At 66.0% G+C, this 57671-nt stretch carries 48 protein-coding genes and 1 tRNA gene; 22 read left to right on the top strand and 27 right to left on the bottom strand.

Annotated elements, in window-relative coordinates; genetic code table 11:
• Positions 1-22: 22 nt before the first annotated feature.
• Positions 23-562 carry a hypothetical protein gene (locus KVP10_RS19395; RefSeq protein WP_217966393.1) on the bottom strand — a complete coding sequence of 180 codons (540 nt, stop codon included), beginning with the start codon at positions 560-562 and terminating at the stop codon, positions 23-25.
• A gap of 60 nt (positions 563-622) precedes the next feature.
• Positions 623-1267 carry a hypothetical protein gene (locus KVP10_RS19390; RefSeq protein ID WP_217966392.1) on the bottom strand — a complete coding sequence of 215 codons (645 nt, stop codon included), beginning with the start codon at positions 1265-1267 and terminating at the stop codon, positions 623-625.
• 178 nt (positions 1268-1445) lie between these two features.
• On the opposite strand from KVP10_RS19390, the gene KVP10_RS19385 reads away from it, so the two are divergent.
• The gene (locus tag KVP10_RS19385) at positions 1446-1583 is read left to right on the top strand and encodes a hypothetical protein (RefSeq protein WP_217966391.1); all 138 of its coding nucleotides are present in this window, start codon (positions 1446-1448) and stop codon (positions 1581-1583) included.
• Positions 1584-1839: 256 nt separating this feature from the next.
• Here KVP10_RS19385 and pbpC read toward each other — a convergent pair whose 3' ends face one another.
• From pbpC to KVP10_RS19370, 3 genes are all read right to left on the bottom strand, one after another.
• Positions 1840-4092 (bottom strand): penicillin-binding protein 1C, encoded by a 2253-nt coding sequence (gene pbpC, locus KVP10_RS19380; protein WP_343218777.1) that lies wholly within the window; start codon positions 4090-4092, stop codon positions 1840-1842.
• A gap of 6 nt (positions 4093-4098) precedes the next feature.
• Positions 4099-10218 (bottom strand): alpha-2-macroglobulin family protein, encoded by a 6120-nt coding sequence (locus KVP10_RS19375; protein ID WP_246600853.1) that lies wholly within the window; start codon positions 10216-10218, stop codon positions 4099-4101.
• Positions 10219-10539: 321 nt separating this feature from the next.
• A tRNA-Ile gene (locus KVP10_RS19370) sits at positions 10540-10618 on the bottom strand.
• A gap of 291 nt (positions 10619-10909) precedes the next feature.
• Between KVP10_RS19370 and KVP10_RS19365 the strand changes: the two genes are divergently transcribed.
• The 3 genes from KVP10_RS19365 (at position 10910) to KVP10_RS19355 (ending at position 13761) form a co-directional block, all read left to right on the top strand.
• A complete protein-coding gene (locus KVP10_RS19365; protein ID WP_217966390.1) occupies positions 10910-11761 on the top strand; it encodes a fumarylacetoacetate hydrolase family protein in 852 nt (283 codons plus the stop codon).
• Positions 11762-11921: 160 nt separating this feature from the next.
• Positions 11922-13004: a VOC family protein gene (locus tag KVP10_RS19360; RefSeq protein WP_217966389.1), complete on the top strand. Its 1083-nt coding sequence runs from the start codon at positions 11922-11924 to the stop codon at positions 13002-13004.
• On the top strand, positions 12997-13761 hold the full coding sequence (locus KVP10_RS19355; RefSeq protein WP_217966388.1) for a GntR family transcriptional regulator: 765 nt from the start codon (positions 12997-12999) through the stop codon (positions 13759-13761). The genes KVP10_RS19360 and KVP10_RS19355 overlap by 8 nt, the downstream gene beginning before the upstream one ends.
• Here the strand turns inward: KVP10_RS19355 and KVP10_RS19350 are convergent.
• A complete protein-coding gene (locus KVP10_RS19350) occupies positions 13659-15344 on the bottom strand; it encodes an FAD-dependent monooxygenase (RefSeq protein WP_217966387.1) in 1686 nt (561 codons plus the stop codon). The genes KVP10_RS19355 and KVP10_RS19350 overlap by 103 nt on opposite strands.
• Before the next feature lie 319 nt (positions 15345-15663).
• Between KVP10_RS19350 and KVP10_RS19345 the strand changes: the two genes are divergently transcribed.
• Positions 15664-16572, top strand: a complete 909-nt coding sequence (locus KVP10_RS19345) for a LysR substrate-binding domain-containing protein (protein ID WP_217966386.1) — start codon at positions 15664-15666, stop codon at positions 16570-16572.
• Positions 16573-16632: 60 nt separating this feature from the next.
• Here KVP10_RS19345 and KVP10_RS19340 read toward each other — a convergent pair whose 3' ends face one another.
• Both KVP10_RS19340 and KVP10_RS19335 read right to left on the bottom strand, forming a co-directional pair.
• A complete protein-coding gene (locus KVP10_RS19340; RefSeq protein ID WP_217966385.1) occupies positions 16633-17616 on the bottom strand; it encodes a Bug family tripartite tricarboxylate transporter substrate binding protein in 984 nt (327 codons plus the stop codon).
• A gap of 16 nt (positions 17617-17632) precedes the next feature.
• Positions 17633-18613: an amidohydrolase family protein gene (locus KVP10_RS19335; protein WP_217966384.1), complete on the bottom strand. Its 981-nt coding sequence runs from the start codon at positions 18611-18613 to the stop codon at positions 17633-17635.
• Between the two features lie 390 nt (positions 18614-19003).
• Between KVP10_RS19335 and KVP10_RS19330 the strand changes: the two genes are divergently transcribed.
• From KVP10_RS19330 to KVP10_RS19320, 3 genes are all read left to right on the top strand, one after another.
• The gene (locus KVP10_RS19330; RefSeq protein WP_246600852.1) at positions 19004-20215 is read left to right on the top strand and encodes an MFS transporter; all 1212 of its coding nucleotides are present in this window, start codon (positions 19004-19006) and stop codon (positions 20213-20215) included.
• Positions 20216-20371: 156 nt separating this feature from the next.
• Complete coding sequence (locus tag KVP10_RS19325) at positions 20372-20974, top strand: cysteine dioxygenase family protein (protein WP_217966383.1); 603 nt, start codon at positions 20372-20374, stop codon at positions 20972-20974.
• A 61-nt stretch (positions 20975-21035) separates the two neighbouring features.
• On the top strand, positions 21036-21242 hold the full coding sequence (locus KVP10_RS19320; RefSeq protein WP_217966382.1) for a hypothetical protein: 207 nt from the start codon (positions 21036-21038) through the stop codon (positions 21240-21242).
• A 51-nt stretch (positions 21243-21293) separates the two neighbouring features.
• On the opposite strand, the gene KVP10_RS19315 is transcribed toward KVP10_RS19320, so the two are convergent.
• Entirely contained in the window at positions 21294-22277 is a 984-nt protein-coding gene (locus tag KVP10_RS19315) for a Bug family tripartite tricarboxylate transporter substrate binding protein (RefSeq protein WP_217966381.1), read from the bottom strand.
• 158 nt (positions 22278-22435) lie between these two features.
• On the opposite strand from KVP10_RS19315, the gene KVP10_RS19310 reads away from it, so the two are divergent.
• The 11 genes from KVP10_RS19310 to KVP10_RS19265 all read left to right on the top strand — a co-directional run bounded on the left by KVP10_RS19310 (position 22436) and on the right by KVP10_RS19265 (position 36210).
• The gene (locus tag KVP10_RS19310; RefSeq protein WP_217966380.1) at positions 22436-23395 is read left to right on the top strand and encodes a LysR family transcriptional regulator; all 960 of its coding nucleotides are present in this window, start codon (positions 22436-22438) and stop codon (positions 23393-23395) included.
• 216 nt (positions 23396-23611) lie between these two features.
• Positions 23612-27094 (top strand): acetate--CoA ligase family protein, encoded by a 3483-nt coding sequence (locus KVP10_RS19305; protein ID WP_217966379.1) that lies wholly within the window; start codon positions 23612-23614, stop codon positions 27092-27094.
• A gap of 97 nt (positions 27095-27191) precedes the next feature.
• Positions 27192-28070: an SDR family NAD(P)-dependent oxidoreductase gene (locus KVP10_RS19300; protein WP_217966378.1), complete on the top strand. Its 879-nt coding sequence runs from the start codon at positions 27192-27194 to the stop codon at positions 28068-28070.
• Between the two features lie 80 nt (positions 28071-28150).
• On the top strand, positions 28151-28405 hold the full coding sequence (locus KVP10_RS19295) for a DUF3820 family protein (protein WP_217966377.1): 255 nt from the start codon (positions 28151-28153) through the stop codon (positions 28403-28405).
• A gap of 113 nt (positions 28406-28518) precedes the next feature.
• Positions 28519-30057, top strand: a complete 1539-nt coding sequence (locus KVP10_RS19290) for an MDR family MFS transporter (protein ID WP_217966376.1) — start codon at positions 28519-28521, stop codon at positions 30055-30057.
• 144 nt (positions 30058-30201) lie between these two features.
• A complete protein-coding gene (locus KVP10_RS19285; RefSeq protein WP_217966375.1) occupies positions 30202-31662 on the top strand; it encodes an inorganic phosphate transporter in 1461 nt (486 codons plus the stop codon).
• Between the two features lie 183 nt (positions 31663-31845).
• Positions 31846-32082 carry an acyl carrier protein gene (locus KVP10_RS19280; RefSeq protein WP_217966374.1) on the top strand — a complete coding sequence of 79 codons (237 nt, stop codon included), beginning with the start codon at positions 31846-31848 and terminating at the stop codon, positions 32080-32082.
• Entirely contained in the window at positions 32063-33253 is a 1191-nt protein-coding gene (locus KVP10_RS19275; RefSeq protein ID WP_217966373.1) for a D-alanyl-lipoteichoic acid biosynthesis protein DltD, read from the top strand. Before KVP10_RS19280 ends, KVP10_RS19275 begins: the two co-directional genes overlap by 20 nt.
• A 109-nt stretch (positions 33254-33362) precedes the next feature.
• The gene (locus KVP10_RS21470; RefSeq protein ID WP_281422024.1) at positions 33363-33488 is read left to right on the top strand and encodes a hypothetical protein; all 126 of its coding nucleotides are present in this window, start codon (positions 33363-33365) and stop codon (positions 33486-33488) included.
• A 22-nt stretch (positions 33489-33510) separates the two neighbouring features.
• On the top strand, positions 33511-34638 hold the full coding sequence (locus KVP10_RS19270) for an MBOAT family O-acyltransferase (RefSeq protein WP_217966372.1): 1128 nt from the start codon (positions 33511-33513) through the stop codon (positions 34636-34638).
• 114 nt (positions 34639-34752) lie between these two features.
• Positions 34753-36210 (top strand): D-alanine--poly(phosphoribitol) ligase, encoded by a 1458-nt coding sequence (locus KVP10_RS19265; RefSeq protein WP_217966371.1) that lies wholly within the window; start codon positions 34753-34755, stop codon positions 36208-36210.
• Between the two features lie 63 nt (positions 36211-36273).
• Here the strand turns inward: KVP10_RS19265 and KVP10_RS19260 are convergent, their stop codons facing one another.
• A complete protein-coding gene (locus KVP10_RS19260) occupies positions 36274-37254 on the bottom strand; it encodes a Bug family tripartite tricarboxylate transporter substrate binding protein (RefSeq protein WP_217966370.1) in 981 nt (326 codons plus the stop codon).
• Positions 37255-37668: 414 nt separating this feature from the next.
• Here KVP10_RS19260 and KVP10_RS19255 point away from each other — a divergent pair, with 414 nt between their 5' ends.
• Complete coding sequence (locus KVP10_RS19255; RefSeq protein ID WP_246600851.1) at positions 37669-39039, top strand: MmgE/PrpD family protein; 1371 nt, start codon at positions 37669-37671, stop codon at positions 39037-39039.
• Positions 39040-39051: 12 nt separating this feature from the next.
• Here the strand turns inward: KVP10_RS19255 and KVP10_RS19250 are convergent, their stop codons facing one another.
• The 13 genes from KVP10_RS19250 to KVP10_RS19190 form a co-directional block, all read right to left on the bottom strand.
• Positions 39052-39582: a gluconokinase gene (locus KVP10_RS19250; protein ID WP_246600850.1), complete on the bottom strand. Its 531-nt coding sequence runs from the start codon at positions 39580-39582 to the stop codon at positions 39052-39054.
• A 44-nt stretch (positions 39583-39626) separates the two neighbouring features.
• Positions 39627-40007, bottom strand: a complete 381-nt coding sequence (locus KVP10_RS19245; RefSeq protein ID WP_217966368.1) for an RNA-binding S4 domain-containing protein — start codon at positions 40005-40007, stop codon at positions 39627-39629.
• A gap of 117 nt (positions 40008-40124) precedes the next feature.
• Positions 40125-41273, bottom strand: a complete 1149-nt coding sequence (locus KVP10_RS19240) for a YncE family protein (RefSeq protein WP_452101187.1) — start codon at positions 41271-41273, stop codon at positions 40125-40127.
• A 523-nt stretch (positions 41274-41796) separates the two neighbouring features.
• The gene (locus KVP10_RS19235) at positions 41797-42618 is read right to left on the bottom strand and encodes a creatininase family protein (protein WP_376810912.1); all 822 of its coding nucleotides are present in this window, start codon (positions 42616-42618) and stop codon (positions 41797-41799) included.
• Between the two features lie 132 nt (positions 42619-42750).
• Positions 42751-43551 carry an ABC transporter permease subunit gene (locus KVP10_RS19230; protein WP_217966367.1) on the bottom strand — a complete coding sequence of 267 codons (801 nt, stop codon included), beginning with the start codon at positions 43549-43551 and terminating at the stop codon, positions 42751-42753.
• Positions 43548-44468, bottom strand: a complete 921-nt coding sequence (locus tag KVP10_RS19225) for an ABC transporter permease subunit (RefSeq protein ID WP_217966366.1) — start codon at positions 44466-44468, stop codon at positions 43548-43550. Before KVP10_RS19225 ends, KVP10_RS19230 begins: the two co-directional genes overlap by 4 nt.
• Positions 44465-45595, bottom strand: coding sequence for an ABC transporter ATP-binding protein (locus KVP10_RS19220; RefSeq protein ID WP_217966365.1), 1131 nt, complete (start codon positions 45593-45595; stop codon positions 44465-44467). Before KVP10_RS19220 ends, KVP10_RS19225 begins: the two co-directional genes overlap by 4 nt.
• Before the next feature lie 7 nt (positions 45596-45602).
• Positions 45603-46703 carry a polyamine ABC transporter substrate-binding protein gene (locus KVP10_RS19215; protein WP_217966364.1) on the bottom strand — a complete coding sequence of 367 codons (1101 nt, stop codon included), beginning with the start codon at positions 46701-46703 and terminating at the stop codon, positions 45603-45605.
• A gap of 208 nt (positions 46704-46911) precedes the next feature.
• A complete protein-coding gene (gene hpaH, locus KVP10_RS19210) occupies positions 46912-47694 on the bottom strand; it encodes a 2-oxo-hept-4-ene-1,7-dioate hydratase (RefSeq protein WP_217966363.1) in 783 nt (260 codons plus the stop codon).
• Positions 47687-48565, bottom strand: coding sequence for a fumarylacetoacetate hydrolase family protein (locus tag KVP10_RS19205; RefSeq protein ID WP_217966362.1), 879 nt, complete (start codon positions 48563-48565; stop codon positions 47687-47689). The genes hpaH and KVP10_RS19205 overlap by 8 nt, the downstream gene beginning before the upstream one ends.
• The gene (locus tag KVP10_RS19200; protein ID WP_217966361.1) at positions 48562-49434 is read right to left on the bottom strand and encodes an amidohydrolase family protein; all 873 of its coding nucleotides are present in this window, start codon (positions 49432-49434) and stop codon (positions 48562-48564) included. Before KVP10_RS19200 ends, KVP10_RS19205 begins: the two co-directional genes overlap by 4 nt.
• A gap of 48 nt (positions 49435-49482) precedes the next feature.
• Positions 49483-49872, bottom strand: coding sequence for a RidA family protein (locus tag KVP10_RS19195; RefSeq protein ID WP_217966360.1), 390 nt, complete (start codon positions 49870-49872; stop codon positions 49483-49485).
• 28 nt (positions 49873-49900) lie between these two features.
• Entirely contained in the window at positions 49901-50839 is a 939-nt protein-coding gene (locus KVP10_RS19190; RefSeq protein ID WP_246600858.1) for a Bug family tripartite tricarboxylate transporter substrate binding protein, read from the bottom strand.
• A gap of 301 nt (positions 50840-51140) precedes the next feature.
• Between KVP10_RS19190 and KVP10_RS19185 the strand changes: the two genes are divergently transcribed.
• The gene (locus tag KVP10_RS19185; protein ID WP_217966359.1) at positions 51141-51779 is read left to right on the top strand and encodes a flavin reductase family protein; all 639 of its coding nucleotides are present in this window, start codon (positions 51141-51143) and stop codon (positions 51777-51779) included.
• Entirely contained in the window at positions 51776-52576 is an 801-nt protein-coding gene (locus KVP10_RS19180) for an IclR family transcriptional regulator (RefSeq protein WP_217966358.1), read from the top strand. Before KVP10_RS19185 ends, KVP10_RS19180 begins: the two co-directional genes overlap by 4 nt.
• 24 nt (positions 52577-52600) lie before the next feature.
• On the opposite strand, the gene KVP10_RS19175 is transcribed toward KVP10_RS19180, so the two are convergent.
• From KVP10_RS19175 to KVP10_RS19160, 4 genes are all read right to left on the bottom strand, one after another.
• Positions 52601-53152, bottom strand: coding sequence for an NADPH-dependent FMN reductase (locus KVP10_RS19175; RefSeq protein WP_217966357.1), 552 nt, complete (start codon positions 53150-53152; stop codon positions 52601-52603).
• 85 nt (positions 53153-53237) lie between these two features.
• Positions 53238-54179, bottom strand: a complete 942-nt coding sequence (locus tag KVP10_RS19170) for a pirin family protein (protein WP_217966356.1) — start codon at positions 54177-54179, stop codon at positions 53238-53240.
• A 194-nt stretch (positions 54180-54373) separates the two neighbouring features.
• Positions 54374-56629: an RNA polymerase sigma factor RpoD gene (rpoD, locus tag KVP10_RS19165; RefSeq protein WP_217966355.1), complete on the bottom strand. Its 2256-nt coding sequence runs from the start codon at positions 56627-56629 to the stop codon at positions 54374-54376.
• A gap of 432 nt (positions 56630-57061) precedes the next feature.
• Positions 57062-57475, bottom strand: coding sequence for a hypothetical protein (locus KVP10_RS19160; protein WP_425514663.1), 414 nt, complete (start codon positions 57473-57475; stop codon positions 57062-57064).
• Positions 57476-57671 lie beyond the last annotated feature (196 nt).

Below are 57671 nucleotides of genomic sequence, written 5' to 3'. Positions count from 1 at the left end.
CCCGGATCGAAGGCCGGCGTAATCAGGCCCGCGGTGCGCGCGCCAACGCCGGCCGCTGCTCCGGCACTTCGAACTGCGGCACGCCGGATTGGTCCTGCGGCGCGGCATCGTCATCGCCACCGTTGTCGCCATCGCCTTCGGAAGGCTGCGAGTAGCCGGAATCGGAAGCATGCGCCGCCAGGCTGGACACGCCCAGCGTGAACCAGCAGCCCGCCATGAACACGACCAGGCTCAGGGCATAGGCGATGATCGCGCAGGACAGCGGAATCCAGTGCGTACGCCGGGCATGGCCCGAGACGAGCTGGTTGAAGAGGCTGGCCTGCACCAGATAGGACCAGAACAGGGCCAGCCCGCACAAGGCCAGCCCGCCGGTGAAAGCGACCAGAGGCAGGCGCAGCTCGGCGGCCGTGAGATCGGTCTGGATCAGGCCCAGCGAGCAGAAAATGATCAGGAGCACGCCCAGGCCGTTGAGCCAGGCCACGAACTTGAAGCCCAGGGCCAGCAGCCCGCCCATGGCCTGGTAAGCCGAAGTCTGCCAGGCACGCCCTGGACTCGGATTCATGTCATCGGCCACGATGTCGGTCTCTGCTGGGTTGCCTGGCGACGTGTCGTCTTGCCTGGATCAACGAGGCTGGGCGGTGCTAGAAGAAGGGGCCGACGACGCAGGCGCCGGAGACGCCGCCGGCGTTTGCTGCGAGCCGGTATCGTTTCCCGCAATGGCCCGGGCCGCGGCCGTGGCGTTCTGCTCGGAACCGACCGCGAACACCAGCTCTTGCGACGTGACCGGACGGGAATAGCCCGGCGCGGCCATCATGGTGCGCCCCACCACCAACACCAGGCGCTTGTTGGGATTCTGGGTGGTGACATCGGTGATTTTCTGCCTGGCGGCCGAGTTCAGCTCGAGCGCCAGCAGCCCCGTTCCTTCTTTGTTGGCGCCGGCGCGTATGCCGGTGAGATCGACCCGGGTGAGCACCGGCCGCGGATTGACGTACAAGGTGCCATCGGCAAGCTTGACCGGGGTCCAGCCCTGCTGCAACTGGGTATCGGCCAGGAAGACGCCCACGGAGGCCCCTTGCTGCGTGCCCTGGTGTTCGGTCGTGCCGGGAGCCGATGACGGTGTCGCCGTGGACGGCGTGGCAGCCGACGCAGTCGTGGACTGCGCCGGCGTGCTGGCACTGACATTCTTGTGGGGCATATTTTGGCAAGCGGCCAGCAACATCAGGCTGGCGGGTACGGCGATTCTGCCTAGCATGCGGATTGTCTTCATGAGCTCCCTCGTGGTGCATAATGCACGGCTGATGGTATTAATATGGGCAAGTTTAACAGCATGGCGGCATTGCCCGAGCAACAAGTTTTATCCGCAAAATCCGCCATGTTTCATGACAACGTAAGCCGTACGCTGGCATATTGCACAGTTGTTCGGCATTTGATTTCTGGAGAGCCTCGTGGCTGACAATAAACCCAAATTTTCCGCCGGCCTGGTCGTGGCCATCATCACACTGGTTTTCGCCGTCGCGTTCGGACTGATCATCGCCCATGGCGAACACATGATCAAGGCTCAGGAAACTGGCAGCACCAGCTAAAAATAAAGCATTTGAATAATCGCCATTCGAGCAAGATTGCTTTAGTAGTTGCCTCCTTCGGCTCGAACAGTCATTTAAAAGCCCGGCGAATTTAAAAAATAATCAGGGCGCATTATTTAATCATTATGGCCCAAGCAGATTATTTTGGGCGATCGATTTTTCGACGCAATTTTCCGGCGCAAGGCCGGCCTGACGGGCCGGCCCGATAATCAAAAACCCAAATCCCGCGCACCATAGCCACGGCACGTGGCCGGCCTCACTGCGCGGCCGCCTGTTTCAGCACGGCGCCACGCACTTCGATGACGGCGCTATCCCGCAGTTGCCCCTTCCCGTCCAATAGCTCCACCCGATGCCGGCCGGGCCATGGCGCCCAGGGCGTTTCGGCTCCGGTTCCGACATCTTTGCCGTCCACCTGCCAGCGCACGTTTTGCGCAGCCTGGCCGGACAGGCCCGCGGCGCGCAGCCAGACTTTCTGGTTCAGCGGCGGGATGTCCGGGTCGAGCGCCAGGATGGTGCCGTCCACCGGCTGGGCAATGCGCAGCGCCACGGGTTCGGCGCGCACCAGCGGCGCCCGCAGCCTCACGCGATCGATGGCGGTGTCGCCGATGAATACGTCGCTGCGATCGGGCTCTATACCGCCGTCGAAACTGACGTGGCGCCGGCTCACTTCCGGCGGCATGCCGGGCTCGCTGGCGCTGGCGCCGGACTCCAGGCGCGCCATGACATCGTGCCAGATGGGGCCGGCGCCCGATACGCCCGAGACCTTGCGCATGCTGTCGCCGTGGCTGTTGCCTACCCACACTCCCACTGTATAGCGGCGCGACCATCCTACCGTCCAGTTGTCGCGCATGTCCTTGCTGGTGCCGGTCTTGACTGCCGTCCAGAACGGCGTGGTCAGGGGGCTGTCCATGCCGAAGGTGCGGGCGCGCGCGTGCCGGTCCGAGAGTATGTCGCCCACCACCCAGGCCGCCGCGCGCGTGTACACGCGGCTCCAGGGCCCGGCCGGCGTCCCGGGCAACACGTGCGCCTCGGAATAGCGGCCTTCATTGGCCAGAGCCCGGTAGGCATTGGTCAGGCTCAGCAAGGTGACGTCGGCGCTGCCCAGCGCCAGGCTGTAGCCGTAGTAGTCGCCACTGTGATCCAGCGGCAGGCCAAGACGCAGCAGGCGTTGCTGGAAGGCATCGGGCGTGACCATGACCAGCGTGCGCACCGCGGGGATGTTCAGCGACGAGGCCAGCGCGGTGCGCACGCTGACCCAGCCGGAAAACTGGTTGTCGTAATTGCGCGGGATATACAAGCCGCCGCCCGTGGGCAGGTTCAGCGGCGCATCGTCGAGCAGCGACACCGCGGTCAGGCGTTCCTGCTGCAGGGCCTGGGCGTACAGGAAGGGCTTGAGCGTGGAGCCGGCCTGGCGCAGCGAACGCGCGTTGTCCACCTGCGGCGTGAGCGACAGCATGGGCCCGCTGGAACCGACGTAGGCCAGCACCTGGCCGCTGCGATTGTCCAGCACCACCACCGCGGCATCGCGCACATTGCTCTCGCGCAGCGCGCGCACATTGCGGTCCACGCTGTCCAGCACATAGCGCTGCAGGCCGCCATCTATGGTCGTGGCCAGCGACTGCCCTGCCGCCGCCGGATGACGCTGCAGCAGCCAGCGCGCAAACTGCGGCGCCAGGCTGTCGGTGTCGGCCAGCGGACCCGCCGCCTTTTCCAGGCTGAGCCGCACGAAACCCGCGAGCCCGGTGCATTCGCCGCCGTCTCCCATTTCGCCGAGCAGGCGGCAGGCGCGCCGCCGCAGCACGCCGGGCGACGCATTGGGCCCGCGCAGCAGCACCGCGGCCAGCGCAGCCTCGCGCGCGTTCAAGCCGCTGGGATGCTTGCCGAACAACACGCGCGACAGGGCATCCACGCCCACCAGCTCGCCGCGGAAAGCCGCCAGGTTGAGGTAGGCCTCGAGGATCTGCGGCTTGCTCCAATGCCGCTCGAGCCGCCGCGCCTGCATGGCCTGCTCGAACTTCTGCCTCAAACTGCGCCCTTCGCGCCCGCGGCCATAGCCGGGCTCGAGCATGGCCACCAGTTGCATGCTAAGAGTCGACGCGCCGCGCCGCCGCGTATGCCAGAGATTGCCCCAGGCCGCTGCGGCCGCCGCTATCCAGTCCACCCCCGCATGCTGGTAAAAGCGCCGGTCTTCCGAGAGAATCACGGCTTGCTGCAGCGCCGGGGATATATCGCGCAGATCCACCCAGTCGCCGCGCCGGCCGCGGTAATCAAGGCGCACACGTTCCAGCAAGGCGCCGTGGCGATCGAGGATGCGTACATCCGAAGCCCGGTAATCGAGCCTGGCCTGCCGGTAGCTGGGCAGCGCGGCGCCGCCGTCGCGGTCCGCGGCCCGCAAGCCCATCGCCAAGGCCAGGACCAGCACGGCCAGCGTGACTAGCAGCACTGCAAGCAGCGCTACCCTGCGTGACCGCCGCCCGGCCGGCCCGCGCGGCGCATCAGCGGCTGTCATCGCACTTCACCGGGCATCATCGGCGCCGACTTGCACATCCAGCGGCCGATTATTGGGCAGCACGCCGAACACATCGGGCTGGTACATCGCCTCGACGCGCGTGGGCGGCAACTGGAACTGCCCGGGAGTATTGAGCCGCACGGTGTATTCCACCAGGCTCTTGCCTTGCGGCAGATACTCGTAATAGGCCCGATAGGAATCGAAACCGCGCTCCACGAAGCTGGGCCACGCGGCCGTTTGTTCCGCCGCATCCGAAGGCTGCGCGGCAATCGCCGAGTCGCGTCCTAGGCCGCTGCCCAGTATGGTGGCTCCCGCCGGCACCGGATCGTTCACCACCACCCAGGTGCCGGGCGTCTTGGCAACGACCTCGATCTGCACCCGGTACACGTCGCCGCGCGACCAGACGCCCGGCTTGGCCTGCGACACTGCGCTGACCTTGCGGGTAACGGCAAAGCCCGCCATCAGCGGCCTGGAGACCGGCACCGCGGCCATCGAGCGCACGGTGGCCCAGCCCTGGCCCTTGCCTTGCGGCTCTATCAACAGGCTGTCGCTGGCCGCGGCCCAGGGTATGAGCAGTTCTTTGGAACGCACGCCGTCCTTGGCCGGCAACGCATTCCAGTCCACCGTCGCACCGGCCGGCTGCGTAGTCATGCGCACCCCGACGCGGCCCGAGACCGGCGTGGTCTCGTAGTGCTGCGCGAACTTCTGGATGGCCAGGCTGCCGAGCAGATTGGCAGTGGTGGTGCTCCAGGCGCCGCGGTGCTGCGCATGCAGCAGCCCTTGCGCCATGCGCGGCACGTCTTGTTCCCAGCCGGGCTGGCCGATGACGGTCAGCATCAGCTTGGCCAGGTTGACCTCGGGGTTGACCATCAGCCACCACCAGTCGTTGTCCGGGTCATTGGGGAAAACCATCTCGGTGCCGCGATCCAGCAGGCGCGCGCGCAGCACCTGGGTGGCTTTCTGCAGCTTGGCGGCGCGCCCGGGAATGGCGGGCACCCGCTGCAGCACCGCCAGCCAGTCGATCACCGCCGAGGTCGGCCAACGGTCGGGCGCGATGGCGATGCTGTCCAGCAGCGAGGGCGTAACCGCGCCGATGCGGGACAGGGCTTCCAGCGCCAGCAGCTTGCGTTCATCGAGATCGCGCTGCGGCGCCCAGGAACGGCGCTGTATCTTGCCTTGCACAAAGGCCAACAGGCCCTGGCGCATGGACTGCAGGACATTGTCGGGCAGCTTATAGGGCAGGCCCAGCGCCTGCGCCTCGCTGGTCGCCGACAGTACGTAGGCGGTCAGCACCTCGCTGCCGTAGCGCATGCCGGGGAAATAGCTCAGCAGGCCATCCGCGTCCACATAGCTGGCGATCCGCTGCTGCAAGGTCTGCCAGCGCTGCGCGCTGCGCAGGCCCAGCGCGGTGGAAGTGAGCTGTTCCAGGCAGGTGTATGGATAGCGTTCGAACCATTGCCGCACGCCGGGCAGGCCTCCGGCCAGCGTGGACTGCAGCGTGACGTCGAGGCCGCCGAGCGCGCGGCCGTCGGGGCTGGTCAGGGCGCCGGGCGGCACCGCCACCGGCAGGGCCACGGGCGGATGCTGCGCGTCCACGGCCAGCAGCGTGGCTTGCTGGGCCGTGACAGGCACGGCGGCGATCAGTGTCTGGGCGATGCGCAAATGATCGCGGGCCGGCGCCGCGGCGCCCAGTTCGCGGGCTTGCAGATCCCATTGCAGTTGCTCGGCAGCACCCGTGCCGCGCGCGGGCGGCGCCTGCAGCATCCAATGCACGATGCCGGCAGCCCCTGCGGCCACATGCACAGTGCGCGCGGGCAGCGACTGGCCGGCCGCGGCGCCCGTGTCTTGACCCTGGCCCTTGGCCGCTTGCGGCCGCTGGCCCGCCGAAGCGCCCGGGCCGGAAGCGGCGTTCCGTTCACCCGCATAGGACGCATGGACCTCCACGTCCATCGCGTGCGTCGTGGTGTTGCGCACGGTCACCATGGCCTCGTAGCGGTCGCCGCCGCGCACCAGCGCCGGCAGGCCCGGAATCAACTGCAGGTCCTGCGTGCTGGCGATGCTGGCGCTGCCGGTGCCGAAACGCTCGGCGCCGTAATCGGCCACCGCCACCAGCTTGAAGCGCGTGATGGCATCGTTCAGGGGCACCGTGATGCTGGCCTTGCCGTCCTTGTCCAGTTGCACTGCGGGCTTCCAGAGCAGCAGCGTATTGAGCAACTCGCGTGTCGGACTCTTACCGCCTCCACCGCCAGCGGGCAAGGCCTTGCGGCCGTAATGGCGCCGCCCGACCACCTGCATCTGCGCAGTAGCGGTCTGCACGCCGTAGTTGCGCCGCCGGCGCATGGCGCCCAGCAGGTCCCAACTGTCGTTGGGCATCAGTTCCAGCAGCGCCTGGTCGACGGCGGCAAAAGCCACCTCGCCGTTGGCCGCCGGGCTGCCGTCGGGCAGGCTCACCTGTATAGACACCTGCGCCTTGCCGCGCACCTGGTAGGTCTTCTTGTCGGTGCTTACCTTGACCACCAGTTGTTCACGGCTGTCGGACACCTTGATCTCGGCCAGGCCGTAGCGGAACGCGGGCTTGGACAAGTCGATCAAGGCCGTGGCCGGTTGATAGGGCTCGCGGTCGTGCTGCGAGTACTGGCGATACCAGGCCCGCGGCTGGCGCCAGCCCCAGGTGAAGAACGAATACCACGGCACCTCGCGCAAGCGGCCGCGCAACGCCAGCACGGACACATAGACATTCGGCCCCCACTGCGCCTGCACGGGCAAGCGGACCGTGGGATTATTGCCCTGCAGATGCACTACCCGCGTGTCCAGCACGCCTTCGCGTTCCACCGCGACCAGCGCCGTGGCCTCACGAAACGGCATGCGCACCTGGAAGCTCGCGGTTTCCCCGGGCCGGTAGCTTTTCTTTTCCGGAATGATGTCGATACGGTCGTCGTTCTGGCCACCGAACCAGAGCTCGTCGGCGCCCAGCACCCAGGTCGAGGCCCCGGCGCGCGCGACCCTGCCCTGGGCGTCGGTCACGCTGGCCACCAGCTCGATAGACCCCGGCCCCTTTACCTGCGCCGAGCAGCGGAACTCGCCGCGCGCGTCGGTCTTGCCCTGGCACACCGTGCCCAGTTGCTGCACCTCGGTGTGATTGTCATAGCTGTAATAGCCGCCCACCATGCGCTTGCGGGCCGAATAAGTCATGATGCGCCGCGCCTGCACGGTGATCGCCGCGCCGGCCTGCGGCCGGCCGGCGGTGTCCAGCGCCACGGTGCGCACGCCCACGGGCTTGCCCGCCTGCACCCAGTCATCGGCCCGGATGCCTGCCAGCACCGCGGCGGGCCATACCGGCACCGTCTGCGACAAGGTCTGGATCTCACCGTTCGGGTCGGCAAAACTGGCCTCGAACACTAGATCCTTGGGACGGTCGAACGCCGGCAAGGCATCGATGTCCAGACGCCCGCCTCCCTGCGCATCCAGCACCAGCCGCCGCTTGTTCAGGAACAGGGTTTGCGACTCGTCGGCCGATTCCGCATCCGGCTCGCCGTTCTGCTCGGCCGTGGACACCGGCCGCGGGGGGTAGAAGGAATAGTCTTCGTAGCCCGGGAAGCTTACGGATCTGTAGCGCGCCACGCCCGACAGGCTGACCGGAAGTTGGCCCGCCGGGCCACCTGATACATAGGCCAATTGCACATCGGCGGCCAGCCGCGACGGCGCCACCAGCGTCGTAGCGCCCTTGTCGTCGCTGATCTTCAGGCTACCGGTGAGCACCGGCAGCTTGAACGACTCGACCCGGAACATGCCGCTGAACCAGCGCCGCGACTGCGCGCCGCGACCCTTGCCCGAACGCACCAGGCTGACGCCGTACTCGCCCTGCTTGGCGGCCGGAGGAATGGCGAAGCTGGATTGCGCGTAGGCGCCCCCGCCGGGCGTATGCACCCAATGCAGGCTCTGCCGGTATTCCTGTCCGGATCCGGAATGCTGTATCAACAAAGTATCTGGAAGATCGGCATCATCCGGCACCTTCATGCCGCCGCGCGTCAGCTCGCGTATGAAATGCTTCATCGACACCGTCTCGCCGACCCGCAGCAGCGTGCGGTCGAACACGGTATGCGCCGCCACGGTGGGCCTGGGGCTGGTATCGGTGGGCACGTTGAAACGCCACGACTCGATGCCTTGATCCCAGTCCGAAAACACGAAGGCGAAATCGGCCTTGCCGCGCGCCAGCGGGTGGCCGGCCGGAATGCGGGCGGTGACGAACAGGCCGCTCAGGCCGGTGTCGCGGCAGTAGCTCTGGGCGTGCAGCGCCTCCAGGTCGTGCCACACTCCTTGGGCATCGGTCTTGCCCTCGGCCAGCAAATGGCCGGAACAATCGCGCACCGCGACCGCGGCATCAGGCACCACTTTGCCCTGGTCCAGCGTGGTGACCCACACCAGGGTATCGTCACGGCCGCGTTTCAGGTGCACCGCCAGATTCGTGACCAGCGCGGACGTGCGCACATACATGGGCTTTTCGGGCGCGATCAGTGCCGCGCCCAGCCGCGCCGACTTCACTTCCAGCACATGGAAGCCTGGCGCGACCGGCACGCCTATTACCTCGAAGGGCCGGGTCGCGCCCTTCTCGGGCTGCGGCAGCGCCAGCGTGCGCACTCCCGGCAAGCCCTCTATCACGGGCAGTTCGCGCATGTCGGTCGAGGCAGCCTTATCGGGCTGCGGCTCCTGGTCCGCCATAATGGCGCGCAACTGCGCCGGGGACCAGCTCGCCTCGTTGAGGCGGCGCATGCGCGCATACCAGTGCAGCACATCGACGTCGCTTTGCGGCTCGTAATCGCTGACCGTTCCCGCCGGCACCTTCAGGTCGCGCGCAGCCAAGTCCTGCTCGACGCTGCGCAGCGTCAGCGGCACCGCCGCCGGATAGTCGTCGTCCGACCCGCCCTGCGGCGCATTGGCGAAGCGCTCGATCACCCCAAAGGGCGCGGCCGCGAATTTCACCAGCGGCGGAAACGCCGCAGTGCGCACTTGCAGCGGAAACTCGGAGGCATTGGACAGCGGCCGCCCGGCGTCGTCCTTGAGACCGGCCGGCAGTTCGATGCTCATCTGCGCGTTTTCCGGGAACGGCCCGGCAAAGCGCACGCCCATCGTCAGGCCTTCGTGCGCCGACTGCTCGTCGGGCACGGGGCTGCGCTCGCCGGCGGGCGTCTTCAGGCGTATCTTCTGCGCATCGGCATACGAGAGATTGGCATTGAAATCCAGGCTGATGGGCAATACCGGCGTGCACGCCGCCCGGGCGTTCTCGCGCTGGCAACTGAAGGTGGCCTTGAACGGCGGGCGCACCGTATAGTTGGAAACCGCGGCCTGCGTCGAGGCCACGCCGGACACGGCCTGCACGCCCGGCCCCACGCGCAGTTGGAACTTGGCCTGCGGCGGCAGGCGCCGCTTGCACTGCAGCACCTGTATGGCTGCGTCGTTCCATGAATCCTTGTCTATATAGGCGGCCTTGAGTATGGTCTTGCGCTGCTCGCCGCCGACCAGGCGCACCGGTATCGCCTCGCCCAGGCCCTGGGCCAGGCACCATGTGCCGGCCTGCACCGACTCGGGCTTGACCGCGCCGTTGAAGCGCACGATGAAGACCTGGTCTTCGTCGATGACATTGGCGTCGGGGCGCACCGACAGCACCACCGGGCCGCCGGTGGCAAAAGAGAACTGCGTGCGGCCCGACAGCGGCTTGCCGTCCAGGGCGCGGAAATCGGGCCGCAACTTGGCCTGGCATTGCACGCCCGGGCCGGGCGGATGCGTAAAGACATAAGTCCAGCGGCGCGCATCCAGCCAGCGTCCGCTGCCGGCGACCGAGGCATCGTCGCACTGCAGGTCGAAGGGCGCGGGCGCCTGGGCGCTGCCGAAGGCCACCACCGGGGCATCGAAAGAGACCTTGACGCTTTCCACCCGCGCCACGGTGCCCTGCGGAAAAAACTGCGCGACCTGAGCCGCCCAGGCGCCCGAAGCCGCCCACAACAGCCCGAAAGCCAGCAGGCGGGACGCCCATGCGCTCTTGCCGCCGTGCCCGCCTCCGCGCCGCGGCGACAGTCCAAAAGCCCGCGGTCGACGCGGTGTTCGAGCCAGCATGCGCAGTCCCAGCATCTTGTTCTTTCCCCAGTGCGTGCCGCCGCGGCCAGGCGCCGCGCAGGGCATGTGTCGGAGCGGGAGCGGCGCTATGCCATGCCTGCCGGCAATGCCGGCAGTCTTGCGCAGGTGTTCCGTCCCACTTTTCCGCGCATGATACACGCCGCAATACATCAAGCGTGGGAGCTGAAGATTTGCTTACCGTTTTTCCCCGGATGGGCAGCCCGCGATTGGCCAGCCTCGCGCGGCCGGTCGCATTCTGGCCGCAGCAGCAGCAAGCAAACAAGAAAAAAGCCGCGCAAGTGGCGGCTTCAAGATACTGATATTGCTAAGTAAATATGGTGCCCCCCCCGTGAGTCGAACACGGCACCAACGGATTATGAGTCCGCTGCTCTAACCAAGCATGAGCTAGAGGGGCAAACGCAGGATGGGCGTAGCCCGTGGGCACCCTTTCCGCGCTGAGCTCGCCATTCTAGCAAGGAACGCGAAGCCGTGCAGCACCAGCGCAGGCTGCGGCCGCCCCGTCCAGGGTTCGATAGGGCCGTTAAATAAATATATAAATATTGTTTTTGTATATTTTTTTACTTAGAATGTTCCGGACGATATCAGCAGGCCGCCGGGCACGCGCCCGGGCTCGAACCCGCCGCCGCGGCAGCCGAGCGCTGCCCCGCCCACTTTCCATCCAATCCATAGACACAGGTAAACACCCATGCGCTACGTACGTTTCATCTTCGAAGGCAAGAAACATCTGGGAACCCGCGAGGGCGACAAAATCCGCATTCTGGGCGATGCGCCGCTGGAATCGCTGCTGGCCGAGGGCGTAGACCTGGAAACCCATGCATCGAAGCAATCCGGCGGACGGCTCGTCGCGGAAAGCGACATCACTTTCCTGCCAGTACTGGAGCGCCCCACCAAGATTTTCTGCATCGGCTTGAACTACGCCGACCACACCAAGGAAAGCAAGTACGAGCAGCCCACGTACCCCACCATTTTCCCGCGCTACCACACCAGCCTGGTGGGCCATGGCCAGCCCATCATCCGGCCCCTGGCCTCCGACAGCCTGGACTACGAAGGCGAAATGGCGGTGGTGCTGAAAAAAGGCGGGCGCCACATCGCCAAGGCCGATGCGCTGGACTGCGTCGGCGGCTATGCCCTGTTCAACGACGGCTCGGTGCGCGAATACCAGTTCCTGACGCCGCAATGGACGGTGGGCAAGAATTTCGACGCCACCGGCGGCTTCGGGCCCGAGCTGGTGACCCCGAGCGAAGTTCCGCCGGGCGGTCGCGGCCTGCAACTGGAAACCCGCCTGAACGGCAAGGTCGTGCAGTCGGCCAATACCGAAACCATGATCTTCGACGTCCCTACTCTCATTTCCGTCCTCAGCGACGCCATCACGCTCGAGCCGGGCGACGTCATAGTCACCGGCACGCCCAGCGGCATCGGCTGGGCGCGCGAGCCCAAGCTGCTGATGCATGCCGGCGATGTATGCGAAATCTCGCTCACCGGCTTCGCTCCGCTGCGCAACCCTATCGTCGACGAAGCCGCGCAAGGCCGGGCCTGAGCCGGGACCGCGGATGATCGGGGCGCGGCGTGGCCGCCCCCATCCGTACGCGGCCTGTAGTTGAAACAAACACCAGGCAAGCTGCGCTTCGCAATTCACGAGCAGCAATCTGCAGCCCGCGCGTGGGCTTGGCCCGCAGCCACGAAGGAGACTCGCATCCATGGACCCGAATCAAGCACAGCCGGGCTCGGCGGCATCGACCGATGCGCAAGCCCGGCATGCCGCCGTGCATTCGATCGACCATTACGCGCTGACGGTGCCCGACATCGCCGTCGCCCGGCAGTTCTTCACAGCCTTCGGGCTGGACGTGTCGGACACGGCCGGCGGCCTGGAGCTGCGGGCCGCCGACGGCCACCGCTGGGCTCGGATACTGCCGGGCGCGCGCAAGGCGCTGGCCTACCTGAGCTTCAATTGCCATGCTGCCGATCTGGAACGTATGCGCGCACAACTGGCCGCGGCCGGCGCACGGCAGGCCGACGGCAATATGCTCGCGCAGCATGGCGCCGGCGCCGATGCAGGCATCCATGACAAGGTCGATGCCAGCAATGTCAATGTCGGCGCTGGGGGCGATACCGGCGCCGGCATCCCCGGCCATGACGAGGGCATCTGGTTCTTCGACCCCGACGGCAACCTGCTGCAGGTCAAGCCGGGCTCCAAGACCATGCCCGACACCAAGAGCCCGCTGGACGACATCCATGTGCCGGCGGACGCGCGCGGCGCGCGCTGCCGCTCGCTGCTGCGCCAAGTGCGGCCGCGGCGGCTTTCGCACGTGCTGCTGTTCACGCCCGACGTACCGCGTGCAATGCGCTTTTACCAGGACGCGCTGGGCTTGCGCCTGTCCGACTGCTCCGCCGACATCATCGCCTTCATGCACGCGCCGCACGGCTGCGATCACCATCTGGTGGCCTTCGCCAAGAGCCCCGCGCGCGGCTGGCACCACGCCTCATGGGACGTCGCCAGCGTCGACGAGGTCGGCCAGGGGGCCTCGCAGATGGCCGCCGCCGGCTACAAAAAAGGCTGGGGCACCGGACGCCACGTGCTGGGCTCGAACTTCTTCCATTACGTGCTCGACCCCTGGGGTTCGTTCTGCGAATACTCGGCCGACATCGACTACATCTCGGCCGGAAGCAACTGGCCGGCCGGCGACTACCCGCCAGAAGATTCGCTTTATCAATGGGGCCCGGACGTGCCGCCCTATTTCATCCACAACACCGAAGCCGGGACGGAATCCGCCCATGAATGAAATGCGCGGCGCCGCAGTGCAGGCCGGCGTCGAACCCGGCGGCCGGACACAGGCCTCGATACTCGAGCAGGCCCTGCGCCAGGACTTTATCAACGGCCGCTTCGAAGCCGGCGCCAAGCTGCGCCTGAGAGAGCTCGCCGCCCGCTACGGGGCCGGTGTCATACCCTTGCGCGAGGCCCTGTCGCGCCTGTGTGCCAGCGGCTTCGTGGTGGCTGTGGATCAAAAGGGTTTTCGAGTGGCCGAACTGTCGGAAGACGACCTGCGCGACATCACGCTCGCGCGGCAGCAGATCGAATCACTGGCCCTGCGCGAGGCGATCGCACGCGCCGATCCGGCATGGGAAGCCGAGGTGGTCGCCGCCCTGCACCGTCTCAAGCGCATCGACATCACCGTGCCCGGCACGGACAGGCATATGAGCCCGGACTGGGAGAAGGCTCACGTCGAATTCCATGCCACGCTGATGAAGGGCTGCGCCTCGGCCTGGCTGCAGCGCTTCTCGGCCCAGTTGCGCGACCAGACCGCGCGCTATCGCTACTTGTCGCTGGCCGTGGCCAGCCCCGGGCGCGGCAGCGAGGTGCGGCGCGAGCACCTGGACATCGTGGACGCGATACTGGCCGGCGACGCCGAGCAGGCCTGCCAGGCGCTGACACGGCACTACCAGACCACGGCCGACCTGGTGCTGGCGCACATGGGCGCCGGCGCAGCGCGTCCGGTGACCCGGTCGAACAAGGCCTCGCCCGCCGCCGGCCACGCCTGACCGCGCCAGGCGACGTGCTGGTCGGGGCGCACCAGAGAATAGCGCGCACCATACAGGCCGGGCAATGCGGGCTCGCTACGCTGCACCACATCCAGGGGCACGCCGCGCAGGGCCGCGTGCTGCCGCGCCAGGGCCAGCTCCGCGCAAGGCGCATCGGGCATGGCCAGCAGCGTGAAGCCGGCGCCGAAATGGTCGTACAGCGAACTGCCGTCGTGCATCCAGGCATGCGGCGCCAGGCGGCCGGGCCTGGACGACGGCACGTAATTGATGAAATCCACCGCTGATGAAGCACCGCCCTCTTCGGCCGCGACAACCGGAGAGTTCTCGTAGCTGTCGCCTAGCACCACGCCCAGAGTGGTAAATTCACGCAGCTTGGCCGCGGCGATGCGCGCGCCGACCTGCTGGCGCACACTGTCGCCCTCGGGCCCTTCAGCCTCCAGGCCCGCGGCAACGAGCTGGTTGCCCAGCACCGCATGGTTGGCCACCGACTCGTCCAGCACCCGCAGGTGCACGGGGCGGCGTTCGGCTTCGTAGCTGTCCAGCAGCGCCGGGCCGCCCCAGCCTTGCAGCACCGCCGCCAGCTTCCAGCCCAGGTCGACGCCGTCCGCGATGCCCATGTTCATGCCATAGCCGCCGAAAGGCGGATGCAGGTGGCAGGCATCTCCCGCCAGGAACACTCGCTGCCGGCGATAACGGTCGCAGATCAGCCGGCTGGCCACCCACTCGTCGGTGCTCAGGATCTCGTAGGGCAAGTCGATTCCGGTGGCGCGTCGGATCAAGGCACCGGCGTCCAGCTCGCCACGGCTCATGTTCTCGGGGACCTTGGTGGGCATGAAAAACCATTTATCGCCCCGATCCATGGGGCCGATCAGGCTGGGGACGTCGTTGTTGACTTGCCAGTACATGATGGCGGGCCCGTGCCGATGCGCCGCGGCCAGCCCCGGCGCGCGAAAGACGATGTTGTAGTTGCGCGAAAGCCCGTACTCGCCCTGCATGGCGCCGCCAATGGCCGCGCGCACCGAACTGCGCGCTCCGTCGGCGCCCACCAGGAAATCCGCCGCCACCTCGCTGCTGGCGCCGCTGACGCGATCGAGCAGCACGGCCCGCACGCCGCGGTCATCCTGCTCGAACGACTTGAATTCGCAATTGAAGCGCAACTCCACGCCCGGCAGCGATTGCGCGTGTTCGCGCATGACCTCTTCCACGCGATACTGCGGAATCCATTGCGCGTGTTCCGAATACAGGGGATTGCGCCCCGGCGCGCAGTAAAAGGCGTTCTCGAAGCGCGCCAGCTCGGCACCGGCCAGCCGCGTGACGAACAGCACGTTGGAGGGATAGTCCACGCCCAGGGGCGATGCAGCCCGCAGCCTGTCTGCTATGCCCCAGCGGCGCAGATGTTCGCGGGTGCGCACATTGGTGGTCTTGGCGCGCGGCGCGTAGCCCACCCGGTCATTGCGCTCGACCAGCAGGCACGGTATGCCGCGATGCCCCAGTTCTATGGCCAACGCCAGCCCCACCGGGCCGGCCCCTACGATCAGCACACGAGCGCGGCCCGGCGAAGTAACGGAAATCTCAGAGGACATGGATGCTCCTGCGGGCCGTCCTGGCCGCCATAGGCTTGAAGAGATGCACGAAATCCCGATCGCAGCCGCCGGCCGCAAGAACGTATCGGCCTCGCGGGCCACCGGCGCCTGCAAGACTGCGCGCCATGTGACGCAACCCGGATTTGCGAGGCATTCTACGGAGCCCCACGAGATTCAGTAAGGGTACAATATTGCGCACCTGATACCAAAAATGAATCACAAGCAAATCGCCGGAATTGCGGGAATTCCGAAACGGCGGCAATAAAAACCTACGAGGAGAGCGGCCCCGGCCCGTTGCGCGCGGGCCCCGCGAGCACACATGAAATTCAACGCCGTCAAAAACTTCATCGCGGTGGCCGAGCGCGGCAGCCTGCGCGCCGCAGCGCGCCATCTGGACGTCCCCCAGCCGGCCATCACCCGCAGCATCCACGAACTGGAAAAAGAACTGGGCGTGCCCTTGTTCGAACGCAGCCACAAGGGCGTACAACTGACCCAGATGGGCCGGACATTCCTGCGCCGCGCCAATGCGGCCTGCAACGAGCTGCAACTGGCCAAGGAAGAAATCGGCCAACTGCGCGGCGAGGCACACGGCACCGTCACCATCTGCCTGTCGAGCGTGCCGCACCTGACGCTGCTGCCCGAGGCCCTGCGCCCTTTCCGCGCCCGCTTTCCGGGCGTAGACCTGCGCATCATCGATGCCGTGTTCCCGCACGTCGAGGCGGCGCTGAAGGACGGCACCATCGACTGCTACATCGGGCCCCTGCCCGCACAGGTGCCGGTCGAGCTGCACAGCGAAAAGCTGTTCGACAACACTCGCATCATCCTGGGGCGCAAGGGCCATCCGCTGGCCCACGCCCGCTCGCTGCGCGAGCTGGTCGATGCGGAATGGATCACCACATCCATAACGCACAAGGCCGAGGAAGAACTGGGTCCGCTGTTCGCCAAGCACGGCCTGCCGGCGCCGCGCCTGGTGATGCGCGCGCAGTCTTCGCTGACCTTCCTGGTGTCGATGGCTTATTCCGATCTGCTGATGATGATGCCGGTGCAATGGGTGCAAGTCCCCTTGTGGAGAGACGTGCTGGAACAGATACATGTCAGCGAGTCCCTGCCCGCCCCGCCTATCTGCCTGGTGCAGCGCGCCGGCATGCCCCTGACGCCCGCGGCCGATTATTTCTGTACCCTGATCAGGCGCGCCAGCGGCCGGGTGCAGCCGCCGGCCCGGCCGTAGCGAACGGCATACGCATGGCGGGCTCATGCCTGGTCTGCCCGGCACATATTGCGGATACTCTTACTGGGCCGTGATCCCGGCTGTCTCGACCACTTTTTTCCAGCGCACCAGGTCGTGCTTGATGAGGCTGGAGAACTCGGCAGCAGAACTGGTGTGCACCGACAGCCCCATGTCAGCCAACTGGGCCTTGACCTGGCTGGAACTCATGACCGCGACAAAATCCCCGTTCAGGCGCTCGACGATCGCCGGTGGCGTGCCGGCGGGCGCCATTACGCCATACCAGGCGTCCACCCCGTCCATGAAATCGATGCCTTGCTCGCGGAAGGTAGGCACATCGGGGATCAGCGGGTCGCGCTGCGCGCCGCTTACAGCCAGCAGGCGCACTCGCTTGTCCTTCAAGAAGGGCAGCATGGTGTGCACGGTGGTGAACATCATCTGCACTTCACCGCCCACCAGGCCAGTCAAGGCCCCGGCAATTCCTTTATAAGGCACGTGCGCGATCTGCAGCCCCAAGTGCGACTTGAACAGCTCCATGGCCAGATGCTGCGGCGTACCGGTGCCGGGCGTAGCGTAGTTGACATGGCCGTCCTGCGTCTTCACATAGGCGATCAGCGATTTCACGTCGTGCGCCGGCACCTTGGGATTGACGGCAAAGGTAAAGCCCGCGGTGGCCAGCTTGGCCACCGGCGCGAAGCTGCGTATCGGGTCGAAGGGAAGCTTGCGATACAGGGACGGCGTCATCGTGAAGGTATTGATGGCCATCAGCAGCGTGTAGCCATCCGGCGCCGCGACGGCAACCTGGCGCGCGCCGATGTCGCCGCTGGCGCCGGGCTTGTTGACGACAATCACCGGCTGGCCCCAGCGCGCCTCCAGCTTGGGGGCGATGATGCGCGCAATGATGTCGCTGCCGCTGCTGGCCGTAAACGGCACCACCAAGGTCACCGGCTTGTTCGGGAAGGCCGCGGCATCGCGCGCGCCGGCAGCGCCGGGAAAGGCCGCCGCCAGAAGAGCCGCAGCGCATGCCAGGGAAGTCAGGATTTTCATTGATATTCCTTGGGGATCACAATTTCAGGATGCGCTCGGCATTCAAATGGGCCAGCTTGGCGCGGTCGGTGTCGGCAATGGGCAGGGACTCGAACCAGGTGGACGCCGCGACATTCGACTCGAAGGGGTAGTCGACGGAGAACAGCATGTTGTCGAAGCCCACGATGCTTGCGGTGCACATGAGCTCGGGCGTGGAGAACACGCCTGCCGTAGTCACGCTGAAATGGTCGAGGAAATATTCGCGTACCGACTTCTTCAACTGCGGATACTTGGGCGTGAGCCTGCCGTCCGCGCGCCACAGCGCGAAGGGCAGGAGTTCGCCCATGTGGCCGATGATCATCCGGAGCCGCGGATAACGGTCGAGCACCCCGCTGAGGATCAGGCGCAGCACATGCGTGCCGGTTTCCACGGCATAGCCCCAAGGCGCATAGCCCAGCGACGGATAGTCCTTGTAGTAGGCCTCGTAGACCGCGGGATGGGGGTTGGCCGGATGCAGGTAGATGGGCACGTCCAGCGCCTCGGCGGCCTCGAAGATCGGCCAGAAGCGCTGCTGGTCGAGATAGGCGCCGCGCGTGTGGCCGTTTATCATCGCCCCCTTGAAGCCGAGCTGGCGCACCGAACGCTCTAGTTCGCGCGCTGCCTCGGCCGGCTCGGAAGTGGCCAGGGTGGCGAAACCGGCAAAGCGATCGGGGTGCAGGGCTACCGCCTCGGCCAGGTAATCGTTGGCGGCGCATGCCAGCAACACGGCCTGGCGCGCATCGGTCATGTCCTGCACGCCCGGCTTGGTGTGCGACAGCACCTGCATGGTGATGCCCGCCTCGTCCATGGACTGGATGCGCGCATCGCCCAGCTCATCCAGGCCGGGTACACGCGACGGGGAAAGCAGTGCGCGGTCGACCTCGTCGTATGAGGCGGCCACGCCGGCATGCAAGAAATGCTCTTCGAGCGCGATCAGGCGGGCGGGACGTCTTGGAGGTGTGGGGCTGGTGAGGTTCATGTCGTGGCTGTGCCTGGATGAAGTTGTGTATCGGACGCGCGCTTCTGTCCGGCCGCGATGAGCGCAACGGGCGCGCGAGCAAATTGCCCGGCCCCAGTTCCCCAGGCCACGCCGCCGCATGCCGGCAATTTCTCGGATAGGCCATGTCGCTCGTCCCCGGACGGGTACAGACCTTCGCATCCTAACCAGGGGAGGTGTATCGAGGAAGATGACGATTGACGCTGGCCGATAACAATATCAAATCACCTATGGGGATCATTGCGACTCTCCCGGGCTGCCGGCCGGGACGCCCGACCGCCGCGCCGCCGATTTGCATGCCGTCCCCACAAGGCTCACAATGGAGCCCCTCCAGCCGACTGCCCCGCTGCCCCCGGCATTCGGCGTCCATGCATGCCCGGACCGCGCAAGCCCGGTCCCGCCCAGATGAACGACACCAGCTTCAGTTTGAAAAAAATCGCCGTCGCGGCCTTCGGCCCGGCCTTGCTGTTCAGCATAGGAGAAGGCGCAATTCTTCCCATCATCGCGCTCAGCGCCCGCAACGAAGGCGCCTCGGTCGCCCTGGCCGGGCTGATCGTGGGCCTGATCGGCATCGGATCCCTGGTCAGCAACATCCCCGCGGCCATGCTCATCGCCCGCTACGGCGAACGGCTGGCCATGGTCTGGGCCGCGGCACTGAGCGTGCTGGCGCTGGTCCTGTGCCTGATCCCCGGCCAGGTGTGGCTGCTGGCGATAGGCGTATTCATGGTGGGCATGGCGACCTCGGTGCTGCTGCTGGCGCGGCAGACCTACCTGATCGAGGCCGTGCCGCCGCACATGCGCGCGCGCGCCATGTCGACGCTGGGCGGCACCCGGCGCATCGGCGTATTCGTCGGCCCTTTCGTCGGCGCCGCGGCCATGCACATCATGGGACTGGCCGGCGCCTACTGGGTGGGCATCGTGGCGATATTCGCCTCGGGCGTGCTGGCCTACATGATTCCCGACCTCGAAGACCACAAGCACGGCGCCGCGGGGGCACCGCCTCCGCCCAAGATCGTCCATATCCTGTGCGCCCACTGGAAGGTGTATTGCACCGTAGGCTTCGGCGTGCTGCTGGTAAGCGCGCTGCGCGCCTCGCGCCAGATCGTGATTCCGCTCTGGGCGGACCACTTGGGCATCAGCCCGACGGCCACCTCGATAATCTACGGGGTGGTGGCAGCCATCGACGTGCTGGCCTTCTACCCTTCCGGCAAGGCCATGGACCGGCACGGACGCTTCTGGGTGGCGCTGCCGTCGGTGCTGATCATGGGCCTGTCGATGGTGCTGATACCCGCGACCGCGGGCCTGTGGAGCTTCGTGATCGTCTCGATGACGATCGGCCTGGGCAACGGCATAGGCTCGGGCATCGTCATGACGCTGGGCGCCGATGCCTCGCCGCGCGAGGGCCGCACCCAGTTCCTGGGCGTCTGGCGGATGATCGCCGACATCGGCGCCAGTGGCGCGCCGGCCCTGCTGTCGGCCATCACGGCGCTCGCCTCGCTGGCGCTGGGCATCGTGGTCACCGGCTTGCTAGGCTTCGTCGCCGGGGCCGTGTTCTGGCGCTGGCTGCCGCGCAAGAAGTCGTAGCCGCGCAGTCCCGGATACGCGGGCCGGGCGTCCGGGCCGGCCCGCGGCAAGACCGGCCGCCACAGCCCCGTCCGCGCCGCGGCCGCCATCTGGCCCCGGGGGGCTACAATCCACCGTATGGCTATAGCCGCCCCTTCCCTGCAAGGAGATGCAACGATGGACATCAAGGCCGAAAGACAAGCCCGGGTTCGAGCCACCATGGTCGAGATCCACGCCCTGCTGGGCGATGCCGCGCCGGACCGCGGCACACTGCAAGCCATAGGCGACAAGCTGCAGCAGCTCGCGCAATACCCGGAACTGTTTCCCCTGAGCGACTTTCCGGCCCCCGAGCAAGCCGCGGCCTCCTCGCGCTACCTGCTGGCGCAGCGGGAAGACGAAAGCTGTGCGCTCTACATCAACGTGATCAACCCGGGCAAGGCGGCCAAGCCGCACAATCACGGCACCTGGGCGGTGATTGCCGCCCTCAGCGGCGAAGAGCGCAACCAGTTGTACCGCCGCACCGACGACGGCAGCGACCCGGAACATGCGCAGCTCGAAGACGCCGGCGAATTCGTGGTCAAGCCGGGCTCGCCCATCACCTTCCTGCCCGACGACATCCACAGCATCCACGTCGACGGCGACGAGACCGTGCGGCATTTCCATTTGTATGGCAAGGCCCTGGAAACCCTGATCGACCGTCTCGGATTCGATATCGAGACCGGGCGCGTGCATGGCTACAACAAGACCTATATGCAGCCGACCGCAGGCCGCGACAGATGAACCGCGGCCGTGGCCCAGGCACCATGCGCGCCGCAAGCCCGCCATCATCAGAGCCCAGCCCATGAAGCACATCATGCAATACATCAGGCAGATCAATCAGCGCCGCATGACTGCCTTCTATCTGTCCTCGCATGGCGACATGGGCGGCGGCGGGCCGGCGCAACACCAGATGGAAGCGTTCAAGCCGCTCGAAGACCGGCCGCGATCGCTGCGCGAGATGTTCGCCGACCTCGAATACGAAGCCGAAGCCGAAGACGACAACACCTGAAGCCGCCCCGCCGCTGGCAGCGGACGCTGCGCCGCGCTCCCGCGTCCCGGCTTACTGGCCCTTGATGCCTGCCGCGCGGATCACGCGCCCCCATTTATCCATTTCGGCATCAATGAACTTGCGGAATGCCGCCGCATTGCCGGGATGAGGCTCCATGCCCTGGGCCAGCAGCCTCTGCCTGATGTGAGGGTCCTGCAGTGCGCCGTTGATTTCCTTGTCCAGGCGTTCGACGATAGCCTGCGGCACGCCGGCCGGCGCCATGAAGCCATACCAGCCCGCCGCGACCACCTTGGGAAAGCCTTGCTCGGGCAGCGTATGCGCCTGCGGATAGATGGCGCTGCGCACGGTCGAGGCTACCCCCAGCACCCGCAGCCTGCCGCTCTGGATGTGCGGCAGCGCCGCCGTGATGGCCGTGAGCGTGGCATCGATGCGTCCGCCCGCAAGCAGGTCCGTGTATGCCGCGACGTCGCCGCGATACTGCACCACGATGCCTTTGGAGCCCGATTCGCGCAGCACCAGTTCGGCCGCCAGATGCGGCAGCGAACCATAGCCGGGCGAACCGAAGGTCAGGCCGTTGGGCTGCGACTTGCCGTAGGCTATCAGTTCCTGCGCCGTTTTTGCCGGCGACTTTGCGTTGACGACCAGGAACAGCGGCACAGTGATCGCCATGGCCACAGGCTGCAAGTCCTTGCGGGGATCGTAGCTGAGCTTGCCGTACAGCGACTCCAGCGTCGAATAAGGCGCGGCGGCATACAGGATGGTGTAGCCGTCGGCGGGCGCATGCGCGACGTAATTATTGCCGACGCGCGTGCCCGCGCCGGTCTTGTTCTCGACCACGAAGGGCTGCCCCAGGCGGCGCTCCAGATAGGCCCCGATCAATCTCGCGGACAGGTCGTTGGGCCCTCCCGCCCCATATGGGGAAACGAGCTTCACGGGGCGGGAGGGCCAGCCGCCCTGGGCAAAGACATCCGGCATCGCGCCGGCGCAGATGCCCGCGGCGGCTACGCCCAGCAGGGTCCGTCGGTTCATGTTCATGCATGTCTCCTGAGTTCGAATAAGAATAAAGATCCAGGACGAAGGATAGAGTGTGTCAAACTATTCGAACAAGCTTGATTTTCTTGATTATCTAGAAGACCAGGTTATAAATTGATTTTCGGCCGAAACCGTCGGCCGACGACATGCAGAGGACACCCATGACACCAGAAGTCACGCTCAGGCAATTGCGCGCATTCATGGCCGTGCTCGAACGCGGGAGTTTTTCCGAGGCTGCCGAGGCCATGCATCTGTCGCAGGCGGCGCTCAGCGGCCTGGTCAAGGAACTCGAAGGCCGGCTCGGGGTGCGCCTGCTGGATCGCAACACGCGCAGCGTGGGCGCGTCCGTGGTCGGCGCCGCGTTCGAGCCCATGGTGCGGCGCGTGCTCGCCGATCTCGACGAGGCGCTCAAGAACATCACCAACCTCAAGGAGCTGCGCCGCGGGCTGGTGCGGGTAGCCGCGCCCGAGACCCTGTCCTGCACGCTGCTGCCCGAACTGATCGCGGGTTACGGGCAGCGCCATCCGGGCGTGGACATCCGCTTCGACGACGTGCCTATCGAAGGGGTGCTGGCGGGCCTGCATGACGGCAGCGCCGACATCGGCTTCGGCCCGGCCGGCGTGTTGACCGACGAGGCCGTGCACGCGCACCTGATCCGCATCGACCCTTTATGGGTGGCGCTGCGCCCCGACGACCCGCTGGCCGCAAGCGCAGCAGTCAAGTGGAAGGACCTGCGCGAGCGGCAGTTGATCAATTACATGCCCAATCTGGCGCTGAATGTGCTGAGCAACGTGCCGCCGCGCTACCACCCCAGGGACATCATGGCGGTGCACCGTGTCAATACGGCATTGTCCATGCTGCGCGTGAGGCCAGGCTACGCGATCTGCCCTTCGATGGCGCGTTCGCTGGTTGAAGGCTTCGGGCTGGCCTTCCGCCCCCTGCTGCAACCCACCGTGACATGGCGCATCGCCATCTTTGCGCGCGAGCGCTCGTGCCTGTCGCCCGCGGTGGAAAGTTTCCTGGACTACACGCTGGAGACCGCTGCGGACGCAAACGGCGATGCTTCGCCGCGCCCCGGCGGCCCACGCAAGGCTGTGGCGGCAGGCATATCCAACAAATAAGATCAGCTTATAAATTCCTCAGAAATCTCGTCTTGTCTGATAAAAAGCAGGCAGGTATCGTAGGCGACCCAGCCTCGAGCATTCGCCACGGCGCGGCGACGACAAGCAGTGGCGCGGCACACAGCGCCGCACACGGCGATGCCGCCGGCCGCGCAATGCGGATGCCGCGGGCGCAACGCATCGGGAATATTCCCGCCGACCCTCGCCACGCAGCCCATGAGCACTACAGATCCAGACATAGATTTTCCCGATCTCGATTCCTTCCTGTCGCCGGCCTCGATCGCCGTCGTCGGCGCCTCGGCAAGCGCCGGCAAGATCGGCGCAGCGCCCTTGCGCTACCTGATCGAACACGGCTACGCGGGCGAGATCTACCCGGTCAATCCGCGCGGCGGGGAAATCGCCGGCTTGCCCGCCCATGTTTCGCTGCGAGCCATATCCCGGCCCATCGACCTCGCCATCTTCGCAATCCCGGCCGCCGCGGCTCCGGCGGCGCTGGACGATGCCATCGCCGCAGGCGTGAAGAACATCGTGATGTTCTCGGCCGGATACGCCGAGATGGGCGAGCATGGCGCACGGGCGCAAGGCGACTTCGCGGACAAGGCGGCCGCGGCCGGCATCCGGGTGCTCGGTCCGAACTGCCTGGGCTTCATGAACTCCGCACGCTCGGTCTACGCAACGTTTTCCCCCGTAGTGTCCACCGGGCTCGCGCAGCCTGGCACAGTCGGCATCGTCAGCCAGAGCGGCGCTTTCGGGGCCTACGCATACGCCATGGCGCGCCAGCGCGGCGTCGGGCTGTCGGCCTGGATCAGCACCGGCAATGAATCGGACATCGACGTTGCCGCATGCATCGCCTGGATGGCGCGCAATCCGGCGACACGCATCATCATGGCCTACCTGGAAGGCTGCCGCGACGGCGCCAGGCTGCGGCGGGCACTGGACCTGGCGCGCGTCGCAGGCAAGCCCGTGGTGCTGGTGAAAGTAGGCAGGACCACGCTCGGCGCCGCAACGGCCGCCTCGCATACCGCCGCCCTGGCAGGCGACGACGCCGCCTACGACGCGCTGTTTCGCCAGCACGGCGCCTGGCGGGCAAACAATATCGAGGAATTCTTCGACATCGCCCATTGCCTGGCCGTCTCGGGCCTGCCCGCCAATCCCAAAGTCGGCCTGCTGACCGTCTCCGGCGGCGTCGGCGTCATGATGGCCGACGATGCGGCCATGGCCGGCCTGGATGTCGCCGAACTGCCCGCGACCGCGCAGGAACGGATCCGGGCGCGCGTGCCCTTCGCTTCCACGCGCAACCCCGTCGACCTGACCGGACAGGTGACGGCCGAGCCCGATCTGCTGGAGGCAGCGGCCCGCGTCATGCTCGGCGAAGCCGGCCACGGCAGCCTGCTCATCTTTCTCGCGGCTTTCGGCAGCACGCCCGCCATGAGGGACATACAGCAGCAACTGGCGCGGGACCTGCGGCGCGAGTTCCCCGGCCGGCTGCTGATGTTCGGCATGCTTGCCGACACCTCGCAGCAGCGCGCGCTCGAAGCCCTGGGCTGCCTGTGCTTTTCCGACCCGGCGCGCGCCATACGCGTGCTGGCCGCGGTCAATTTCCTCGGCGCCCAATTGCAGCGCCCGGCAGCGGCGCCCATAGCCATCGAGCCGGCCGGGCTCGGACCCGGCCCCTATAACGAGGCCGACGCCATGGACCTGCTGCAAGGCTTCGGCATACCCGTCGTGCCCGCCCGTCGCGCCCGCAACCAGGAAGAAGCCGTGGTGCAGGCGTGCGATCTCGGTTTTCCGGTGGCGATGAAAGTGCTGTCTCCCGACATCACGCACAAAAGCGATATCGGCGCAGTGATACTGGGCGTGCCCGACGCCGGCGAGGCCGGCCGCGCCTATGAGCGCATCGTCGCTGCCGCCGCATCTGCAGCGCCCGGCGCGCGCGTGGACGGCGTGCTGGTGGCGCCGATGATACGCGGCGGCGTGGAATTCATACTCGGCGTACGCCGCGACCCGTCGCTGGGCGCGGTGGTAATGCTCGGGGCCGGCGGCGTGCAGGCCGAACTAATGGGCGACGTGGCCTTGCGCCTGGCGCCGGTGGACCCGCGGCAGGCGCGCGAAATGATCGAAGAACTCAAGACTGCTCCGCTGCTGCGCGGTTTCCGCGGCGCGCCGCCCGCGGACGAGGATGCTCTGGCCGAGGCTATCGTCAATATTTCCCGTTACGCGCTCGCGGCCGGCGATACCTTGGAGGCGGCGGAATTGAATCCCTTCGTCGTGCTGCCGCGCGGCCAGGGCGCGCTGGCGCTGGACGCGGTCGTCCTGACCCGCGCAGCGGCGCAGGCTGCGGTGGCGCATGCGCCGCAAACGCCACGGACGACACCACAAAAGCAAGAGCAACAGAATACGCAAGTTCTGCAATCGCCCCGGGCGGCGCAGGCCTCGCATGCGGTGCGGCCTCCACAGGCGCCACCGGCCGCGCGCCTGGCCGTGATCGCCACCCTGCCGCTATTCGAAATGGCGCGCATGCGCGCGGCCAATACCGCGCGCCGGCATCTGGTGCAGGGATATGCCGGCGACAGCCCCGCATCGAGGATGCGCTGGGTCAACCAGTTCACGCATACCCGGCGCCTGCGCGGCCCGCAAGACAAGGAAGTCGTCACGCCGAACAACGACACGCTGTTCACCAATGCCTGGCTCGATCTGTCGGCCGGGCCGCTGCTCATCGACGTGCCCGAAATGGGCGAACGCTACTGGGTGCTGGGCTTTCTCGACGCGTGGACCAATCCCTGGGCCTATGCGGGGCGGCGCACCACCGGCGGCGCCGCACAACGCCTGTTCGTCCATGGGCCCGGCTGGACGGGATCAGCGCCGGCCGGCATGCACCGCATTGCCGCGCCGGGCGACGACGTGTGGATCATCGGCCGCATCCTGGCCGACGCCGATGCTGCGGACCTGGCGCAGGTGCATGCACTGCAGGACCGCTACGCCATCTCGCGGCCGGACGGCGCGCCGGCGCTGTCGCGCATCGACACGCTGCTGGACGGCCGCAACGCCGATGCGCCGCAAGCGGACGAATACCTGTGTGTCCTGGAAACGATGCTGGCCCGCAATCCGCCGGCCGCCCCGCTGCCCGGCTGGCCGCCGGCGCCCGCGGATCTGCAGCAAGCGCTGGCCGAGGTCTACACAGAACTGCGCGAGACCGCCCATTCTTCCGAGCTGGGCGGGGGCTGGACCACCGCCGTTTCCGTGCGCGACAGCTTCGGCGACGACCTGCTGACGCGCGCGCGCGTGGCCCGCAACTGGATCGGCACGCTCGGCATCGACGAGGCCATGTACATCATGGCCGAAGTGGATGCCGACGGCGCGGCGCTTAGCGGCGCGCGACGCTATGTGCTGCGCTTTCCCCCGGGCGGCGAACCGGACGTAGGCGCATTCTGGTCGATCACGCTATACCGCCGCCGCGACTGCCTGCTGGTGGACAACCCCATAGGCCGCCACTCCATCGGCGACCGGACGCGGGGCTTGCTGCGCGATGCGGACGGGGGCCTGAGCATCTCCATCCAGGCGGACGACCCGGGGCCGGGCAAAAACTGGCTGCCCGCACCGCCCGAAGAAGGCTTTTACCTGACCTTGAGGCTCTATCAACCTGGCCGTGCACACCTGCAAGGGACGTTCGGCTATCCGCCCGTGAAGCGGACGGGTTGAAGAGCAAACGCGGCCACGCTTTCCAGCTTAGCCGCCCCGAAGAGGGCCTAAGACTCTCCGGGGCGGCGCGCCGGCATCGATGCAGAGGAACGAAACCATGTCCAAGCAATTGCAATCCCGGGTAGCGATCGTGACGGGGGCCGGCGGCGGGTTGGGCCGCAGTCACGCCCTGGAACTCGCGCGCCACGGCGCGCGCGTGGTGGTCAACGACCTGGGCGCCGGGGCGCGGGCCGTGGCCGATGAAATCCGCCTCGCGGGCGGCGAGGCCGTCGCCTGCGCCGGCGACGTCACACGCTACGAAGACATGCAGTCCATGGCCGAACTCGCGATCGCCGAGTTCGGGCGCATCGACATCCTCGTGAACAATGCGGGCATCCTGCGCGACCGCACATTCGCCAAGATGCCGCTCGACGACTTCCGCCTGGTGCTGGACGTGCACGTCATGGGTTCCGTGCATGCCGCCAAGGCGGTCTGGCCGCGGATGCAGGCGCAGAACTATGGGCGCATCGTGATGACGACTTCGTCTTCGGGCCTGTACGGCAACTTCGGCCAGTCGAACTATGGCGCCGCCAAAATGGCGCTGGTGGGCCTGATGCAGGCCCTGGCGCTGGAAGGCGCCAGGCACGACATCCGCGTCAATTGCCTGGCCCCCAGCGCCGCGACCGCAATGACCGAGGGCCTGCTGCCGGAGGACGCGGCAGCCGTCATGACGCCCGAACGCGTCAGCCCCGCACTACTCGCCCTGGCCGGCGACGCGGCCCCCACGCGCATGATCCTGCTGGCAGGCGGCGGCAGCTACGAATGCGCCCACATCACCATGACTCGCGGCATCCACATCGACGACGCGGCGGGCCCTGCCGAAACGCTATGCCGCCGGCTGGCCGAGGTGCAGGCGCAGGCCGGCCAGTTCGTCCCGGACTCGGGCTGGGACCAGCCGAGGCACGAACTGGCCAAGGCCCGGGGGCAATTAGAATAGACAGTCAATTGGATCAATACACGGAAACGGCGCGGCCCAGGCGGACGGCACGCGGTTTCCGGATGCCGGACTTTCGCACCATGGACTCCGACGCCCTGCAACGGCTGGCGAACTACGTCATGCCTTATGGCAAATACAAGGACCGGCCGCTCGCCGAGCTGCCCGGCCATTACCTGGGCTGGTTCGCCCGCAATGGCTTTCCCAAGGGCGAGCTGGGCCGCATGCTGGCGCTGATGTACGAACTGGACCACAACGGGCTCAGGGACTTGCTGCGCCCGCTGCGCGAGGCCCATGGCGGCCACGCAGGCAGCGGAACTCGCCTCCCGCCCTCCTGAGCCAGCCTCCATTCCCGTCGCCTGTCCTTGCGGACGTACAATGCGCCGTATTCCTCTTTCCGGCCCTTGAGCCGCCGCGGCACCGCTGCGGCCCGCATCCGTTCACGCAGACAATGCCGCAAACACGAGAAGTTCCGCTGTACTCCACCTTGTCCCATTCGGACGTGCGCTCCGTCATCATCGGCCTGATGCTCGCCATATTGCTGGGCGCACTCGACCAGACCATCGTATCGGTATCGCTGCCCATGATGGCGTCAGACCTGCAGGGCGTGGACCTGCTGGCCTGGGTGGTGTCGGGCTACCTGATCGCGGTGGCGGTGGCCACTCCCATCTACGGCAAGCTCGGCGACCTGTACGGAAGGCGCGTGATGCTGTCCTCGGCCATCACGATATTCCTGCTGACATCGGTCGCGTCGGCCATGGCGCCCACCATGCCCTTCCTGGTCGGCGCCCGCATCCTGCAAGGCCTGGGCGGCGGCGGCCTGATTTCCGTGGCCCAGGCCATCATCGCCGACGTGGTGGCGCCGCGCGACCGCGGCCGCTACCAGGGCTACATCAGCGCGGCCTTCGCAGTGGCCAGCGTCACCGGCCCGCTGGCCGGCGGCCTGCTCACCACCTATCTGTCCTGGCGCTGGGTGTTCTGGATCAACCTGCCCCTGGGGCTGGTGGCCCTGCTGTCCTCGCGGCGCGCGCTGGCGCTGCTGCCGGTGCCCAAGGTCAAGCGGCCCATCGATTTCCTGGGCGCGATATTGCTGATCGTGGGGCTGGCCACGCTGCTCATAGGCATCACCCGGGTCGGCCAGGGCGCAGGATGGTTGGATACCCTGAACAGCAAGCTTTTCGGCGTGACCGTGATCGCCCTGTTGGCGTTCTACTGGCAGGAACGGCGCGCGGCCGAGCCCATCGTGCCGCTGGGCATGTTCAGCAACCGCACGGTCAATGTGTCTTGCGCCATATTGTTCATCGCCTTCATCGAAATCGTGTCGCTGTCGGTGCTCATACCGTTGCGGCTGCAGATGCTCACCAAGGCCGGCGCCGACGGCTCGGCGCTGCAACTGGTGCCGCTGAGTCTGGCGGTGCCCACGGGGGCATACATAGGCGGGCGGCTGATGACGCGCATGGGCCGCTACAAGCATCTGCAAATGTTCGGCGCCCTGCTGGTGCCGATCGCGGTACTCGGGCTGGCCTTTCTGGCGCCGGGCTCGGCCGTGTCCACCATGGTCTGCATGGCGGTCACGGGGCTGGGCATAGGCCTGCAACTGCCCACCTCGACAGTCGCGGTGCAAAATGCCGTGGAACACCGCTACGTAGGCATCGCCACTGCAGTTTCGGCATTCTGCCGCTCGCTGGGCGCGGCCATGGGCATTGCGGTGCTGATGGCGCTGTTGCTGGCCGCCCTGCAGGCCGACGCCCCGGCCTCGGCATCGGGGTTCTCGGGCGCCGAAATCATCAAGGCCCTGATCGGCGACGCCCAGGTGCACGTGGACGCGATGGTCAAGGCCCAACTGGCCGGCAGCGCCCAGGAAGCCTTCCGCAATATCTTTTCGGTCGCGTCGGGGATAGGTTTCGTCTCCTTCATCTTGAGCATGCTCGTCAAGGACGAGGCGCTCGAGGAACGGGTGCCGGTCGAACGTCCCCAGCCCGCCCATTGAGCCAGACCGAAGACCGGCGCCGCGGGTGCGCGCCGGTCTTCGGACCGCTGCCGCCGGCGCGCACGACCACGGTCCGATCGCCAGGCGCGCAGTCCGCCGCCCGCAAATCTGCAATAATTGCGCCACCTTTTCCGCCATTCCCTCATGTTCGATATTTTCTCCGGCCTGCACTTCTGGATAGGCTTCAGCCTCGTGCTGGCGCTGGCGTTCGTGCTCGCCTTCGAATTCATCAACGGCTTCCACGACACGGCCAACGCCGTGGCCATGGCCATCTGCACCAAGGCCATCGCCCCGCACCTCGCCGTGTCCCTGTCGGGCATCTTCAACTTCCTCGGCGTGCTCACCGGCGGCGTGGGAGTGGCCTACGCCATCGTGCATCTGCTGCCGGTGGAACTGCTGGTCCACATCGACACCGGCCATGGCCTGATCATGGTGTTCTCGATGCTGGCCGCGGCCATCGCCTGGAACCTCAGCACCTGGTTTTTCGGCATCCCCGCCTCCAGCTCGCATACGCTGATCGGCTCGATACTGGGCGTGGGCATCGCCAATGCCTGGCTCACGCACACGGCGCTGGCCGACGGCGTGAACTGGGCTAAGGCCCTGGAAATCGTGCTGTCGCTGGTGATCTCGCCGATCATGGGCTTCGTCCTGTCGGGCGTACTGCAATGGGCGGCGCGGCGCTGGAAGGCCGACTCCAAGATGCACAGGACGCCGGAACAACGGCGCGAGACCGACGGCAAGAAGCACCCGCCGTTCTGGAACCGGCTGGTGCTGGTGCTGTCGGCCCTGGGGCTGAGCTACGTGCACGGATCCAATGACGGCCAAAAAGGCATAGGCCTGATCATGCTGGTGCTGATCGGCATCGTGCCGGCCCAGTTCGTGCTCAATCTGAACGCCACCAGCTACGACATCGACTACACGCGCAACGCCGCCACCCACCTGGAACAGATACTCGAACGCAGCGACCCGGCGCTGCGCCAGCAATTGCTGCGGCAGACCGCCGCGGACGCCGGCGCCCCGGCCTGCGATCCGCGCAACACCCCGCGCACCACCGCCATATTGCTGCAGGACCTGAGCGGCGTCGACAATTACCGCTCGCTGGCCGGCGACAAACGCATCGCGGTACGCCGCTACTTGCTGTGCCTGGACAACACCGCCAAGAACGTCGAAAGCATGGCCGGCCTGTCCACGCCCGAACGCGCCGACCTGGCCCGCGTGCGCAAAGACCTGACCGCCACCACCGAATACGCGCCGGTATGGGTCATCGCCGCTGTCGCCCTGGCGCTGGGCCTGGGCACCATGGTCGGCTGGCGCCGCATCGTGCAGACCGTCGGCGAAAAGATCGGCAAGCAGAGCATCACTTATTCCCAGGCCATGTCGGCGCAATTGACGGCGGTGGCATCGATAGGCCTGGCCAATTTCTTCAGCCTGCCCGTATCCACCACCCACGTGCTGTCCTCGGGCGTGGCCGGCACCATGGTGGCCAACAGCACCGGCGTACAGGGCAAGACCGTGCGCAACATCCTGCTCGCCTGGGTCTTGACGCTGCCGGCGGCCATGATCCTGGCGGCCGCCCTGTTCCTGCTGGGCATGAAATTCGTCTGAACCGGCGCCATATCCGCGACGGCCCGGGGCAACTGCAGCGGCCCCGCAACACCGGGCCCGGCTCGGGCCGGTAAATTCATAGTGTTAAGCAAGTATTCAGCTTCATGCGCAGATAATGCTCAGTTGTATTTTTCCTGAGCATTACTCACATTATTCGGCTCAGACCGAAGAGGTAGACCTCGTATGCTGGTCGCTGAAAACCTAGAAACAGAAATCCTCGCCATCGTCGAGTCTGTCATTCTCAAGCCCGTCTCCGCCGACGCCTCGCTGGTCAAGTCCGGATTGGTCGATTCCATGGCCGCCGTAGACATTACCCTGGCCATCGAAGACAAATACGGTTGCGGCATCCCCGCCCCGGAAATCGCGGAAATCCTGGAAACGGTGCAAAGCATCTGCCTATATGTGGCGGCGCACACTTAAGAGTCCGCTCCAGCACCTGCTCGCCGCACTGACCGCCGCCTGCATCGCCCTGCTGGCCTACTTAGGCCTGAATCCTTATCTGACGCACAGCCTGCATCCCCGGGCGACCGATGGCCTGGATGCGCGGGCGGGCATTTACCTGCCCAATATGGGCGACAACTGGAACGAGCAATCGGTCAATTTCGCGCGCATGAGCCGAGCGCTGGCCGACGGCACGCTGGTGATCCTGGGCTCGTCGGAGCTCTCCAGCCACGATCTGCGCTTCGTACCCTATCGTTTTTTCCCCACCGAACTAGGCGTGCCCACGCTCGCCTACGGACACGCCAAGCTGCAGTCCTACGGCATATTCCGCGTGCTGCAGTCCTTGTCGGGCAGCTTCACGCCGCGCACCAAGCTGGTCATCATGCTCTCGCCGGCATGGTTCGCCGCCGAGGGCGAGCTGCCGTCCAGCGCCTTTGCCGAACATATTTCCGGCCCGGTGCTCGACAGCCTGTGGAGCCGCCCCGCCGCCCGCGACAACCTGATCTACTGGGTGCGCCACCACGAAACCTGGGGCATACTCGGCCTGCTCGCGCAGGCCCGGCTGGCCACCTTCCGTGACAAGCTGCAGATGTGGATCACCGGCAAGCCCATCATCAGCGGCCCGGCCTACGACCCGACTCCGGCAGCCCTTGCGGCCACGCGCCACACCGTATTTCCCGTTCCGCCCACGCTGCCGCAAGCCGACTGGCAGCGCCTGCTCGACGAAGCGCGCGCCACGGGCCGCCTGCTCAGCAGCGCCAACCCGTACGCAGTGCGCAACCAGTACTACCGCACGCACCTGTCGCTGGTTCCCGATCCCACCCACCAGGAATTCGCCCGCGGCGACCCGATCGCAGCCCATGAATTCACCGACCTGTCCCAGCTCATGGAATACCTGGCGCACAAGCAGGTGCATGCCTTCTTCATCATGCAGCCGCTCAATTCCAAGCTGGTGCTGGACACCGAAAGATTCATCCCCACGGTGCACAGCATCATGGCGATGTGCAGGCGCTACGGCATGTCGTGCATGAACATGTATCCGCTACGCCCGGTACCGGGTATCTTCAACGACGACATGCACCTGGCGGAACTGGGCTGGGCCCTGGCCGACCAGGCCATAGACCAGCATTTCGCGCCGCACACGCCATGAACGCCAAGCAAACTCCCTGCGCGTACCGTGCGCCGCGGCGGCCCTGTGCCGCAGCATCGGCCGGCTCCGTTTCCCGGCGGCCGCGGGCCGCAAAGCCTCAACGCCCGGCATGAAGCGCTTTCTCTTCCTCGTCTGCCTGTACCTGGGCCTGATCGCGGTGTGCCTGCTGCAGGCCCGCGCCCCGTCCGACCTGGGCGGCCCGATCAAGGTCGAGTACGAGTACCAGCAGTTCTGAACCGCGGTCCGGCACATCCCACATGGAACTGTTCGCAAGCTTCGATTTCTTTCTTTATGCGCTGCTGGCCGGCCTGGGCGTATCGCTGGCCGGACGGGCGGCCGCCTGGGCCAGGCTGCCGCTGCGCTATGTGCTGGCCTGCCTGGGCCTGATTACCGCCGCGCTGGTCTTCCAGAACCACCCGCTGCAGCCGCTGATCGTGTTTGCCGTGCACGCCCTGGCCTTGTGGCTGTGCCGCCGCAAGCTGATCGCCACCCGCGTGGCAGTGGTGGCGACCATGCTGCCGCTGCTGCTGGTCAAGACGCACGCGCTGGGCTTCCTGGGCATGCTGGGGCTGTCGTTCATGACCTTCCGGGCGGTGGACGTGCTGTTGTTCGCCCACGGCAACGAGCGTATCCATCCGGTCGATTACCTTACCTACCTGTTCTTTCCGCTGACCCTGCTGGCCGGCCCCATGTATCGCTGGCGCAATTTCCAGGCCGACCTGAACAAGGGCTACGCCCAGGTCAATATGGGCCATTGGCGCGCAGGCTACGAAGCCCTGCTGCTGGGCCTGGTCCAGAAATTCGCCATCGCCCACTTGGTCTGGATCGGCGGCCTGGCCCAGGTGGCGGCCGACGACTACAGCCTGCGCGGCGTGCTGCTCAATACCGTGCTCTACAGCGTCTACCTGTATTTCGATTTTGCCGGCTACTCGAACATGGCATTGGGCCTGGGCAAGATGTTCGGAGTCAACCTGCCGGCCAACTTCAACAACCCCATCCTCAGCCGCAACCCGCAGGACTTCTGGCGCCGCTGGCACATCAGCCTGTCGGAATGGCTGCGCGACGTGGTCTTCATGCCTATCTACAAGGCACTGTCCAAGGATCGCTTCTTTTCGCGGCATCGCTTCGCCGCCCAGAACATCGGCATCTTCGCCACCCTGTTCTGCATGGGCATATGGAACGGCCTGCAATGGCATTACATCGTCAGCGGCATCATGTTCGGCAGCTACTCGGTGATCCACAACCGGCTGCTGCTGGCCGCGCGCGAGCATCCGGCGCTGCAGCGGTGGCTCGCTACATGGCCTGCCCGCCTGCTGGGCAGGGTGCTCACCATCGCCTCGGCCATGTTGGCGCTGTATGTGTTCAGCGGCCGCAGCCCGGTCTGACATGAGGCGCTCCACACTCGCGGATCGCCCCGCGCTCGCCGGGGCCGCCGCCCGCCAGGCGTCCGGGCGGCTCCGCATGCGCCTACACTGAAGAAGCAAGGCTAAAGGAAACCCATGTATTTCGACCTGCACGAGATGCAATTTGCCGATGCCGCCCTGGGCGGCGAGCGGCTCGCAGTGGCCGGCAGCGACCGCAGCCTGGACTGGAACGCACTACGGGCCGAAGCACAATGCTGGGCGCAACGCGCGCAAGACCTGGGCCTGGGGCCGGACGTCCCGATCGTGCTGTCGGGCCACAAGCAGGCGGCCTTTTTCGTCGCCATGACCGCCTGTCTCATGCTCGGCGCGCCTTTCGTGCCGGTGGACACCATCTACCCTGAAGAGCGGCGCCGCTGCATCGCCGAACTCGTCGGCGCGCCCTTGCTGTACCACGCCGACACGCACGAATTCGAGCGCACCGGGCACGCTGCGGCGCCCCTGGCCGAAAAAGGGCTGGCCTACGTGCTGTTCACCTCGGGCAGCACGGGCGAGCCCAAGGGCGTGCAAATAGGCCGTGAAAGCGTGCGCCTGCTGGCGCAATGGATGCAGTCGAGCTTCCGGCTGGGCGCCACGCCCGTCTTCATGAACCAGGCCCCCTTCAGCTTCGATTTGTCCATGTTCGAAGTATTCGGCACGCTGTCCAGCGGCGGCGCCTGCGTTCTCAACTCGCGCGAACAGATCCAGGACCCGGCATGGCTGCGGCGCCTGGCGCAAGAGCGCATCAGTTGCTGGGTTTCCACGCCCTCGTTCGCCCATCAGCAATTGCTGAACAAGGAATTCTCAGCGGCGGGCCTGCCCTCGCTCGATACCTTCCTGTTCTGCGGCGAGGTATTGCCGCATTCGCTGTGCAAGCGGCTCAAGCAGCGCTTTGCGCAAGCCCGCATCCTGAATACCTACGGCCCCACCGAAGCCACGGTCGCCACCACACTCATCGAAGTCGACCAGGCCGAGCTGGACGCCCATCCCGTGCTGCCGGTGGGCTATGCCAAGCCCGACTGCGAAATCGAAATCCACGACGACGAGATCTGCATCGCCGGCGACCATGTCATGCGCGGCTACCTGAACCGGCCCGAGCTGAACCAGGCCAGGATGTTCCGCCATCCCAATGGGCGGCGCGGCTTGCGCACCGGCGATCTGGGCCGGCTGGATGCCGACGGCCTGCTGTGGTGCCTGGGCCGGCGCGACGACCAGATCAAGCTCAACGGCTATCGCATCGAATTGTCCGAGATCTCGCTGGCCCTGCAGGCCCTGGACGAAGTGAAGAACGCCATCTGCCTGGCGCTGCGGCGCCCCGATAACACGGTGGCGCGGCTGATAGGCTTCGTGGAACTGGTTCGCGGCGGCCATGCCTCGGAACAGGAAGCCGCATCCGCCTGGATGCCCTATCCCGCCGCTAGCTGGAAGCCCGCACTGGAACGCCGCCTGCCCTCCTACATGCTGCCGTCCGAAATCGTGGTGGTGGACTCATTCCCGATGTCGGTGAATCACAAAATAGACGGCAAGGCGCTGCTCGAAGGGTATTTGAAGAAATAGGCCGGCCGCTGCTGGCGGCGGCCTTTGGCTCTATATGCGGGCAAGCATGCCCGGCCCCCGGTCCTAGCGGACCTTGATGCCATTCTCTTTTATCAAGCTGGCCCAGCGCTGCGTTTCCTGCTTGATCATCACCTTGAACTGCTGCGAAGTGTTGCCGACCGTATCCAGCCCGAGCTTGGCGAGCTTGGCTCTCACGTCGGGATTCTGCAGCGTCGCATGCACTGCCTTCTGCAATTTGGCGAGCACCTCCGGGGGCGTGCCCGCAGGCGCAAACAGGCCATTCCATTGCAGTACATTGAAATTCTTGAAACCCGCAGCCTCTTCCATGGTCGGCACATCAGGCAGCTCTTTCATGCGGGCCGTGGAGGTGACCGCCAGTGCCCGGAGCCGATGGGCGCGGATAGCGCCGATGCTGGAGGCCGCATTGGCGAAAAAGGTATCGACCCTTCCGGCTATTACGTCGACCTCCGCCGGCGCCCCTCCTTTGTAGGGCACGTGCAGAATATTTATGCCGGCGTCCTTCTTCAGCAACTCCCCGATCAATTGGGCCAGGCTGCCGACGCCATATGAAGCGAAACTCAATTTGCCCGGCGCCTTCTTGGCCGCCGCTATGTATTCCCCCACGGTGTGATAGGGCGAGTTTTCGGCAACGACCATCACATTGGGCACGCTGACCGTCTGCGAAATCGGTTCGAAGTCCTTGTTCGGATCGAACGGAACCGAATAGATCAAAGGGTTGATCGAAAACGACGATGCGTCGTAGAGCAGCGTATAGCCGTCCTTGGGAGCGCGCGCGGCCTCCCCTTCGCCGATCACGCCGGATGCCCCGCCTTCGTTCTTGATGACGATAGTGCCGCCCAGCTCCTGGCTCAATACCGGCGCGATGATGCGCGCCGCATTGTCGGCGCCGCCGCCCGCCGAAAACGGCACGATCATCTGTATCGGCCGATCGGGATAGCCCGCGGCAAGCGCGGGCGCGCTCAATCCGGAAGCGCCCAATAGCGCCGCCACAGCCAAGGTAATGATACGGAAACGATTCGGCATGATCAGTCCATTTTGTCCGGTTGAAAGGGAAGCCGCTTACATTGTAGGCATTGGTTTACCAAACATATCCAAATAATATTTCTCATAAAAAGCGATATTGTCTATCTTTGCAAGCATGATTTCGGATACCCCGGCACCGCACTCAAGGCCCGCGAAATCGGCCTGCCGCAAATGCGAGCGTCGGATGCCGCGCGCCCGGCCATAACCGATTCTCAATGCGTGCATCGTTTCAACTGCGCACCGACTTATAGATTTTCTATCTTCGGAAGGTTCGGATCCACGCACACGGAAGCGGCCCGCGACCTTACACTCGGGGACACCGCCGCATCGATCCGCCCGCCAGCAGCGATGGCATCGAGCGCATGCCGCGGCTGCAGCCCTCCGATATACGCAACCCGACACCAGGAGCTTTTCATGCACGACACGCTGGCCGAGCAGTTGGCCGAATATGCCGAAACGCTGAGATATGAAGATCTCGACCCGGCCACCATCGAAGCCGTCAAACGGCAATTGTGCGACGCGCTAGGTTGCGGCCTGGCGGCGATTCATCAGGAGCCGGTGCGCGTGGCGCGCAGTCTTGCCCTAGGCAATGGCAAAGGCAACGCAATACTGTTCGGCACGCGCTCGGGCACCAGCCCGGAGCTGGCTGCATTCGTCAACGGCGCGGCGGTACGGCACTTCGACTACAACGATATTTATTCCGCCAAGGAAATCACTCATCCGAGCGACAATATCCCCGCGTGCCTGGCGATGGCACAGGCACAGGCGGCGACAGGGCGCGAACTGATCCTTTCGATCGTGCTGGCCTACGAAATCGTATGCAGGCTGGCCGACGCGGCGAGCATCAGTTCGAACGGCTGGGACCACCCGTGCTATAGCCTGCCTGCGGCGGCCTTGGCGGCAGGCAAGCTGATGAACTTGCCCTTCAGGCAACTGACCGAAGCCGTGAACATCGCGCTGGCGGGCCATCTGAGCATCAATCAGACTCGCGTCCAGGCCCTGTCCAACTGGAAAGGCATGGCCGACGGCAATGCGGCCCGCAATGCCGTATTTGCAGCACAACTGGCGGCTGCGGGCGTCACGGGGCCCGCTCCTATATTCGAAGGCAAGGCGGGATTCTTCAAGCACGTGTCCGGCCCATTCACCATGGACATTGCGCAATTCGGCGGACGGGCGGGCCGCTTCCGCATCAACGATTGCACCGTGAAAATGTATCCGGCGCTGGGCATGGCACAAACCGCGGTGCCGGCGGCCCTCGACGCGGCACGCCAGGCGGGCGGCGCGGACCGCATCGTGCGGGTCGAGATCCACACCACGCAAGCAGGCAAGTACACCGCCGGCAGCGACCCGCAGAAATGGGCGCCGCAAAACAGCGAGACCGCCGACCACAGCCTGCCTTATATCGTGGCCAGGGCAATCTTCGCCGGCGACATCGACCACGACAGCTATAGCGACGAAGCGCTGTCCGATCCCCGCCTGCGCGCCTTCCTGAAGAATGTGACGGTCAGCGAAGATCCGGCGCTGACGGAGCTCTATCCCAAATACTATCCTACGAGAGTCACTGTCACGCGCGACGATGGCCAGGCGTACAGCGCACAGGTCAACGACACTCCAGGATTCCCGACCCACCCCATGCTGCGCTCCGACCACGAGCAGAAATTCCGCAAGAACACGAAAGGCATTCTTTCCGAGGAAAGAATCGAGGCGCTGCTCGACATATTCTGGCGGCTCGATGCCTGCACGGATCTGCGCGAGCTGACCGACGCCATGGCGGTCATGGACTGAGGGCCGCCGCCATCAGCTCTTGATCGAACCGCCCGAGCGGCAATACCAGCGCAGCGTGAGATCGGCAATATCGGCCACGGGCAACATGGCATCGACGGTCAGCGTCAGGCCCTCGGACACAGGCGGCTCCAGGTCGGCGAACTGGGCCGCCACCAGAGAACTGGGCATGAAATGGCCGGTGCGCAGCGCTACTCTTTCATATGCCACGCGCTCGGGCAGATCCAGGAACACTAAGCCCAGCGCGGGCACCGCGGCGCGCAGCCGGTCGCGATAACGGCGCTTCAGGGCCGAACAGGCCAATACCGCGAGCTCGCCGCGCCGCGCGCAATCGCTCAGCTCCGAAGCCAGACGATCCAGCCAGGCGGCGCGGTCCTCGTCGGTCAGCGCCTCGCCGCGCCGCATTTTGGCGATATTGGCTTGCGGATGAAACTCGTCGCCTTCTATCAGGCGGCCTCCCAGGCGTTCGACGACTACCTGCGCAACGCTGCTCTTGCCGCAGCCCGAGACACCCATCACCACCAATGCCAGCTTATTCGGGTTCATCGATTCAGGTCCCGCGGCGCCAGCCTCGGAACCCCGGCCTCCGCTCATTTGCCTCGCAACATGTCGATGCGGCGCCGGTCGCGCTTGGTCGGCCGGCCGGCTGCGATATCCAGTGCCGGCTCCGGCGCCAGCCGGCGCAGTTCCGCAGCCCGTTCGCGCGCCGCCATGCTTTCGGGCGTTTCTTCGTAGAGTCTGCGCGCCACGACGGCCGGCCCGCGCACGCCGCTCAGCTCGCGCACCCGCACTTCGAGCGGCGGGTCGTCCTTGCGCACGCTGACCAGGTCTCCGACGGTCAGTTCGCGCGCCGGCTTGGCCGGCTGCTCGTTGACCAGCACCCTGCCCTTGCCGATTTCTTGTACAGCCAGGCTGCGGGTCTTGTAGAAACGGGCCGCCCACAGCCATTTGTCGAGGCGGATGCGATCCATGTCAATTGCTCCCGCCGTGCCGGCCATCGGCTTCGAGCTCGACGGGCACGGCGCGGCATGATACAGGCGCGGCGCGACTTGGCTCTGGCCGCGTATACGCGTATGCGTATACCCGCATTAGCGCATATTGCCGGTGTGCCCCAGCGAATAACGCCCCGGCTGAGGCCAGACGGTCAGGCCGTGCGGCTCCATGCCGACGCGGATCTTGCGCACGGCGCCGGTGGTGGTATCGAAGGCATACACCACGTCGTCGAAGCGTCCCGACAGCCACAGGACCTTGCCGTCGGCGCTGACGTTGCCCATGTCGGGGCTGCCGCCGCCCGGAATCGGCCAGGTGGCGATCACCTTGCGGGTGGCGAAATCCAGCACCGAGACGCTGCCCTTGCCCTTGGTATGGCCGTGGACCATGTTGGAGCCGCGATTCGAGATGTACAGCTTGGTGGCGTCGCGGCTGGGGTACAGGCCGTGCGTGCCGACACCCGTACGCACGAAGCCGATCTTGCGGAAGCTGTCGCCGTCTATCAAGTGCACGCCATCGGCCATCATGTCGGCCACGTAGAACACCTTGCCGTCGGGCGAGATGCGGATGTCCTGCGGCATGCTGCGCTTGGCCAGCTTCAGGTAGCCCATCACCTTGTGGTCGACCATGTCGATCTTGACCAGGCTGCCGTCGAACTCGCAGGTGAAGATGGCATAGCGGCCGTCGATCGCGAAATCAGCATGGTTGACGCCGGCACAACCGGAAACGGGCACCGAGAACTGCAGGGCCATGGTGTGCGGGTCGCGGAAATCCAGGCGCTTGAGCGATTCGGCCACCACGATGGCCGACTTGCCGTCGGGCGTGAAGTACATATTGTAGGGATCGGCCACGGGCACCGCCGGACCGGGCTTGCCCGTGGTCGGATCGATGGGGGTGAGGCTGCCGCGGTTGGTGCCCTCGGCATTGTTCGCCACCCAGAGGGTCTTCAAATCCCAGGACGGCACCACGTGCTGCGGGCTGAGCCCGACCTTGAACTTGTCCACTACCTTGTAGGTGGCCGGGTCGATGACGTAGACATCGTTGGAACGCACATTCGGCACGTAGACGCGCGGCAGCGCGCCGGCCACCGCCGGGCTGAGCTTGCCGGCGGCGGCTTCGCTGTAGAGATTATGCGGATCGACCACGGGCGGCATGCCGGGCACCGTGTCGATACGCTCGCCGGCAACGCGGCTCGCGGCTTCCTGCGCAGCGGCGCCCGGGCCTGCGTGGCCGGACGGCTCGGGCACCTGCCCCGCCGGGGAGGCAGCCGGATCCGCTGGCGCTGCGGGTGCTGCCGATACGGCTGGCGCGACAGGTGTGGCTGGCGCAGCCGCTGTAGCTGACGTAGGTGACGTAGCTGCTGTAGCTGGTGCAGCCGGGGCTGCCGCCGCGGCCGGTGCCGCCTGTTGCGCAGGCCGGGCGGCCTGCGCCGTGGCTGCCGCTGCCGCAGCGCCCTCGGACACGCCGTCGGCGGCCCTTGCAGTATGCAAACCGGCCAGCGCCAAGGCGGCACACAGGGCGGTCTGGACGTATCGTAGCTTCATGATGCGGATTCCATGGAATGAAGTCGGGAACCCGGCGCGGCTTGCGGGCGCGCCGTAGGGCGGAATGACATTGGCCCACAAGAGCTGGGCCAGGAAAAAACGCTATGGAACTGCTGCCTGCCGGCTGGAGCCGCCGCAGCAATATTCAAGGCGCTCGCGGGGTCGAACAGGCCCGGGCACAGCTGGGTTCGGCCCATCGGGCGGAAACTGGCGCTTGGGCTAGGGCTCATGGTTTGGCGGTTTCCTTGCGCAATTCGGCTATGGTGCGTTCGACAATGAGCCGCACCCCCAGTTCCCCGAGCTGCGCGCTGGCGCGGCGCGGATCGCCGCCGTAAACGCCATCGGCCGCGCCGGGACGCGGCGCCGTCTTCAGCCGGTCCGTGCGCACCATGCCGGGCGCCACGGCAAGCAGCAGCGAGGTATCCGCCAGGCCAGCGTGGGTGCCGATCTCGTCGTCGCGGTAGCCGCGCTTGCGCAGCAGCTCGTCGAAGCCTTTCGAACTCGCCTGGTAATAAGCGGCGGGCACCAGCGCCCTCGCGCCCGAGCCGGCCCATTGCTTGTTCAGGCGCGCCGCGACGCGGCGCAGATCGGCCTGGTAGCCGCCATGGTCGCCCAGGAACACGATATTGCGAAAACCGTGCACCTTGAAACTGTCGGCCGCGGAAGCCAGCATGGCCTCGAACGCCTGGTCGGGAATCGTGATCGTGCCGGGAAAGCGCATGTGCGAGGTGGTCGGGTGCAGGCCGCCTTCGGGCACATAGGCGATGACCGGCGCCACGAAGGCGTCGCCCAGGCCGCGTGCAATTTGTTGCGACAGGGCCAGCGCGCGGGCATTGTGCTTGCCCAGGGCCACATAGGGGCCGCTTTGCTCGGTGCCGCCCACGGGAATGATGATGGTGGTCTTGCCGGCGCGGATCTGGTCGCGCAGCTCGGTCCAGGTCTGGTCGGCCAGCAGCACGTCCGGCGCGGCCGCCAGCGCCGGCGCGGCGCGCAGGCACAGCAATAGCATTACCGCGCAGGCCGTGGCGTTGATACTGGTTCTTCTCATGGCAGCCGTTGTCGGGTCGGTGGAAGCAGCAAGAATCCTGTCGGGAGGGGATCGCAAAAACCCCCGGGGCGCAATGCAAGGCGCAACCAGGGATTATATGCCCCGCCGTGTCGCGGCGCGCCGCGGCTGCCCTCAACTGCGCTGGCGCCGCTGCAGGATATTGGCCAGCACGACGAATATCCCTACCAGCAGAATGAACAGCGTGGCCAAGGCATTGATTTCCGGGCGCAGCCCGAGGCGCACCCGCGAGAAGATTTCCAGCGGCAGCGTGGTATAGCCCGGCCCCGACAAAAAGGCGGCGATCACCACATCGTCCAGCGACAAGGTGAACGACAGCAGCCAGCCCGCGGCCAGGGCCGGCGCGATCAGCGGCAGCGTGATCAGGAAGAACACCTTGAGCGGCGTCGCGCCCAGGTCCAGCGCGGCCTCTTCCAGGCTGCGGTCGAGATCGCGCACGCGCGACTGGATCACCACCGCCACATAGGCCACGCACAGCGTGGTGTGCCCGGCCCAGATGGTGAACATGCCGTTGCCGTCGGGCCAGCCCAGGGTCTTGCTGGTTTCGACGAACAGCAGCAGCAGCGAAATGCCGAGCACGACCTCGGGCAGCACCAGAGGGGCGCTGAGCATGCCGATATACCGCGCGAAGCCGCGGAACCGTCCCATGCGCACCAGCACATAGCCGGCCCAGGTGCCTATGATGGTGGCCGCGGTGGCGGTCAGCAGCGCGATGCGCAGCGACAGCCACGCGGCATTGAGCAGCGCCTGGTCGCCGGCAAGCTGGTGATACCACTTCAGCGAAAAGCCCGACCACGACGTCATCAGCGACGAGGCGTTGAACGAGAACACCATCAGGCACGCGATGGGCGCATACAGGAACAGATAGCCCAGCGTCAGGTTGAAGGCGCGCCAGGCATGCCCGCGGCGTTTCATCGCGGCCTCCCGCGCGGCCCTTCGAGCTGCTTGATTTCGTTGATCTGGAACAGCGCCAGCGGCACCAGCAGCAGCAGCACCATGACGCAGGTCACGGCCGCCGCCATCGGCCAGTCGGCATTATTGAAGAACTCGTTCCACATGACGCGGCCCATCATCAGCGTATTGGCGCCGCCCAGCATCTCGGGGATCACGTATTCCCCCACCGCGGGTATGAACACCAGCATGGCCCCGGCCACGACTCCCGGCATGGACAGCGGCAGCGTGATCTGCAGGAACGCGCGCCACGGCCGTGCCCCCAGGTCGTAGGCCGCATCTAGCAGCCGCTGGTCCAGCTTCACCAAATTGGCGTACAGCGGCAGGATGAAGAACGGCAGATAGGCATAGACCAGGCCTATGTACACCGCCATATCGGTACGGTAGATTTCCAGCGGCTTGTGGATCACCCCCAGCCACAGCAGCAGGTGATTGAGCAGGCCGTCGTTGCGCAGGATGCCCACCCAGGCATACACGCGCAGCAGCATCGAAGTCCAGAACGGCAGGATCACGCCCAGCAGCAGCACATTGCGCACGCGCGGGTCCGAGCGCGCGATGCCGTAGGCCATGGGATAACCGATCAGCGCGCAGCACACTGTGGTGACAGCGGCGATCTTCACCGAGCTCAGGTAGGTCGCAAGGTACAGGCTGTCGGAAAACAGCAGCGCGTAGCCGCGCAGGTGCAGCGTGAAAGCCACTGCCTGGTCTTTCAGCTCGAGCAGCGGCGTATACGGAGGAATGCCGAACTTCAGGTCCGCGAAGCTGATCTTGAAGACCATCAGGAACGGCAGCAGCAGGAACAGCGCCAGCCAGAAGAACGGCGGGGCTATGGCCAGCGTCCGCCCCGAAACCAGCGAGCGCAGGCGCGCCAGGCGCTTCATGAGGGCAATACCGTGGCGCTGCCGCTCGACCAGGCGACATACACCTCGTCGCCCAGCGCCGGCGCATCGGCCTGCGCCAGCGACAGCGCCGGCACGCTGGCGTGCACCGCCAGGCCCGAATCCAGCTTGACCTGGTACAGCGCATAGCTGCCCATCCAGGCCACGTGCCCGACCAGTCCATGCGCCCAGTTCGAATCGCCCTCGGGCTGCTCGCGCGACACGCGGATGCGCTCGGGACGGACCGACACATGGACTTCCATGCCCAGCGGTTCGCTCACGCCGTGGTCGACATACAAGGGGCGGGCAAGCTCGGGGCTTTCGATCACGACATGGTCCGGCTCGTCGACCACGATGGTGCCGGAAAACAGATTGGTCGAACCGATGAAGCTCGCGACGAAGCGCGAATTCGGGAAACTGTAGACGTCTTGCGGGGTGCCGCACTGCACGATCTGCCCTTCGGTCATGACCGCCAGGCGATGCGCCATGGTCATGGCCTCTTCCTGGTCGTGCGTGACCAGCATGCAGGTCACCCCCACCTGCTCCAGGATCTTGACGAGCTCGATCTGGGTCTTCTGGCGGATCTGCTTGTCCAGCGCCGACATGGGCTCATCGAGCAGCAGCAGCTTGGGACGCTTGACCAGGCTGCGCGCCAGCGCCACCCGCTGCTGCTGGCCGCCGGACAATTGTTGCGGCTTGCGCCGCGAGAAGCCGGCCATTTGCACCAGATCCAGCGCCTCGAAGACCCGGTCGTGGATCTCGGCGCGCGGCACGCCTTCCTGCTTCAGGCCGAAAGCGACGTTGGCCTGCACCGTCATGTGGGGGAACAAGGCATAGGACTGGAACATCATGTTGACCGGCCGCCGGTAAGGCGGCAGGTCGGTGATGTCCTGGCCGTCCAGATAGATGCGCCCGGAAGTCGCGGGCTCGAAGCCCGCCAGCATGCGCAGCAGCGTGGACTTGCCGCAGCCCGAGCTGCCCAGCAGCGCGAACAGTTCGTTGCGGCGCACCGACAGGCTCACGGACTGCACCGCGACCGTATCGCCATAGATCTTGACCAGGTTTTCGAGCCGGACGAACTCGTCCGGGTCCTGGGACCAGGCCTGCTGCATCTGGCGGCCATCCGTCATGGTGCGCTCACCTGCCCGATTTCAGTTCCGCCCACAGCCGCGTCTGCAGACGCTGGATCTGGAACGGCTGGGGCTTGATCACGAACAGCGTCTTGGCCACTTCGGGCGGCGGATAGATCTCGGGGTTGTCGGCCACCTCTTTGATCACGTACTTGCGCGCCTCTTTATTGGCGTTCGGATAGAACATGGTGTTGGTGATGGCCGCGTGCACCTGCGGCGTCTCGATGTAATTGATGAAGGCCCAGGCCTCTTGCGGATGCGGCGCATCCTTGGGCACCGCCATGGTGTCGAACCAGGCCGGCGCGCCGCCCTTGGGAATGAAGTAATTGATCTCGTAGGGCTTGTGCGCCTGCTGGGCCCGGTGGCGGGCGATCATCACGTCGCCCGAATAGGCATAGACCATGCACAGGTCGCCGCCGGCCAGCTCGTCGATATAGCCCGAGGAACTGAACTGCCGGATGTAGGGGCGGATTTTTTTCAGGACTGCCAGGGCGGCCTGGTAGTCGGCCGGGTTGCTGCTGTTGGGATCCTTGCCCAGGTAGTGCAGCACCGCCGGAAACACCTGGGCGGCCTCGTCCAGCATGGAAATGCCGCAGGACTTGAGCTTGGCCGCGTTCTTGGGATCGAACAGCGTGTCCCAGCTGTCGAGCTTGGCATCGGGCCCCAGGATCTGGCGCACCTTGGTGATGTTGTAGCCCAGCCCGTTGGTGCCGTAGCCCCAGGGCACCAGGTACTGGTTGCCCGGATCGACCGTGGCCACCAGCGACATGATGGCCGGGTCCAGGTATTTCAGGTTGGGGATTTGCGACTTGTCCAGCTTCTGGAAGATGCCGCCCTCGATCTGGCGCGCGGCATAGTGCGTGGACGGCACCACCACGTCATAGCCCGAATGCCCGGCCAGCAGCTTGGCCTGCAGCGTGTCGTTGCTGTCGTAGACGTCGTAGCGCACCTTGATGCCGGTGGTCTTCTCGAAGCCCGACAACGTGTCGGGCGCAGTGTATTCGGCCCAGTTATAGACGTTGACCACCTTCTGCTGGGCCTGGGCGCCCGCCGCCAGCGCCGCCAAGGCCAACCCCGCCGCCCAACGCAGCATACGCTCGAATTCCATCGCCAGCGCCCCCCGCCTATATAGGCAAGACAATGTGGAAAAACGAGATGATAAAGCCTTTTTCGGCGGGAAGTTATGGATTTGCGGGCCCTGCGTCCCGGCAGCCGCGAGCGCGGCCATGGACGGCTGTTCCGCGGCCTCGCCCGTGGCGGCAGGCTGTGGCAAATCCTGCCGGGCCGCCGCGCGGCGCCCGCCAGGGGTGCCGGACTCAGGAAAAATACACCGCTATGCCGCCCAGTTCACCGTAGTCGGCATGGATGGTGTCGCCGGCGGCCACCGCCACCGTGCGCGTGAACGAGCCGGCCAGGATGACATGCCCGGCCTCGAGCTCTGTGCCGTGCTGCGCCAGCTTGTTGGCCAGCCACGCGACGCCCATGGCGGGATGCCCCAGCACCGCCGCGGCCACACCCGATTCTTCTATTACGGCATTGCGGTACAGCAGCGCCCCCACCCGCCGCAGGTCGAGCTCCAGCGGCCGTATGACGCGCCCGCCCAGCACCACTCCCGCCGCCGCGGCATTGTCGGCGATGTTGTCCACAATACGGCGCGGGTAGCGGCTGCGGCCGTCGATCAATTCGAGCGCCGGCTGCACATAGGCGGTGGCGTCGAGCACATCGAACAAAGTGGCGCCGGGCCCCCGCAGCGGCCGCGACAGCACGAAGGCCAGCTCGACCTCCACGCGCGGCGCAATATAGCGCTCGACCGCAATCGATTCGCCATCGGCATGGAACATATCGTCCAGCAAATAGCCGTAGTCCGGCTCGGAGATTCCGGCCGTAGCCTGCATGGCCTTGGATGTCAGGCCGATCTTGTGGCCCCGCAGCCTGGCGCCTTGCGCCAGCCTGGCCGCCAGGGTCTCGCGCTGTATGGCGTAGGAATCCGCGATCGCTATGCCCGGAAACCTGATATCGAGCTGCTCCGTGGGCGTGACGCTGCGCTGTGCCTCGATCAGCAGGCCGGCCGCTGTTTTGCGGTCGGCCTCGCTAAGCATGATCGGCCTCGCGCTCGTCGGCCACGACATTGGCCAGCACGCCGATTCCAGGCACCTCGACCTCGACCCGGTCGCCGGCTTGCAGGAAACGCGGCGGGTCGAAACGCACCCCGGCGCCGATCGGCGTGCCGGTGGAAATCACATCGCCCGACTGCAGTGTCGTCCAGGTAGAAATGTAGTGGATCAGGAAATCGAACGGGAACATCAGATTGGCGGTGGTATCGCGCTGGCGCTGCTCGCCGTTGACGCGGGTGATGACCTCCAGCTTGTCATAGCCGTCGAACTCGTCGGCGGTGACCAGCCAGGGCCCCATCGAGCCGCTGGCGTCGAAATTCTTGCCCTGCGTGACGTTGAACTTGCCGTGCCTGACCCAGTCGCGCACCGTTCCCTCGTTCAGGCAGCTCAGCCCCGCGATGTGGCGATGCGCGTCGGCCACGGCGATACGGCGTCCGGGGCGGCCTATCACAATGGCGATCTCGCCTTCATAGTCCAGTTGCTGCGATTCGGGCGGACGCAGCAGTGGCGCGCCATGCCCGACCAGCGAGCCCGGGAAGCGCGGAAATACGCTCGGGTACTTGGGCGGCGGCGTACCGTCCTTGTATTCCTCGTTGCGCTTGCCATAGTTCACGCCCACGCAGATGATCTTCTCGGGACGAGGTATGGGCGGCAACAGCCTGAGCCCGTCCAGGTCCAGGTCGGGCTGCGCCTGCCGGGCGATTTCGCGCAGGCGCGCCTCGCAGCCTGCGGCCAGCGCCTCGCGCAGGCTGGAGATCTCCGGCCCGAGCCGGCCGCGCCCCAGGTCGATGACGCCGCCATCGCGCACGATGCCGAAGCTTTCCGCGCCTTGCGCTTCGAAGGAGACCAGCTTCATGCTTCGAACCCGAACAAGGCGGCCGGATTGTCGACCAGGATCTTGTGCAGCGTGGCCGCGTCGCCCGCGTACCGGTACAGCAGTTCGAGCAGGTCGCCCTCGTTGGGCGGCTGCTTGACCGACACGGGATGCGGCCAGTCGCTGCCCCAGATGACGCGGTCCGGCGCGGCCTCGATGCAGGCCTGCGCCAGCGGCACCACGTCGTCCCAGGGAAACCCTAGCCGCGACAGCTTCTCGCTCAGTGACAGCATGACCCAGAAATTGCCCCTGCCCAGCAGCTCCAGCACTTTGCGCAGGGTGGGATCCGCAGAGCCTTTGGAAGGATCGGCGCGGCCCATGTGGTCTATCACCACAGGCATGTCGAGCTTTTCGAACTGCGCCACCTGATTCATGATGCCATCGGGTTCGGGCTGGAACTTCACATACCAGCCCAGTTCCCGCACGCGCCCGATGGCGCGCTCGAAATCGGCGGCCGACATCGAGATGCCCAGTCCCTGCCGGCTGAAGCGCGCGCCCCGGACGCCGGCACGGTGCAGCTTGTCCAGATAGGCATCGTCGCGCTCGAGCAGCACGACCGCATTGGCGCATGCCCGATAGCCGGGCCCCGCGGCAGCCAGTGCATCGAGCACCACTTGGTGGTCCGCGCCATAAGTGGTCGCCTGCACGATCACCCCGCGCTGTATGCCCAGCGTCCGGTGCAGGCGCAGCGCGGTCTCTATCGTCGCCGTCGGCATTTCGTAGGCGGCGCCGGCACGCACCGGGTAGCGCTCGCGCGGCCCGAATACGTGGAACTGGCTGTCGCAACTGTGCGGCGGCGGCAACGGGCTGGGAGACCGCGGATTCGGGTCAAAGGGCAGATATTGCGGCATGATGCTGTCTCGCTTGGTTTGATCGGGTTGCGTATTTGATGTGCTGCTTCAAGCCGCCGTATCCATGACGGCGATGAAGTCGCATTCGATGAGCTTGCCGCCGTCCAGGCTGGCCTGCATGGTGTGCCGCGCCGGCCGATCGGCCGGATCGGGGAACATGCGCAGCCAGGGCACGTTCAGGGCCGCCCGCTGCGTCCTGTCGTTCATCCAGACCGTCATCTTGATGATGTCCCGCGGAGAGCCCCCGGCGGCCTCGATGATGCGCCGCACATGGGCGAACATCAGCTCGCACTGCTCGGCCAGCGTGGCGCCGTAGGCGCCGGTGGCGGAATCGGTGCCCTGTATGCTGCCGGAATAAAGCATCTGTCCGATGCGGCATGCCGCCGGAATGGGATTCTTGTGGCTGAACCCCTCGGCGTAGATACTGGTACGTTTCATGGTGATGTGCCTGCCTGGCGAATGGAATTCAATTGACGTGGATATGGGCGCGCTTGATGACCGGCGTCCAGCGCGCATCCTCAGCAGCCAGATACGCGGTGAATTCCTGGGGTGTGGCGGCGCGCGCCTCGGCGCCCAGGTGGTCGAACTTGTCGATCACATCCGGCTCTTTCAGGATCTTGTGCAGGGCCGCGCTCAGGCGATCCACGATATCCTTGGGCGTGCCCTTGGGCGCCAGCAACCCGGTGAAGGTCGTGGCCACCATGTTCTTCACGCCCGCCTCTTCCATCGTCGGCACGTCGGGCAGCGACTTCACGCGCTTTTCTGTAGTCACCGCCAGCGGCCGCAACTGTCCCTTGCGGATGAAAGGCAGCGCCACCGACACCTGGTCGAAATCGAAATCCACCTGGCCGCTGAGCAGGTCGGTCAGCGCCGGGGCATTGCCCTTGTACTGCACCGTGGTCCAGTGCGCGCCCGTCACCGACTGCAGCAGCTCGCTGACCAGATGATTGCTGGTGCCCGCGCCCGGCGCAGCCATGTTCAGCTTGCCCGGCTCTTTCTTCGCAAGCGCGATCAGGTCGGCCAGGGACTTGACCGGCAGGCTCGGGCGCACCTGCAGGACCATCGGGGTATAGGACACCGAACTGATGGGCTCGAAGCTCTTGTTCCATTGATACGCATTGCTGCGGCCGAAGATCAGCGGGCTGTACAGCAAGGGCCCGTTGGCGGCCATGAACAAGGTATAGCCGTCCGGCGCCGAGCGCGCCACGTACTCGCCGGCGATCATGCCCCCCGCGCCGGGCTTGTTCTCGACGATGAAGGGCTGGCCGAAGGCCTTCTGCAAGCCGGGCGCGATGATCCTGGCCGCCACGTCCACATTGCCGCCCGGCGGGTACGGCACGACGATTTTTATCGGCTGGCTCGGCCATTGGGCGGCCTGCGCGCCGGCCCCGCAGGCCAGGGCCAGCGAGGCTGCAAACCATACGAATTTATTCACGATTGTCTCCTAGGCTTGGTCTGTGTTGCGGTGGAAACAAGATATCAATCGACCAAGGCGTCAACAAGCGCGATTTGCAAAATTAGTTCGATATATGGACTAATATTCAAAACTCTTCGCCGCCATCTCGAAAATTTCCTGGTGATTGAAGGAAAATTCAGATTCGTCGCGAACAAATCCATTCACAATATGGACGCGAAACCACAGAGGCCATGGCACGCAGTCCCCATGCAGCCCTGCCCGTCCCGTAACGCAGCCGCGAGGCCAAGCAATGCAAATACACTCGGCGGACATCAGTCCTGAACAGACCTACAAGCTCATGACCGGCATCGTGGTGCCGCGGCCCATCGCCTGGATCAGCACCCGGTCGGCAAACGGCCTGGTCAACCTGGCGCCATTCAGTTGCTACACCATCGTTTCCAACAAGCCGCCGATGATAGGCGTGAACATCGGACGCAAAGCCGGCGTGCGCAAGGACACCGCGCGCCACATACAGGAAACGGGCGAGTTCGTGGTCAATATCGGCGACGACACGCTGATCGAGGCCATACACCAGAGCGCCGTGGAGCATCCGCCAGAAATCAGCGAACCGCAGCTACTGAACCTGGAACTCGCGGACGGGCAGGCGGTCGCAGTGCCGCGGCTCATGGCAGCGCCGATCAGCATGGAATGCCGCCTGCATTCCGTGACGCCTTACGGCGACACCGGCGCCGAATTCCATGTCGGCGAAATCCTGTTGTTCCATGTGCGCGACGGCCTGCTGCACAACGGCAAGATCGATACCGCCCAGTTGCGTCCGGTCTGCCGGCTGGGCGGGCCGAACTACGCCACACTCGGAGACATCATCGCCATGGCGCCGATAGCCCAGACACCCAAGGCGACCATGGACAAGCAGGCCGGACAATCATGAGCCGGGACGACACCGCCGCCGGCGAGCCCGATACTTCGCAAGGCGCGCAGACCGTACACCGCACCATGGCCATCCTGCGCCTGCTCGCTTGCGGCCAGGAGCGCGGCGTCAGGCTGACGGACCTGGTGCACATGTCGGGCCTGAACCGGCCCACGGTACACCGCATCCTCAAGGCCCTGGTGGCCGAAGGCGCCGTCGAGCAGCACGCCGATACGCGGCGCTATCTCATCGGCCCCGAGCTCACGCTGCTGGGCATCGCCAGGACCAAGCGCTTCCCGCTGACCAGCATCGCCGGCCCCTATCTGGGCAAGCTGGCCGAGCAGGTCGGGGACACCGCATTCCTCAGCATGCGCCACGGCCACGATTCGATCTGCATAGGCCGCAAGACCGGCGGCCATCCCATCCAGGTGCTGTCCATCGAGGTGGGTGTGCGCCGTCCCCTGGGCGTAGGGGTTTCGGGCGTGGCGCTGCTGTCGTGCCTGCCCGAAGATGCGAGCGAGGCTATCATCGCCGGCAATGCCCGCCGCCTGGCCGCGCACAATCTGGACCCGCAGGAACTGAGCCGCCGCGTCCAGGAAGCTCGGGCCCTGGGATATGCCTACGTGCGCGCCGGCATCATGCCCGGCACCTCGGCGCTATCCATTGCCATACGAGCCGTCGACGGCGAGCCGCTGGCCGCCGTCACCATCACGGCCATGGCCGAGCGCCTGGGCCCGCAACGCCTGCCCGAAGTCCTGGCCGCCATGCGCGAACAGGCCCGCCTGATCGCCCGGCACCACGCCGAGGTCCGGCAATGAGTCCAGGGCGGATCCCGTTACGGTTCAGGCCGTCAGCCGCTCTACCCAGCCGGCGTAGGCGTCGATGAAGCGGCTCAGGTACTTGCGGCCCTCTTCATTGGGCTCGCCGGCCTCGTCGAACAGCTTGGGCGCCTGGCTCAAGTAGGTCTCGGGCTGCGCCATGCACAGCACGTCCAGGCAGGCCAGCGACTGGCGCAGATGATGATTGGCCCCGAAACCGCCTTGCAGGCCCGGAGAAGCGCTGATGACGGCGCCGGGCTTGCCGCTCCATGCATTGTGGCCGGGCGGGCGCGACGCAATGTCGACCGCATTCTTCATGGCGGCCGGCATGGAGCGGTTGTGCTCGGGGGTGACGAAGATCACGCCATCGGCTTGCCGGATCTGCTCGCGGAACGCCGCATAGGCCGGCGCAGGAGGCTCCAGGTCGAAGTCCTGGTTATAGAGCGCCAAGCCGCCTATATCGATCAGCTCCAGCGACAGCGCAGGCGGCGCCAGCCGCTGCAGCGCTCGCGCCACCTTGCGATTGATGGAGTCCTTGCGCAGACTGCCCACGATGACGGCGATACGCTTGCTCATAGTGTGTCCCCAATGAAAACCGAAAACGAAAACCTGCAGCAATCAAAACCTCGGGCGAGCCACCGACATGCATCGCCGCCCGTCATCACAGCCCCGGCCATGGCAGCGGCGGCGGCACCAGGCGCGGCCCCGGGCCGACGGGGATATTGCCGTAGCGTCCGGCGCCGCCCTGCTCCCAGTCGTGCTGCGCGCGGGCTATGTCGGCCTTGCTGCGGCCCACGAAATTCCACCAGATGAATACCTCTTTGGCCTCCGGTACGCCGCCCAGCAACAGCACTCGCGCCGGCCCGTCCAGGCGCAGCCTCGCGCTGCCGCGGCCCGCACCCAGATAGGCCAGCTCCCCCACGCCGAAATCCTGCCCCTCGACCTGCACGCCGCCGACCAGCGGCGACACGGCATATTCGAAGGCCCGATCCAGGGGCAGCTCCAGCGCGGCGGGGCCGTCGGACAGCAGTTCGATGCCGACCAGGGGCGAATAGATCCGCGCCGGCGCCTCGCGCCCGCCAAACGCGCCGGCCAGCAGCGTGCACTGCACGCCTTGCTCCGTCCAGCGCGGCAACTCGGGATAATGCTCGAAACCCGGCTCGCCGGCGGCCTGTTCGGGCGGCAGCGCGATCCACAATTGCGCCGCATGCAGGCGCGGCGGCTCCGCCAGCGACTGCTCGGTATGGGCTATGCCTCGTCCGGCCGTCATCAGGTTGACCTGGCCTGGACGTATCACCTGCTCGTTGCCGAGGCTGTCGCGATGCAGCACCTCGCCCTCTATCATCCAGGTAAAGGTCTGCAGGCCTATATGCGGGTGGGGCCCGACCTGCATGCCCGCCTCGCCCGGCCCGAACTGCGCCGGGCCGGCGTGGTCGAGAAAGCACCAGGCGCCCACCAGGCGGCGCTGGCGCGAGGGCAGCAGCCGGCTGACGGGAATGCCGCCCACGTCGGCAACGCGGCCGGCGATGCGCTGCACGGCATCGGCCGCGCTCCCGGCGGTATCGGACGCGGCGCGTTCGGGACTGGATTCAGATGTGTTCATGGCGGACTCCGGCTGCGGGATCGGCGCCTGGAAAAGCCTTGCGCCGGACAGTTCGCCGGCAAAGCCCATGCCCCAAACCAGGCCGTTCAGGGCTCATGCGGCAAGGGCAAAAAAAACCAGGCAGCCACGGAAGTGACTGCCTGGGATTCTACCGCGCCGGGTCGCCGCCGCGCGGGCGGCGCCCGCGCAGCGCCTTATTGCCCTTCGAGGAAGCTCTTGAGCTTGTCGGCGCGGCTGGGGTGGCGCAGCTTGCGCAGCGCCTTGGCCTCGATCTGGCGGATGCGCTCGCGCGTGACGTCGAACTGCTTGCCGACCTCTTCCAGCGTCTGGTCGGTGCTCATCTCGATGCCGAAGCGCATGCGCAGCACCTTGGCCTCGCGCGGGGTGAGCGAGTCCAGCACTTCCTTGACCACATCGCGCATCGAGCCATGCAGCGCGAATTCCGAGGGCGACAGCGTGCCGGTGTCCTCGATGAAATCGCCCAGGTGCGAATCGTCATCGTCGCCGATGGGAGTTTCCATCGAGATGGGCTCCTTGGCGATCTTGAGGATCTTGCGCACCTTGTCCTCGGGCATGTCCATCTTCTGCGCCAGCGTGGCTGGATCCGGCTCGGCGCCGGTTTCCTGCAGGATCTGGCGGTTGATGCGGTTCATCTTGTTGATCGTTTCGATCATGTGCACCGGGATCCGGATGGTGCGGGCCTGGTCGGCAATGGAACGCGTGATGGCCTGCCGTATCCACCAGGTGGCGTAGGTCGAGAACTTGTAGCCGCGCCGGTACTCGAACTTGTCCACGGCCTTCATCAGGCCGATATTGCCTTCCTGGATCAGGTCGAGGAACTGCAGGCCGCGGTTGGTGTACTTCTTGGCGATGGAAATCACCAGGCGCAGGTTGGCCTCGGTCATCTCGCGCTTGGCCTTGCGGGCCTTGGCCTCGCCGGTCGCCATGCGCTTGTTGACGTCTTTCAGGTCTTTCAGCGGCAGCACCACGCTGACCTGCAGGTCGATGAGCTTCTGCTGCAGTTCCTGCACCGCCGGGATATGGCGCTCGAGCGTGGCCGAATAATCGTGCCCCGCGGCCACTTCCTGCAGCACCCAGTCCAGATTGGTCTCGTTGCCCGGGAAGGACTTGATGAAATGCGCGCGCGGCATGCCGGCGCGGTCTACGCAGGTATGCAGCACCGCGCGTTCGAGCTTGCGCACCTCGGCCACCTGCTCGCGCAGGGTGTCCGCCAGGCGCTCGACCATCTTGGCAGTGAAGCGTATGCCCATCAGTTCGCTCAGGATGGCTTCCTGGGCTTCGGCGTACGCGTGGGCCTCGTAGCCTTCTTTCTCGAAGGCCTTGCGCATCTTGTCGAACCAGGAGGCGATCAGGTCGAACTTCTTCAGCGACTGCACGCGCAAGTCTTCGAGCTGCTTGCTGCTCATGCCGCCGGCCGGGCCGTCTTCGTTTTCGTCGCTGTCGGCGCTGACGCCAGCTCCGGCGTATTCCTCGCCTTCCTGGTCGATCAGGCCGTCGACGATTTCGTCGATCTGCGCGCTGCCGTCACGCACGCGCTGCACGTGATTGAGGATTTCGTTGACCGTGGTCGGGCAGGCCGCGATCGCCATGACCATGTGCTTCAGGCCATCTTCGATACGCTTGGCGATCTCGATCTCGCCCTCGCGGGTCAGCAGCTCGACCGTGCCCATTTCGCGCATGTACATGCGCACCGGGTCGGTTGTGCGGCCGAAATCGGAATCCACGGTGGTCAGCGCCGCCTCGGCTTCGTCCTCGACGTCGTCGTCGTTGGAGGCCACCGGCGCGTTGTCGCTCATCAGCAGCGTTTCGGCATCGGGAGCCTGGTCGTAGACCGAGATCCCCATGTCGCTGAACGTGCTGATGATGCCGTCTATGGCTTCGGCATCGACCAGGTCGTCGGGCAGGTGGTCGTTGATCTCGCCATAGGTGAGATAGCCGCGCTCCTTGCCCAGCTTGATCAGCACCTTGAGCCGGTTGCGGCGCGCTTCCTGCTCTTCGGGCGTCATCTGGCTGCGGGCCGGCGCGTCCTTCTCGGCCTTGGCGCGCTTGCCGCCGCGCTTGGGCAGCGGCTTCAGATCGGGGATGACCTCGGCTTCGCCGTCGCCGTCGTCATCAACGAAATCAGCGCCGTCATTGGCGTTGTTCTTGGCCGGACGGCCCGGGCGGCGGCCGCCTGGCGCCGGGCGCGCAGCCTTGGCGGTTTTCTTGCCTTCGACCGCGGCAGCAATCTTCTCGAGCGCCGCATCGTCGGAGCCCACGGCTTTTTTCGCCGTCTTCCTGGCCGGCGCTTTCTTGGCCTGCTCGGCCTTGGCTTCCCCTTTCACCTTGACGGCCGTCTTGTCGGCCTGCGCGGCCGCCGCGGCGGTCCGAGCTTTTTTCGCAGCGGCTTTGTCCGCTGCCAAAGAGGTTTTACCAGTAGATTGGGTCATAGTCGCTTCCGTAGACGCAAACGCCGCCGGCCCGACAAGGGCCGGACGTTGCTGGACAGAACTTCTACGGACCATCGGTCAAAAAGACTACAAGCCTTGGCTGGCCTCGACGCGCGGCAAACGCCGCCCGGGCCTGGCATCCGGCTTTCTTTCCGACTGAAAGTCCGTCACTCACATACATCGCAAAGACGCGCATAGCCGCCCGGGCGGCGGTTCCGTGGTCGAAGTCCGGGATATGAGATTCCTTGGCGCAAAGGCTGCAAGGCTGATGGACACTTCGATCGGGCGTAACCGGCACCGGGGCGCAATGACCGCAAGCACATGGGAAACCGGAAATCCGCCCCGTAACGGGGCGCCGGCCTACCTGCCTTGGCGGCACCATATTGCGAAACTATACAAACACTTCGCGAAAACTCTTGATTTTACAATAACTCAACGCAAGGACACGGTACTCAATAGTGTAATGCGCCGCGTCAATTCTTGATACCTGCTGCGCGCCGCCTCGCCGGCCAGCCCGCCCTGCACCAGGGCCGACTGCTCGGCCTTGAGCGCGTCGAGCTCGATGCGGCGCAGCGCATCGTTCCATTCGGTCTGCGGGTCGGGCAGATCGTCCTGGTCCAGCAGTTCGGCCGACAGCGACGCCAGCACGCCCGCCAAGTCCGACTCGGGGTCGGCGGCCTGCAACAGCGCCCCTACGTGGCGCGCCCCGCTGGTATGGGCCAGGGCTATCAATTCCCTGACAAGTACCAGATGGGGGCCCTGCTCCAGAACTTCAAGCTGCTGGTCGCCCAGGCTGTCCACCAGCCGCGGGTGCGCCAGCAGCAGGCGCAACAGCCGCTTGGCCATGGACGCCACCGCCCGCGGCTGGCGGCTGCGGCGCGCCCGGCCCTCAGGCGCGCCGGCTGGCCGGAACCCGGCCCCGCCCCCGTCGTCCGGCATGCCATCAAAAAACGGCGAAGGCTCATCCGGCGGAAAATCCGGCATATCCGCATGATCCGCGGGCGGCCCGTCATGGCCGGCCCGCCTGCCGGCGCCATCGGCC

The organism is Candidimonas humi, assembly GCF_019166065.1.
Taxonomy (GTDB): domain Bacteria; phylum Pseudomonadota; class Gammaproteobacteria; order Burkholderiales; family Burkholderiaceae_B; genus Candidimonas; species Candidimonas humi.
This window is presented reverse-complemented; position numbering and strand designations above follow the sequence as displayed.

What these genes read in the sequence shown, in the direction of transcription:
- KVP10_RS19395 (WP_217966393.1), bottom strand. Translation starts at nt 562, where the DNA reads ATGAATCCGAGTCCAGGGCGTGCCTGGCAGACTTCGGCTTACCAGGCC.
- KVP10_RS19390 (WP_217966392.1), bottom strand. Translation starts at nt 1,267, where the DNA reads ATGAAGACAATCCGCATGCTAGGCAGAATCGCCGTACCCGCCAGCCTG.
- pbpC (WP_343218777.1), bottom strand. Translation starts at nt 4,092, where the DNA reads ATGACAGCCGCTGATGCGCCGCGCGGGCCGGCCGGGCGGCGGTCACGC.
- KVP10_RS19375 (WP_246600853.1), bottom strand. Translation starts at nt 10,218, where the DNA reads ATGCTGGGACTGCGCATGCTGGCTCGAACACCGCGTCGACCGCGGGCT.
- KVP10_RS19365 (WP_217966390.1), top strand. Translation starts at nt 10,910, where the DNA reads ATGCGCTACGTACGTTTCATCTTCGAAGGCAAGAAACATCTGGGAACC.
- KVP10_RS19360 (WP_217966389.1), top strand. Translation starts at nt 11,922, where the DNA reads ATGGACCCGAATCAAGCACAGCCGGGCTCGGCGGCATCGACCGATGCG.
- KVP10_RS19355 (WP_217966388.1), top strand. Translation starts at nt 12,997, where the DNA reads ATGAATGAAATGCGCGGCGCCGCAGTGCAGGCCGGCGTCGAACCCGGC.
- KVP10_RS19350 (WP_217966387.1), bottom strand. Translation starts at nt 15,344, where the DNA reads ATGTCCTCTGAGATTTCCGTTACTTCGCCGGGCCGCGCTCGTGTGCTG.
- KVP10_RS19345 (WP_217966386.1), top strand. Translation starts at nt 15,664, where the DNA reads ATGAAATTCAACGCCGTCAAAAACTTCATCGCGGTGGCCGAGCGCGGC.
- KVP10_RS19340 (WP_217966385.1), bottom strand. Translation starts at nt 17,616, where the DNA reads ATGAAAATCCTGACTTCCCTGGCATGCGCTGCGGCTCTTCTGGCGGCG.
- KVP10_RS19335 (WP_217966384.1), bottom strand. Translation starts at nt 18,613, where the DNA reads ATGAACCTCACCAGCCCCACACCTCCAAGACGTCCCGCCCGCCTGATC.
- KVP10_RS19330 (WP_246600852.1), top strand. Translation starts at nt 19,004, where the DNA reads ATGCCCGGACCGCGCAAGCCCGGTCCCGCCCAGATGAACGACACCAGC.
- KVP10_RS19325 (WP_217966383.1), top strand. Translation starts at nt 20,372, where the DNA reads ATGGACATCAAGGCCGAAAGACAAGCCCGGGTTCGAGCCACCATGGTC.
- KVP10_RS19320 (WP_217966382.1), top strand. Translation starts at nt 21,036, where the DNA reads ATGAAGCACATCATGCAATACATCAGGCAGATCAATCAGCGCCGCATG.
- KVP10_RS19315 (WP_217966381.1), bottom strand. Translation starts at nt 22,277, where the DNA reads ATGAACATGAACCGACGGACCCTGCTGGGCGTAGCCGCCGCGGGCATC.
- KVP10_RS19310 (WP_217966380.1), top strand. Translation starts at nt 22,436, where the DNA reads ATGACACCAGAAGTCACGCTCAGGCAATTGCGCGCATTCATGGCCGTG.
- KVP10_RS19305 (WP_217966379.1), top strand. Translation starts at nt 23,612, where the DNA reads ATGAGCACTACAGATCCAGACATAGATTTTCCCGATCTCGATTCCTTC.
- KVP10_RS19300 (WP_217966378.1), top strand. Translation starts at nt 27,192, where the DNA reads ATGTCCAAGCAATTGCAATCCCGGGTAGCGATCGTGACGGGGGCCGGC.
- KVP10_RS19295 (WP_217966377.1), top strand. Translation starts at nt 28,151, where the DNA reads ATGGACTCCGACGCCCTGCAACGGCTGGCGAACTACGTCATGCCTTAT.
- KVP10_RS19290 (WP_217966376.1), top strand. Translation starts at nt 28,519, where the DNA reads ATGCCGCAAACACGAGAAGTTCCGCTGTACTCCACCTTGTCCCATTCG.
- KVP10_RS19285 (WP_217966375.1), top strand. Translation starts at nt 30,202, where the DNA reads ATGTTCGATATTTTCTCCGGCCTGCACTTCTGGATAGGCTTCAGCCTC.
- KVP10_RS19280 (WP_217966374.1), top strand. Translation starts at nt 31,846, where the DNA reads ATGCTGGTCGCTGAAAACCTAGAAACAGAAATCCTCGCCATCGTCGAG.
- KVP10_RS19275 (WP_217966373.1), top strand. Translation starts at nt 32,063, where the DNA reads ATGTGGCGGCGCACACTTAAGAGTCCGCTCCAGCACCTGCTCGCCGCA.
- KVP10_RS21470 (WP_281422024.1), top strand. Translation starts at nt 33,363, where the DNA reads ATGAAGCGCTTTCTCTTCCTCGTCTGCCTGTACCTGGGCCTGATCGCG.
- KVP10_RS19270 (WP_217966372.1), top strand. Translation starts at nt 33,511, where the DNA reads ATGGAACTGTTCGCAAGCTTCGATTTCTTTCTTTATGCGCTGCTGGCC.
- KVP10_RS19265 (WP_217966371.1), top strand. Translation starts at nt 34,753, where the DNA reads ATGTATTTCGACCTGCACGAGATGCAATTTGCCGATGCCGCCCTGGGC.
- KVP10_RS19260 (WP_217966370.1), bottom strand. Translation starts at nt 37,254, where the DNA reads ATGCCGAATCGTTTCCGTATCATTACCTTGGCTGTGGCGGCGCTATTG.
- KVP10_RS19255 (WP_246600851.1), top strand. Translation starts at nt 37,669, where the DNA reads ATGCACGACACGCTGGCCGAGCAGTTGGCCGAATATGCCGAAACGCTG.
- KVP10_RS19250 (WP_246600850.1), bottom strand. Translation starts at nt 39,582, where the DNA reads ATGAACCCGAATAAGCTGGCATTGGTGGTGATGGGTGTCTCGGGCTGC.
- KVP10_RS19245 (WP_217966368.1), bottom strand. Translation starts at nt 40,007, where the DNA reads ATGGATCGCATCCGCCTCGACAAATGGCTGTGGGCGGCCCGTTTCTAC.
- KVP10_RS19235 (WP_376810912.1), bottom strand. Translation starts at nt 42,618, where the DNA reads ATGAGAAGAACCAGTATCAACGCCACGGCCTGCGCGGTAATGCTATTG.
- KVP10_RS19230 (WP_217966367.1), bottom strand. Translation starts at nt 43,551, where the DNA reads ATGAAACGCCGCGGGCATGCCTGGCGCGCCTTCAACCTGACGCTGGGC.
- KVP10_RS19225 (WP_217966366.1), bottom strand. Translation starts at nt 44,468, where the DNA reads ATGAAGCGCCTGGCGCGCCTGCGCTCGCTGGTTTCGGGGCGGACGCTG.
- KVP10_RS19220 (WP_217966365.1), bottom strand. Translation starts at nt 45,595, where the DNA reads ATGACGGATGGCCGCCAGATGCAGCAGGCCTGGTCCCAGGACCCGGAC.
- KVP10_RS19215 (WP_217966364.1), bottom strand. Translation starts at nt 46,703, where the DNA reads ATGGAATTCGAGCGTATGCTGCGTTGGGCGGCGGGGTTGGCCTTGGCG.
- hpaH (WP_217966363.1), bottom strand. Translation starts at nt 47,694, where the DNA reads ATGCTTAGCGAGGCCGACCGCAAAACAGCGGCCGGCCTGCTGATCGAG.
- KVP10_RS19205 (WP_217966362.1), bottom strand. Translation starts at nt 48,565, where the DNA reads ATGAAGCTGGTCTCCTTCGAAGCGCAAGGCGCGGAAAGCTTCGGCATC.
- KVP10_RS19200 (WP_217966361.1), bottom strand. Translation starts at nt 49,434, where the DNA reads ATGCCGCAATATCTGCCCTTTGACCCGAATCCGCGGTCTCCCAGCCCG.
- KVP10_RS19195 (WP_217966360.1), bottom strand. Translation starts at nt 49,872, where the DNA reads ATGAAACGTACCAGTATCTACGCCGAGGGGTTCAGCCACAAGAATCCC.
- KVP10_RS19185 (WP_217966359.1), top strand. Translation starts at nt 51,141, where the DNA reads ATGCAAATACACTCGGCGGACATCAGTCCTGAACAGACCTACAAGCTC.
- KVP10_RS19180 (WP_217966358.1), top strand. Translation starts at nt 51,776, where the DNA reads ATGAGCCGGGACGACACCGCCGCCGGCGAGCCCGATACTTCGCAAGGC.
- KVP10_RS19175 (WP_217966357.1), bottom strand. Translation starts at nt 53,152, where the DNA reads ATGAGCAAGCGTATCGCCGTCATCGTGGGCAGTCTGCGCAAGGACTCC.
- KVP10_RS19170 (WP_217966356.1), bottom strand. Translation starts at nt 54,179, where the DNA reads ATGAACACATCTGAATCCAGTCCCGAACGCGCCGCGTCCGATACCGCC.
- rpoD (WP_217966355.1), bottom strand. Translation starts at nt 56,629, where the DNA reads ATGACCCAATCTACTGGTAAAACCTCTTTGGCAGCGGACAAAGCCGCT.
- KVP10_RS19160 (WP_425514663.1), bottom strand. Translation starts at nt 57,475, where the DNA reads ATGGCCAAGCGGCTGTTGCGCCTGCTGCTGGCGCACCCGCGGCTGGTG.